51 protein-coding genes, 1 pseudogene and 1 riboswitch (1 of these 53 running past the window's edge) are annotated in these 57671 nt (G+C 74.1%); of the genes and pseudogenes, 21 read left to right on the top strand and 31 right to left on the bottom strand.

The genetic code is table 11. The features are described from left to right. Nucleotides 1–89 precede the first annotated feature (89 nt). Nucleotides 90–962, bottom strand: a pseudogene (locus ACY1JF_RS23225) (IS1380 family transposase); the annotation flags it as partial. A gap of 364 nt (nt 963–1326) precedes the next feature. Between ACY1JF_RS23225 and ACY1JF_RS23230 the strand changes: the two are divergent. Beyond that, nucleotides 1327–1890, top strand: a complete 564-nt coding sequence (locus ACY1JF_RS23230; protein ID WP_462707142.1) for a Uma2 family endonuclease — start codon at nt 1327–1329, stop codon at nt 1888–1890. 343 nt (nt 1891–2233) lie between these two features. Continuing rightward, nucleotides 2234–2701, top strand: coding sequence for a hypothetical protein (locus tag ACY1JF_RS23235; protein ID WP_462707143.1), 468 nt, complete (start codon nt 2234–2236; stop codon nt 2699–2701). Here the strand turns inward: ACY1JF_RS23235 and ACY1JF_RS23240 are convergent, their stop codons facing one another. Continuing rightward, nucleotides 2702–4159, bottom strand: a complete 1458-nt coding sequence (locus tag ACY1JF_RS23240) for a peptidoglycan D,D-transpeptidase FtsI family protein (protein ID WP_462707144.1) — start codon at nt 4157–4159, stop codon at nt 2702–2704. Nucleotides 4160–4308: 149 nt separating this feature from the next. After that, a complete protein-coding gene (locus ACY1JF_RS23245) occupies nt 4309–5082 on the bottom strand; it encodes an IclR family transcriptional regulator (protein WP_462707145.1) in 774 nt (257 codons plus the stop codon). Nucleotides 5083–5184: 102 nt separating this feature from the next. Between ACY1JF_RS23245 and ACY1JF_RS23250 the strand changes: the two genes are divergently transcribed. Next, nucleotides 5185–6714 carry an aldehyde dehydrogenase (NADP(+)) gene (locus ACY1JF_RS23250; protein ID WP_462707147.1) on the top strand — a complete coding sequence of 510 codons (1530 nt, stop codon included), beginning with the start codon at nt 5185–5187 and terminating at the stop codon, nt 6712–6714. Nucleotides 6715–6717: 3 nt separating this feature from the next. Here ACY1JF_RS23250 and ACY1JF_RS23255 read toward each other — a convergent pair whose 3' ends face one another. Next, entirely contained in the window at nt 6718–7380 is a 663-nt protein-coding gene (locus ACY1JF_RS23255) for a response regulator transcription factor (RefSeq protein ID WP_462707148.1), read from the bottom strand. A gap of 90 nt (nt 7381–7470) precedes the next feature. Continuing rightward, entirely contained in the window at nt 7471–9207 is a 1737-nt protein-coding gene (locus ACY1JF_RS23260) for a sensor histidine kinase (protein WP_462707149.1), read from the bottom strand. Between the two features lie 321 nt (nt 9208–9528). Between ACY1JF_RS23260 and ACY1JF_RS23265 the strand changes: the two genes are divergently transcribed. Further along, nucleotides 9529–10296, top strand: a complete 768-nt coding sequence (locus tag ACY1JF_RS23265; protein ID WP_462707151.1) for a DsbA family oxidoreductase — start codon at nt 9529–9531, stop codon at nt 10294–10296. A gap of 5 nt (nt 10297–10301) precedes the next feature. Continuing rightward, nucleotides 10302–11345: an aminotransferase class V-fold PLP-dependent enzyme gene (locus ACY1JF_RS23270; RefSeq protein WP_462707152.1), complete on the top strand. Its 1044-nt coding sequence runs from the start codon at nt 10302–10304 to the stop codon at nt 11343–11345. Nucleotides 11346–11559: 214 nt separating this feature from the next. Here ACY1JF_RS23270 and thpD read toward each other — a convergent pair whose 3' ends face one another. The 5 genes from thpD to ACY1JF_RS23295 all read right to left on the bottom strand — a co-directional run bounded on the left by thpD (nt 11560) and on the right by ACY1JF_RS23295 (nt 16204). Continuing rightward, complete coding sequence (gene thpD, locus ACY1JF_RS23275; protein ID WP_462707153.1) at nt 11560–12471, bottom strand: ectoine hydroxylase; 912 nt, start codon at nt 12469–12471, stop codon at nt 11560–11562. Between the two features lie 7 nt (nt 12472–12478). Next, nucleotides 12479–12877: an ectoine synthase gene (locus tag ACY1JF_RS23280; RefSeq protein ID WP_462707154.1), complete on the bottom strand. Its 399-nt coding sequence runs from the start codon at nt 12875–12877 to the stop codon at nt 12479–12481. A gap of 58 nt (nt 12878–12935) precedes the next feature. Then, nucleotides 12936–14207 (bottom strand): diaminobutyrate--2-oxoglutarate transaminase, encoded by a 1272-nt coding sequence (ectB, locus tag ACY1JF_RS23285; protein ID WP_462707155.1) that lies wholly within the window; start codon nt 14205–14207, stop codon nt 12936–12938. A 66-nt stretch (nt 14208–14273) separates the two neighbouring features. Beyond that, nucleotides 14274–14786 carry a diaminobutyrate acetyltransferase gene (ectA, locus tag ACY1JF_RS23290; RefSeq protein WP_462707156.1) on the bottom strand — a complete coding sequence of 171 codons (513 nt, stop codon included), beginning with the start codon at nt 14784–14786 and terminating at the stop codon, nt 14274–14276. 314 nt (nt 14787–15100) lie between these two features. Then, nucleotides 15101–16204, bottom strand: a complete 1104-nt coding sequence (locus tag ACY1JF_RS23295) for a pyridoxal-phosphate-dependent aminotransferase family protein (protein WP_462707157.1) — start codon at nt 16202–16204, stop codon at nt 15101–15103. Between the two features lie 248 nt (nt 16205–16452). Between ACY1JF_RS23295 and ACY1JF_RS23300 the strand changes: the two genes are divergently transcribed. Further along, a complete protein-coding gene (locus ACY1JF_RS23300; RefSeq protein ID WP_462707158.1) occupies nt 16453–17544 on the top strand; it encodes an amidohydrolase family protein in 1092 nt (363 codons plus the stop codon). A 380-nt stretch (nt 17545–17924) separates the two neighbouring features. Here ACY1JF_RS23300 and cobC read toward each other — a convergent pair whose 3' ends face one another. The 4 genes from cobC to cobM are packed head-to-tail and all read right to left on the bottom strand — an operon-like array spanning nt 17925 to nt 22494. After that, nucleotides 17925–18998: an Rv2231c family pyridoxal phosphate-dependent protein CobC gene (gene cobC / locus ACY1JF_RS23305; protein WP_462707159.1), complete on the bottom strand. Its 1074-nt coding sequence runs from the start codon at nt 18996–18998 to the stop codon at nt 17925–17927. Then, on the bottom strand, nt 18988–19908 hold the full coding sequence (locus ACY1JF_RS23310) for a sirohydrochlorin chelatase (protein ID WP_462707160.1): 921 nt from the start codon (nt 19906–19908) through the stop codon (nt 18988–18990). Before ACY1JF_RS23310 ends, cobC begins: the two co-directional genes overlap by 11 nt. 43 nt (nt 19909–19951) lie before the next feature. Continuing rightward, nucleotides 19952–21643, bottom strand: coding sequence for a precorrin-3B C(17)-methyltransferase (gene cobJ / locus ACY1JF_RS23315; protein WP_462707161.1), 1692 nt, complete (start codon nt 21641–21643; stop codon nt 19952–19954). Beyond that, nucleotides 21640–22494: a precorrin-4 C(11)-methyltransferase gene (gene cobM / locus ACY1JF_RS23320; protein ID WP_462707162.1), complete on the bottom strand. Its 855-nt coding sequence runs from the start codon at nt 22492–22494 to the stop codon at nt 21640–21642. The genes cobJ and cobM overlap by 4 nt, the downstream gene beginning before the upstream one ends. Nucleotides 22495–22580: 86 nt before the next feature. Between cobM and ACY1JF_RS23325 the strand changes: the two genes are divergently transcribed. Further along, on the top strand, nt 22581–23309 hold the full coding sequence (locus ACY1JF_RS23325) for a ZIP family metal transporter (RefSeq protein WP_462707163.1): 729 nt from the start codon (nt 22581–22583) through the stop codon (nt 23307–23309). 14 nt (nt 23310–23323) lie between these two features. On the opposite strand, the gene cobI is transcribed toward ACY1JF_RS23325, so the two are convergent. The 9 genes from cobI to ACY1JF_RS23370 form a co-directional block, all read right to left on the bottom strand. Next, nucleotides 23324–24055, bottom strand: a complete 732-nt coding sequence (gene cobI, locus ACY1JF_RS23330; protein WP_462707164.1) for a precorrin-2 C(20)-methyltransferase — start codon at nt 24053–24055, stop codon at nt 23324–23326. Further along, nucleotides 24052–25431 carry a cobyrinate a,c-diamide synthase gene (locus tag ACY1JF_RS23335; protein WP_462707165.1) on the bottom strand — a complete coding sequence of 460 codons (1380 nt, stop codon included), beginning with the start codon at nt 25429–25431 and terminating at the stop codon, nt 24052–24054. Before ACY1JF_RS23335 ends, cobI begins: the two co-directional genes overlap by 4 nt. Continuing rightward, nucleotides 25428–26036 carry a cob(I)yrinic acid a,c-diamide adenosyltransferase gene (cobO, locus tag ACY1JF_RS23340; RefSeq protein WP_462707166.1) on the bottom strand — a complete coding sequence of 203 codons (609 nt, stop codon included), beginning with the start codon at nt 26034–26036 and terminating at the stop codon, nt 25428–25430. Before cobO ends, ACY1JF_RS23335 begins: the two co-directional genes overlap by 4 nt. Next, nucleotides 26036–28051, bottom strand: coding sequence for a putative cobaltochelatase (locus ACY1JF_RS23345; RefSeq protein WP_462707167.1), 2016 nt, complete (start codon nt 28049–28051; stop codon nt 26036–26038). Before ACY1JF_RS23345 ends, cobO begins: the two co-directional genes overlap by 1 nt. Beyond that, nucleotides 28048–31704, bottom strand: a complete 3657-nt coding sequence (gene cobN / locus ACY1JF_RS23350) for a cobaltochelatase subunit CobN (RefSeq protein ID WP_462707169.1) — start codon at nt 31702–31704, stop codon at nt 28048–28050. Before cobN ends, ACY1JF_RS23345 begins: the two co-directional genes overlap by 4 nt. Further along, entirely contained in the window at nt 31701–33209 is a 1509-nt protein-coding gene (locus ACY1JF_RS23355) for a cobyric acid synthase (RefSeq protein ID WP_462707170.1), read from the bottom strand. Before ACY1JF_RS23355 ends, cobN begins: the two co-directional genes overlap by 4 nt. Further along, nucleotides 33206–34162 (bottom strand): cobalamin biosynthesis protein, encoded by a 957-nt coding sequence (locus tag ACY1JF_RS23360; RefSeq protein WP_462707171.1) that lies wholly within the window; start codon nt 34160–34162, stop codon nt 33206–33208. Before ACY1JF_RS23360 ends, ACY1JF_RS23355 begins: the two co-directional genes overlap by 4 nt. Nucleotides 34163–34265: 103 nt before the next feature. Continuing rightward, a riboswitch (cobalamin riboswitch) is annotated at nt 34266–34405 on the bottom strand. Between the two features lie 324 nt (nt 34406–34729). Next, on the bottom strand, nt 34730–34951 hold the full coding sequence (locus ACY1JF_RS23365; RefSeq protein WP_462707172.1) for a hypothetical protein: 222 nt from the start codon (nt 34949–34951) through the stop codon (nt 34730–34732). A 37-nt stretch (nt 34952–34988) separates the two neighbouring features. Next, nucleotides 34989–36281: an anion permease gene (locus tag ACY1JF_RS23370; protein ID WP_462707173.1), complete on the bottom strand. Its 1293-nt coding sequence runs from the start codon at nt 36279–36281 to the stop codon at nt 34989–34991. Between the two features lie 576 nt (nt 36282–36857). On the opposite strand from ACY1JF_RS23370, the gene ACY1JF_RS23375 reads away from it, so the two are divergent. From ACY1JF_RS23375 to ACY1JF_RS23400, 6 genes are all read left to right on the top strand, one after another. Further along, on the top strand, nt 36858–37529 hold the full coding sequence (locus tag ACY1JF_RS23375) for a class II aldolase/adducin family protein (RefSeq protein ID WP_462707174.1): 672 nt from the start codon (nt 36858–36860) through the stop codon (nt 37527–37529). 144 nt (nt 37530–37673) lie between these two features. Further along, the gene (locus tag ACY1JF_RS23380) at nt 37674–38789 is read left to right on the top strand and encodes an alpha/beta hydrolase (protein ID WP_462707175.1); all 1116 of its coding nucleotides are present in this window, start codon (nt 37674–37676) and stop codon (nt 38787–38789) included. Nucleotides 38790–38949: 160 nt separating this feature from the next. Beyond that, entirely contained in the window at nt 38950–40362 is a 1413-nt protein-coding gene (locus ACY1JF_RS23385; RefSeq protein WP_462707176.1) for a hypothetical protein, read from the top strand. 434 nt (nt 40363–40796) lie between these two features. After that, complete coding sequence (gene abc-f / locus ACY1JF_RS23390) at nt 40797–42395, top strand: ribosomal protection-like ABC-F family protein (protein ID WP_462707177.1); 1599 nt, start codon at nt 40797–40799, stop codon at nt 42393–42395. 352 nt (nt 42396–42747) lie between these two features. Continuing rightward, on the top strand, nt 42748–42969 hold the full coding sequence (locus ACY1JF_RS23395) for a helix-turn-helix domain-containing protein (RefSeq protein ID WP_189421730.1): 222 nt from the start codon (nt 42748–42750) through the stop codon (nt 42967–42969). Between the two features lie 145 nt (nt 42970–43114). After that, nucleotides 43115–43906, top strand: a complete 792-nt coding sequence (locus ACY1JF_RS23400) for an enoyl-CoA hydratase/isomerase family protein (RefSeq protein ID WP_462707178.1) — start codon at nt 43115–43117, stop codon at nt 43904–43906. A gap of 113 nt (nt 43907–44019) precedes the next feature. Here the strand turns inward: ACY1JF_RS23400 and ACY1JF_RS23405 are convergent, their stop codons facing one another. Further along, entirely contained in the window at nt 44020–44739 is a 720-nt protein-coding gene (locus tag ACY1JF_RS23405) for a nucleopolyhedrovirus P10 family protein (RefSeq protein WP_462707180.1), read from the bottom strand. A gap of 85 nt (nt 44740–44824) precedes the next feature. Here ACY1JF_RS23405 and ACY1JF_RS23410 point away from each other — a divergent pair, with 85 nt between their 5' ends. Genes ACY1JF_RS23410 through amaP form a run of 5 tightly spaced genes read left to right on the top strand, consistent with a single transcriptional unit; the run spans nt 44825 to nt 47135 of the window. Then, complete coding sequence (locus ACY1JF_RS23410) at nt 44825–45310, top strand: Asp23/Gls24 family envelope stress response protein (protein ID WP_462707181.1); 486 nt, start codon at nt 44825–44827, stop codon at nt 45308–45310. A 37-nt stretch (nt 45311–45347) separates the two neighbouring features. Continuing rightward, nucleotides 45348–45533 carry a hypothetical protein gene (locus ACY1JF_RS23415; protein WP_462707182.1) on the top strand — a complete coding sequence of 62 codons (186 nt, stop codon included), beginning with the start codon at nt 45348–45350 and terminating at the stop codon, nt 45531–45533. Beyond that, on the top strand, nt 45530–45913 hold the full coding sequence (locus ACY1JF_RS23420; RefSeq protein WP_462707183.1) for an Asp23/Gls24 family envelope stress response protein: 384 nt from the start codon (nt 45530–45532) through the stop codon (nt 45911–45913). Before ACY1JF_RS23415 ends, ACY1JF_RS23420 begins: the two co-directional genes overlap by 4 nt. Continuing rightward, the gene (locus tag ACY1JF_RS23425; RefSeq protein ID WP_462707184.1) at nt 45910–46551 is read left to right on the top strand and encodes a DUF6286 domain-containing protein; all 642 of its coding nucleotides are present in this window, start codon (nt 45910–45912) and stop codon (nt 46549–46551) included. The genes ACY1JF_RS23420 and ACY1JF_RS23425 overlap by 4 nt, the downstream gene beginning before the upstream one ends. After that, nucleotides 46548–47135, top strand: coding sequence for an alkaline shock response membrane anchor protein AmaP (gene amaP / locus ACY1JF_RS23430; RefSeq protein ID WP_462707185.1), 588 nt, complete (start codon nt 46548–46550; stop codon nt 47133–47135). The genes ACY1JF_RS23425 and amaP overlap by 4 nt, the downstream gene beginning before the upstream one ends. A gap of 105 nt (nt 47136–47240) precedes the next feature. Here the strand turns inward: amaP and ACY1JF_RS23435 are convergent, their stop codons facing one another. The 7 genes from ACY1JF_RS23435 to ACY1JF_RS23465 form a co-directional block, all read right to left on the bottom strand. Beyond that, nucleotides 47241–47996, bottom strand: coding sequence for an SDR family oxidoreductase (locus ACY1JF_RS23435; RefSeq protein ID WP_462707186.1), 756 nt, complete (start codon nt 47994–47996; stop codon nt 47241–47243). A gap of 5 nt (nt 47997–48001) precedes the next feature. Continuing rightward, complete coding sequence (locus tag ACY1JF_RS23440) at nt 48002–49786, bottom strand: glycoside hydrolase family 15 protein (RefSeq protein WP_462707187.1); 1785 nt, start codon at nt 49784–49786, stop codon at nt 48002–48004. A gap of 154 nt (nt 49787–49940) precedes the next feature. Beyond that, nucleotides 49941–50747 carry an SURF1 family cytochrome oxidase biogenesis protein gene (locus tag ACY1JF_RS23445; RefSeq protein ID WP_462707188.1) on the bottom strand — a complete coding sequence of 269 codons (807 nt, stop codon included), beginning with the start codon at nt 50745–50747 and terminating at the stop codon, nt 49941–49943. 60 nt (nt 50748–50807) lie between these two features. After that, nucleotides 50808–51041, bottom strand: coding sequence for a hypothetical protein (locus ACY1JF_RS23450; protein ID WP_462707189.1), 234 nt, complete (start codon nt 51039–51041; stop codon nt 50808–50810). 184 nt (nt 51042–51225) lie between these two features. Beyond that, nucleotides 51226–52218, bottom strand: a complete 993-nt coding sequence (locus ACY1JF_RS23455; protein ID WP_462707190.1) for a DEDDh family exonuclease — start codon at nt 52216–52218, stop codon at nt 51226–51228. A 105-nt stretch (nt 52219–52323) separates the two neighbouring features. After that, complete coding sequence (locus tag ACY1JF_RS23460) at nt 52324–53334, bottom strand: CopD family protein (protein WP_462707191.1); 1011 nt, start codon at nt 53332–53334, stop codon at nt 52324–52326. 84 nt (nt 53335–53418) lie between these two features. Beyond that, nucleotides 53419–54933, bottom strand: a complete 1515-nt coding sequence (locus ACY1JF_RS23465; RefSeq protein ID WP_462707192.1) for a S8 family peptidase — start codon at nt 54931–54933, stop codon at nt 53419–53421. 292 nt (nt 54934–55225) lie between these two features. Between ACY1JF_RS23465 and ACY1JF_RS23470 the strand changes: the two genes are divergently transcribed. From ACY1JF_RS23470 to moaA, 3 genes are all read left to right on the top strand, one after another. Continuing rightward, nucleotides 55226–55582: a DUF485 domain-containing protein gene (locus ACY1JF_RS23470; RefSeq protein WP_462707193.1), complete on the top strand. Its 357-nt coding sequence runs from the start codon at nt 55226–55228 to the stop codon at nt 55580–55582. Then, nucleotides 55579–57204: a solute symporter family protein gene (locus tag ACY1JF_RS23475; RefSeq protein WP_462707194.1), complete on the top strand. Its 1626-nt coding sequence runs from the start codon at nt 55579–55581 to the stop codon at nt 57202–57204. Before ACY1JF_RS23470 ends, ACY1JF_RS23475 begins: the two co-directional genes overlap by 4 nt. Nucleotides 57205–57359: 155 nt before the next feature. Beyond that, nucleotides 57360–57671, top strand: partial view of a GTP 3',8-cyclase MoaA gene (moaA, locus tag ACY1JF_RS23480; protein WP_462707195.1) — the beginning only. 678 nt of this gene lie beyond the right edge of the window; the window shows 312 of its 990 coding nt (coding positions 1–312); the start codon lies at nt 57360–57362; its stop codon lies off the right edge, out of view.

Consider the following 57671-nt stretch of genomic DNA (forward strand, 5'->3'; position numbering starts at 1 on the left):
TTGAGGGCTTATCCCCGTATACGGGGTCGTCGTACAGCGACCATGCCGGGGCGCAATCTGCCAAGAACTACCGCGAAAGCGAACCAAACGCTCACTAAGGCCCCGTCCCGGACCTCGCCGTCCGCCTCGACGGCCGGTGTCCAGGCCGAGGCCGGAACCTTCAGGACATGCTGGTGGACCTGCTCGGTGATCACCATGCCGACCGAGTAGGACAGCCACCGCCCCCGCCGGGCCAGCCAGGCCACGAAGTTGTGGGTGCCGCCCGCAGAATCCGTGCGGATCAGAGTCCGCCGGCCGCGCCGGAACCTGGCCGGCAGCTGGGCCAGGGCGAGTTGGGTGGTGGTGATGTGGTCGGCGGCGGTGTTCGAGCCCGCGTTGCCCGGCCTGAACAGGGCTGCGACCGGCTCCCCGGTGCCGCCCGGCCCGTGGTCGACGAACGCCATGAGCGGGTGATGGCCGTAGCTCCGCTTCCAGGTCGGTGCCGCGTCCTCCTTGTCGGAGTGCGCGATGACCAGTACCCCGTCGAGGTCGACGGTCACCGTCCCGTCCGCGTTGGGCGCCGCCCGGCCGGCCAGCCGCCAGACCCGCTGACGGGCTTCGGACCGCGCGGAACGGATCGCCTGCAGGGCCTTCTCCCCGGAAGTGGCAAGGGTGTCGATCAGACGGGAGCCCGTCGGGTCGGAGGCCACCGGCCCGAACACGGCCGGCTCCGCCCGCAGCATGCCGACATCGGCGAGACAGTCCCCGCCCGACGCGACCGCCAGCGCGACGTCCAGCAGAACCTTCCCGGGATCGTGAACGGCCCGCGGCTTCCGCCACGGCGACAGCACCCCGGATATCGCCTGGTCAAGGCCGCTCTTGCGGACCGTCTCCACCAGCAGCACGCTCCCGGCCTGCGAAACCACCGCCCGGCCGCCGCCCTCGGTGCGGACACGCGGGAAGGACCCGTTGCGCTTCTTCACCCGGAGAGTGCTTCTTTCCTTGCGGCGACATGGACCCTAGACAAGTCCCATCGTTGTAGGTCAGGAGCACTCTCCGCTTATTTGATCAAGCCTCGGACAGTCCACCTCGTGAAAGCGCGAGGCTAAGAAGAGTGGAGCAGTGGACCGTTGTGGTCGTAGCCGGGAGTTCATGGCCGGAAGGGCCTTCGAGGGCGGCACCGGGGATGTCGATGGCGTCTCGTCGGAGGCGACGCCCGCACTGCCCGGCGGATTCCCGGCACGGGTGTCCGAGGTCTCCCCAGGGTGACGAACCTGATGTCAGCAGGCGGGAGCGCTCGTATGCTGGCCGTGTACCGCCTGCCGGGCGGAGGAGGTGATCAGGCATATGAGCATTGCCGTCGACCACACAGGGCCATGGACCGTCGCCGATGTCCTGGCCCTGCCCGAGGACCGCACCATGCGCTACGAACTCCTGGGGGAATCCCTCATCATGTCCCCCGCCCCTGGCATCCGTCACCAGCGAGCCTCGCTCCGGCTCGCAATGATGCTCCACGCAGCGGCCCAGGCGGACAAGGCACCGGTCGAGGTGCTGGAAGCCATCAACGTCATCCTTCCCTCCGGACTCGTGGTTCCCGACCTCGTGGTGACCGATGCGGGCGCGACCGCGGAGGACGCCGTCAGCGTCGACGCCGACGGCGTGCGACTCGTGGTCGAGCTTGTGTCTCCCGGCAACCGCACCGTGGACCGCAAGTTCAAGCCGATGCTCTACGCCGAGGCGGCCATTCCGCACTTCTGGCGGCTCGAATTCGATCCGGCTCCCATGCTCGTCGTCCACGAGCTGGAAGGCGGCCGGTACGCGGAGCGGATGACCGCGCTCGCGGGGGTGACCACTCACCTGGACGTTCCGTTCCCGATCACCATCGATCCTGCCGGGCTCTCCCGGCAGTAGACGCCGTTCGACGGCGACGGGCGTGGGCGGACGGGTGCAACCCGGCCTGGGCCGGCTGTCGGCACCGCAGGTGAGGCCGTCCGGCAGCACCGGTGATCCAGCACGGTAGGTTGCGGGAACGCGGGCGGCGGTACGGGGCCCTGCCCGCGCTGTGTGCGGTCTGGTCGAGCGGAGTGCGACGGTGGATGTGCGGCGGGTGGGGCGCGGTGGGGTGCTGGCCGTTCTGTGCGGGGCGCTGGCCGCATGTGACGTGGTCGCCGGTGGGGGTGACTCCGCGGAGGGGTTGCTGAAGCCGAGCGTTCAGGCGAGCGTTTCCGCGAGGGCGGGTGGGCCGGGTGGTGCCGTGCTCGGTGGGCAGGACGTGAAGGGGTTCAGCGTGGAGGAAGGGGAGCGGGCCGAGGTCACCGTCGGCGTGGACGCCTGTGCTCCCCTCGGCTCCGCGCTGGCCGGCGCGGCCGTCGGTGAGCCCTCGTCCGCCGTCGTGCGGGACGTGGCGGGGGAGGGGGCCGAGGTGCGGGTCGTGGTCGCCGAGTACCCGGCCGGTCAGGCCGCCGGCGCGCTGGACGCGATCGGTGCCGCGTTCGACTCCTGTGCGGAGGGGGTCCAGAGCACTGTCGATGGTGAGCGGCGGGAGTTCGGGAAGGTCGCTGCCGCGACCGCGCCCGAGGGGGCCGATCAGGCGGTCGGGCTGAGCGCCGCCGGGACGCGGGCCTTCGTGCTGCGCGCCGGGGACACCGTCGCCTACCTCAGCGGTACGCCCGATGTCCCCGGTGCCCTGCTCGACGCGCAGCTCCTCAAGCTGCTGGGCTAGTCAGTCGTCCAGCGCCGCCTCCATCATCGCCTTCGCCACCGGCGCGGCCAGCCCGTTGCCGCTGACCTCGGAGCGGGCCGCGTCCGACTGTTCCACCATCACCGCTACGGCGACCTGCTCGCCCGTCGAGTCGTCGGTGGCGTAGGACGTGAACCAGGCGTACGGCGTCTTGCTGTTGTTCTCGCCGTGCTGCGCCGTGCCCGTCTTGCCGCCCACCGTCGCGCCGTCGATCTGCGCGTTGGATCCGGTGCCGTCCTCGACCACCGTCCGCATCGCCGACTGGAGCTGCTCGGCGGTGGAGGAGCTGACGATGCGCTTGGAGGAAGCGTCCTCGTCGTAGTCCTCCAGCACGTCGCCGTCGCTGTCGGTGGTCTGCGCCACCATGTGCGGGGTGACCAGCTCGCCGCCGTTGGCGAGGGCGGCGGAGACCATCGCCATCTGGAGCGGGGTCGCGGTCACGTCGAACTGGCCGATGCCCGACAGGCCGGTCTGCGCCTCGTCCATGTCGGACGGGTAGACGCTGGTGTACGCCCGCACCGGCACGTCCTGCTCGTCGTCGTTGAAGCCGAACTTCTCCGCCATCGCCCGCACCTTGTCCTGGCCCAGGTCGACGGCCATCTTGCCGAAGACGTTGTTGCAGGAGTACTGGAGCGCGACGCGGATGGTGGCGTTCTCGCAGGGGGCGTTCGGGTTCTCGTTGGTCAGCGGGGTGACCGTGCCCGGCAGGGTGTACGGGTCGGGGCTCGCGGTCTTCTCGTCCACCGACGAGTACAGGCCGTCCTCCAGCGCCGCCGACGCCACCACCAGCTTGAACGTCGAACCCGGCGGCAGCGGCTGGCGCAGGGCGCGGTTGGTCAGCGGCTTGTCGTCGTCCGCGTTCAGCTTCTTCCACGCGGTCCCGGCCGTGTTGGCGTCGGTGAGTGAGGTCGGGTCGTACGACGGAGTGGAGACGACTCCGAGGATCTCGCCGGTCTTCGGGTCCATCGCCACCGCGGCGCCCTTGGTGTCGCCCAGCGCCTCGTACCCGGCCTTCTGCACGTCCGGGTCGATCGTCGTGATCACATTGCCCGGGTCGGCCCGCTGGTCGGTGACGGTGTCCATCACCGTCCTCAGCCGCGGGTCGGTGCCGTTGAGCAGGTCCTCGTAGATGCCCTCCAGCTGGGTGGGGGCGTAGGCCTGCGAGGCGTAGCCGGTCACCGCCGCGTACAGCTCGCCGTCCGTGTACGTGCGCTTGTACGCGAGGTCGCTGCCCTCCGTCCGCGCCGATCCGGTGACCGCCTCGCCGGCCACGATGATGTTCCCGAGCGGTCCCGCGTACGTCTGGATCGCGTTGCGTCGGTTGTCCGTGTCGTCCGCCAGCGCCTGGCCCTCGTAGAACTGCACCCAGGTGGCCCGCACCAGCAGTGCGAACACCAGGAGCAGCGTGAAGACCGACGCGCGCCTGATCGTCTTGTTCATCCCGCTCAGGACGACGACCGACGGGAGGGAATCGTTCCCTCTCGTCCCGTTTTCTCATCCGGCTCTCATGCGGGGCCGTCCGGCCTCAGGACGATCTCTTCGGTCTCCTCTATCTCCTGGCCCCGCGCTGTCCGCGCCGTCCGCGCCGCTCAGAGCCTGCGGGTGGCCAGCAGCAGCCGGTCGCGGGCGTCGAACAGGGCGTCCTTGACCAGCTGCTCGTGGGCCGGGGTCAGCCGCGCCACCGGCACCGAGCAGCTGATCGCGTCCCGCGCGGGGGTGCGGTAGGGGATCGCGACGCCGAAGCAGCGCAGCCCCAGCGTGTTCTCCTCGCGGTCCACGGCGAAGCCCTGCTCGCGGATCTGGCGCAGCTCCTCGATCAGCCGCTCCCGGTCGGTGAGGGTGTGCTCGGTCAGCGCCGGCAGCGTCTCGGGGAGCAGCTTGCGCACCTGCTCGTCGGTGTACGTGCTCAGCAGCGCCTTGCCCAGGGAGGTGGAGTGGGCGGGCAGGCGGCGGCCGACGCGGGTGAAGGGGCGCAGGTAGTGCTGGGACTGGCGGGTGGCCAGGTAGACCACGTTGGTGCCGTCCAGGCGGGCGAGGTGGATGGTCTCGGTGGTGTCGTCGCTCAGCCGGTCCAGGGTCGGGCGGGCCGCCGCGACCACCTCGTCGCCGTCGATGTAGGAGGTGCCCACCAGCAGCGCCCGTACGCCGATGCCGTACCGCGTGCCGGTGGCGTCCGTCTCCACCCAGCCGAGGTCGACCAGGGTGCGCAGCAGCATGTAGAGGCTCGACTTGGGGTACCCGACGGCTTCCTGGACCGACGCGAGGGAGTGCATGCCGGGGCGTCCGGCGAAGTACTCCAGCAGTTCGACGGTCCGCACCGCGGACTTGACCTGCGCTCCGCCGCCTGTCTCGCCTGTCGGCATCGGCCTTGACCCCTTCGTCGGACGGGAAATAGTCTCCGAACGTATTCATCCATAGAGACAGCGTTCAGTATATCGAACGTCCCTAGATCTGGAGGGCCCTCGGTGGCAGCAACACCAGTCTGGAGTGTCGACCCCCGTACCGGGAAGCAGCGCGAACAGGTCGCGGTGGAGGCGACGGCCCAGGACGTGGACGCCGCCGTCCGCGCCGCGCACGCCGCGCGCGAGGCGCTCGCCGACCGCGCCGTCCGCGCCGCCTTCCTGCGGACGGCCGCCGACGAGCTGGAGGCGGCCAAGGACGCGCTCGTCGAGGTCGCGGACGCCGAGACGGCGCTCGGCCCGGCCCGGCTGAACGGCGAACTCGCCCGCACCTGCTACCAGTTGCGGGCCTTCGCGAAGATCGTCGACGAGGGCGAGTTCCTGGGTGTCGTCATCGACCACCCGGACGACACCGCGACGCCGCCCGTCCCCGACCTGCGCCGCTACAAGGTGCCGCTCGGCGTGGTCGCCGTCTACTCGGCCTCCAACTTCCCCTTCGCCTTCTCCGTCCCCGGCGGCGACACCGCGAGCGCGCTCGCGGCCGGCTGCCCGGTCGTGGTCAAGGCCCACCCCGACCACCCCGCCCTGTCCGAGCGGGTCGCCGCCGTGCTGCGCCGCGCCGCCGCCCGGCACGACATACCCGAGGGCGTCGTCGGTCTGGTGCACGGCTTCGAGGCCGGCGTCGAGCTGGTCAAGCACCCGCTGGTCGCGGCGGCCGGCTTCACCGGCTCGGTGCGCGGCGGACGCGCCCTGTTCGACGCGGCGGCGGCCCGCCCCGTGCCGATCCCCTTCCACGGCGAGCTGGGCTCCCTCAACCCGGTCGTGGTCACCGAGGCCGCGGCGGCCGAGCGCCCCGAGGCGATCGGCACCGGGCTGGCCGGGTCGATGACGATGGGCGTCGGGCAGTTCTGCGTCAAGCCCGGCCTGGTACTGGCCCCCGCCGGCGCGGCCGGCGACCAGCTGGTCAAGTCCCTGACCGAGGCCGTCGGCGAGACCGGCGCCGGGGTCCTGCTCGACCACCGCATGCGGGACAACTTCATCACCGGCGTCGCCGAGCGGGCCGAACTGCCCGGCGTCGACGCCCCGGTGACCCCGGGCCCCGGCGACGAGCACACCGTCAGCCCCGGCTTCCTCACGGTGCCGGCGAGCAGGCTGACGGAGGAGGGCGAGTACGACCTCCTCCTGGAGGAGTGCTTCGGGCCGGTCACGGTCGTGGCGCGCTACGAGGACCAGGGCGAGGTCGAGGCCGTGCTGTCGCGGCTGCCGGGCAACCTGACGGCGACGGTGCACCTGTCCTCGGGCGAGGCGGCCGGCGAGGGACGGGGCGCGGAGATCCTGGCGGAGCTGACGCCGCTGGCCGGACGCGTGCTGGTGAACGCCTGGCCGACGGGGGTCGCGGTGGCCCCGGCGCAGCACCACGGGGGCCCGTACCCGGCGACCACGTCGACGTCCACGTCGGTGGGCGGGACGGCGATCGAGCGGTGGCTGCGGCCCGTCGTGTACCAGAACACGCCGGAGGCGCTGCTGCCGGTGGAGCTGCGGGACGCCAACGAACTGGGCCTGCCGCGGCGGTTCAACGGGGTGCTGGAGCGCTGAGGCTCACCCCGCGCTCGGCTCCAGGCCCGCGTCCCGGGCCAGGAGCGCCGCCTGCACCCTGTTGTCGCAGTCGAGCTTGGTCAGGATGCGGCTGACGTAGGTCTTCACCGTGGCCTCGCTCATGTGCAGCCGGGCGCCGGCGTCCGCGTTGGACAGGCCCTCGCCGAGCAGGGCCAGCACCTCGCGTTCACGCGCCGTCAGCCCGGCCAGGCGGCGGCGCGCCTCCTCGCCGCGCGTGGTGGCGGAGGGGGAGGCGAGGGTGTCCACCACGTGCCGGGTGGCGGCCGGGGACAGATAGGCGTCGCCGGCCGCCGCCGCGCGGACCGCGTGGATCAGCTCCTGCGGCGCGGAGTCCTTCAGCAGGAAGCCCGCGCTGCCGTGGCCGAGCGCCCGCAGGACGTTGTCCCGTTCCCCGAAGGTGGTCAGGATCAGCACGCGCACCCCCGGCGCGGCGCGGCCCAGCTCGGCCAGCGCGGTCAGCCCGTCCATCACGGGCATCTGGATGTCCAGCAGGGCCACGTCGACCGCGGTGCTCCGGGCGGTCTCCACCGCCTCCCTGCCGTCCCGCGCCTCGGCGACGACGTCGATGTCGTCGGCCGAGGTGAGGATCATCCTGATGCCCGCCCGGATGAGCGGTTCGTCGTCGGCGACGAGGACCCGGATCACGCGGCCTCCTGCGCGGTGTCGGTAGGGCGAGCGGGTGGTGGGGCCCGCTCATCATGCCCGATCCCGGCGCGGGCGCGGCCACGGGCCGCGTCACACCTCGTGCTTGTAGGACTCCTTCGAGGACAGCTTCCCGTCCCGGAAGCAGAACCGGTAGACGATGTCCTCCGTGTCGTCCACGAAGTGCTCGCAGACGGCGCCCTCGGGCAGCGGCGGGCCGTCCTTCTCCACGCCGTCGGTGAGCAGCGAGTCGCCCTTCGGGAACTTCTTCCGGAGCTCCGCCTCGGCGTCGCCGACCTGGGCCGACTCGTACACGCTCGCCGGGATGACGCCGTTCCGTACCTCGCCCACCAGCTTCGACACCCCCCACACCAGGAGGGCGCCGACGCCCACGACGAGGACCACGGCGGTGAGGGCGCATCCCAGGGCGACGTTCTTCTTGCTGCTCATGATGGTCGCGAACTCCTTGTGCGGATCGGTGCGTTCGATGACGCCACCACCGTCGCCCGCGGGGTCCCCGCCGGTCTGCCCCCGGAAGTCGTCGTCCGCGGCGACGAACGTCGCGCCGTCCGGACGGGCCGGCCGCTCGCCGCCGGTGTCACCGTCGCCGTCGCCGTCGCCGTACGGCAGTACACCCGCGAGCCGGAAACCACCGTCGGGGGTGGGGCCGGTGTGCACCATGCCGCCGACCAGCCGGGCCCGCTCCCGCAGCCCCGTCAGTCCCTGGCCGCCGCTGATCGCGGGGGGCCCGGCCTGCGCCCCGGCCGGCACCGGCCCGTTGGCCACCTCGACCACCAGGCTGTCCGGTTCGTAGCGCAGCGCCACGGTGATCGGGGCGCCCGGCGCGTGCTTGTGGGCGTTGGTCAGCCCCTCCTGAGCGATGCGGTACACGGCGCGGTCGACGGCGGGCGTGAGGGCCCGTCCGGTGCCGGACCGGCGCAGCTCCACCGGCGTGCCCGCGGCCCGCGAGGAGGCGACCAGTGTGTCGACGGAGGCCGCCGTGCGGTCCGCCGAGGGGTCCTCGGCCCCGGGCGGGGACCCCTCCGCGTCGTCCCGCAGGATGCCCACGGCCTCCCGCAGCTCCCGCATCGCCGACCTGGCGGCCTCCCGGAGGACGCCCACCCCTTCCCGCTGGCGGTCGTCGAGCTTCGGGTCCACCTCCAGCGCCCCGCAGTGCACGGCGATCAGGGCGAGCTGGTGGCCGAGGCTGTCGTGCATGTCCTGGGCGATGCGCTGCCGCTCCAGCAGCCGGGCCTGCCGCGCCACCATCGCCTGCTCGCGCACCAGTTGGGCGTTGTGCCGGCGCAGGGCGTCGAGCAGGGCGTGGCGCTGGGCGCGGTAGCGGGAGGCGAGCCCCGGTACGACCGCCATCACCAGGAACGGGCCGCCGCCCAGCGCGAGCATGACCAGCGGCGACGTCCAGAGCCGGTCGTCGGCCGAGACGGTGAGGGCGGGAACGGCGTAGAGCGCGAGCCCGGCCGCGTACGCGGCGAGCGCGCGCGCCGGACGTTTGATGCGGCTGCCTGCCGACCAGCCGGCGCAGATCAGCAGCGCGAACGTACCGAGGACCGATCCGGCCAGGGCCGACGAGACCATCAGCACGGTCGCCGGCAGGGCGCGGCGGGCCAGCGACAGTACGGCGACGGCCAGGGCCAGGGCGCCGCCCCGCGCCACGGACCCGGACTCCGTCGAGTAGAGCAGGCCGGCGATCCCGGAGAGCGCCACGGCGAGTACGGCCTCCCCGACGATCCGCTTGCGGGGCCAGGGGGAGGCGGCGGCGAGCCGGTGACGGAGCGGCAGGCCGGTGCGGGGTGTTTCGGCTACGTCCACGCGCAGACGATAGAGGGCCGCCCCCGGACGCCCGCGTCCCCCCTTCGGCGCGGCCCCGGACGACGAAAGTGGACTCCCGGCCGGCCAAGGGGCCCGTCCTCCTCGGCCGTCGCGGAGGACGGGCCACAAAGACCGCTCCCGGGCGGGGCGCACGGTGACGGCGGCGCTGCCGGACGCACACGGGCGACGGCGCGGGCACCGGCCCCGCCGGCCGCGTGGCCCGCGGGACGGCGGCTCGAGGGAATGGAAGCGGCTCGTCGAGGGTTCACGCGTTCGCCGGAGGGAGCCTCCGTACCCGTACGACCTGGAGTGCCGATCACGATGCGCGTCGAAATCTGGTCCGACATCGCCTGTCCCTGGTGTTATGTCGGAAAGGCCCGTTTCGAGAAGGCGCTGGCCGCCTTCCCGCACCGGGAGCGGGTCGAGGTCGTGCACCGCTCCTTCGAGCTGGACCCGGGCCGCGCCAAGGACGACGTCCAGCCGGTGATCGCGATGCTCACCAGGAAGTACGGCATGAGCGAGGCGCAGGCCGAGGCCGGTGAGGACAACCTGGGCAGCCAGGCCGCCGCCGAGGGCCTGCCCTACCGCACCCGGGGCCGTGACCACGGCAGCACCTTCGACATGCACCGCCTGCTGCACTTCGCCCGCGGGCGGGGCCGCCAGACGGAGCTGCTCGACCTGCTGTACCGGGCGAACTTCGCCGAGGAGCGGTCCGTCTTCGGCGACGACGAACGGCTCGTCGAGCTGGCCGGCGCCGCCGGTCTGGACGCGGACGCGGCGCGCGAGGTCCTCGCCGACCCGGCGGCGTACGCCGACGAGGTGCGCGCCGACGAGCGGGAGGCCGGGCGGCTCGGCGCCGACGGTGTGCCATTCTTCGTGCTCGACCGGACGTACGGCGTCTCCGGCGCCCAGCCCGCCGAGGTCTTCGCCCAGGCGCTCACCCGGGCGTGGCAGGCGCGGGCGCCGCTCGCCATGGTCCAGGGCACGCGGGCGGCCGTGGGCGGCGGCGACGCCTGCGGCCCCGACGGCTGCGCGGTGCCGCGAGCCGGTGAAAGCGATGGACGGGGCGCGGCCGGGGCCGCACAGTAAGGGACATGCAGACCTTCGATCGTCTCGTCCGCACCGAGTTCCAGCCGGAGAGCGTCTACCTGAACACCGCCGCGCTCGGCCTGCTGCCCGCCCGGTCCGTCGCCGCGATACGGGACGCGGTGGCGTCCGTGGCGGCCGGGCGGCCGTCGGACATGTTCGCCGACGTCGAGGCGTCCCGGGCCGCCTTCGCGCGGATCGTCGGGGTGCCCGCCTCCCGGGTGGCCGCCGGCGCGTCGGTCGCCGTCTACAGCGGTGTGATCGCGGCCTCGCTGCCGCCGGGCGCCGAAGTCCTCACCGCCGAGGACGACTTCAGCTCCCTGGTCAACCCCTTCCACGTGCGCGGCGATCTGAAGGTGCGGGCGGTGCCGCTGGAGCGGATCGCCGAGTCGGTCACCGCGGACACCGCCTTCGTCGCCGTCAGCGCCGTCCAGTCCGCCGACGGGCGGCTCGTCGACCTGCCCGCGCTGCGCGCCGCCGCCCGGGAGCACGGCGCGCGGATCCTCCTGGACGCCTCCCAGTCGGCGGGCTGGCTGCCGCTGGCCGCCGCCGACGTCGACTACGTCGCGGTCGTCGCCTACAAGTGGGTGCTCTGCCCGCGCGGGGTCGCCTTCCTCGTCGTCCCCGAGGACCTGGGCGGGCTGCCCCCGCTGTTCGCCGGCTGGGCCGCGGGCGAGCACCCCTGGCGGAGCACCTACGGCCCGGTCCAGGAACTGGCCCGCTCCGCCCGCCGGTTCGACGAGAGCCCCGCCCTGCTGTCCTACGCCGGCGCCCGGCACTCCCTGGCGCTGATCGAGGAGCTGGGGGTGGACGCCGTGCACGCCCACGACCTCGCGCTCGCCGACCGGTTCCGGGCCGGGCTGGCCGCGCTCGGGCACGAGCCGGTGCAGGCGCCGGGCTCGGCGATCGTCTCGGTGCCCGGGCTCGGCCACCGGCAGGGCGAGCTGGACCGGGCCGGCATCCAGGTCTCCGACCGGGCGGGGAACCTGCGCGCCGCGTTCCACCTGTACAACACGGACGCGGACGTCGACCGGCTGCTGAACGCCCTGTAGACGCGCCGCCGGGCGGGTGTCTTCCGTGCCGCCCGTGCCGCGCGTGCCGGTCGGCTGGTGAGCGTCGTGCGGATGTGCCGCCGGGCGGGTGTCTTCCGTGCCGCCCGTAGCGCGCGTGCCGGTCGGCTGGCGAGCGTCGTATAGACGTGCCGCCGGGCCGGTGCCTCCCGTCCCGCACGGACGAGGCACCGGCCCGGGGGCGTGCGTCACACGGTCACCTCACCGGCGTGAAGTCCCGCGCGCCGATGAACTCGGGCCGCCGTACCGGCGCCGCGAACGGCTCCACCGCCGCGTTCTCCACGCTGTTGAACACGATGAAGACGTTGGAGCGGGGGAACGGGGTGATGTTGTCGCCCGAGCCGTGCATGCAGTTGCAGTCGAACCAGGTCGCCGAGCCGGCCTTGCCGGTGAACAGCTTGATGCCGTACTCCGAGGCCATCTCGGTCAGCGCCTCGTCGGAGGGCGTGCCCGCGTCCTGCATCTGCAGCGACTTCTTGTAGTTGTCCTTCGGCGTCTCACCCGCGCACCCGAGGAACGTCTTGTGCGACCCCGGCATGATCATGAGTCCGCCGTTGGTGTCGTAGTTCTCGGTCAGCGCGATGGAGACCGACACCGTGCGCATCCGCGGCAGACCGTCCTCGGCGTGCCACGTCTCGAAGTCCGAGTGCCAGTAGAAGCCGCTGGCGCCGAAGCCCGGCTTGACGTTGATCCGCGACTGGTGGACGTAGACGTCCGAGCCGAGGATCTGCCGGGCGCGGCCCACCACCCGCTCGTCGCGCACGAGCCGCGCGAAGACCTCGGAGATCTTGTGCACCTCGAAGACGGACCGGATCTCCTGGGACCGCGGCTCGACGATCGAGCGTTCGTCGGCCCGGATCTCCGGGCTGGCCACGAGGCGGTCCAGCTCGTCGCGGTAGACGGCGACCTCGTCCTCGGTGATGAGCCGGTCGATGGCGATGAAGCCGTCGCGCTCGAAGGATTGCAGGTCACCCGGCTCGAACGGCCCGGGCGCCTCGGGTGCTCCCCAGACGACCGGGTCCTGCCGGGGAGTGGCCACCTCGGTGGTGCCCCGGGTCGGGTAGAGGTCGGTGACGGTGGTCGCGGCGGTCCCGGTGGTCGCGGTCACGGTTTCCTCACGCCTCCTCGGTGAGCAACGGGTAGACGCCGTTCTCGTCGTGGTCCTCCCGTCCGGTCACGGGCGGGTTGAAGACACAGATGCAGTGGAAGTCCTCCTTGACCTTGAGCGTGTGCCGCTCGTGGCCGTCGAGGAGGTACATGGTGCCGGGCGTGATGTGGTAGGTCTTCCCGGTCTCGCGGTCGGTCAGCTCGGCGTCGCCCTTGGTGCAGACGACGGCCTCGATGTGGTTCGCGTACCACATCTCGGTCTCCGTGCCCGCGTACAGGATCGTCTCGTGCACGGAGAAGCCGACCTTCTCCTTGGCGAGGACGATCCGCTTGCTCTCCCAGGTGCCGGACGCGGACTTGACGTGCCGGTCGGTGCCTTCGATCTCCTTGAACGAACGGACGATCACGGTGTGGCGATGCCTCCTAGGTGGGGGTCAGGCGGTCAGGGGCCGGCCGGCCAGTTGATCAGGCGGTCTCGCGGACGGCCCGGGCGAGGATCTTCATGCCCTCGTCCAGTTCGTCGGGGGTGAGGGTGAGCGCGGGGAGCAGCTTGACGACCTCGCTCTCCGGGCCGGACGTCTCGATCAGCAGCCCGTGCTCGAAGGCGCGCTTGGCGACGCGGCCGGCGCGGTCCTTGTCGTGGAACTCCAGGCCCCAGACCAGGCCGCGGCCCCGGTACTCCTTGACGTCGGCGAGGTTCTCCTCGGTGATGGAGATCAGGTGCTGCTCGACCCGCTCGCCGCGGGCCCGGGTCTGCTTCTCCATCGCGGAGCCGTCGGCCCAGTAGGTCTCCAGGGCGGCGGTCGCGGTGACGAAGGCGGGGTTGTTGCCGCGGAAGGTGCCGTTGTGCTCGCCCGGCTCCCAGATGTCCAGTTCGGGCTTGAACAGGCACAGTGACATCGGCAGGCCGTAGCCGCTGATGGACTTGGAGACGGTGACGATGTCCGGGGTGATGCCCGCCTCCTCGAAGGAGAAGAAGGCGCCGGTACGGCCGCAGCCCATCTGGATGTCGTCGACGATCAGCAGCATGTCCTGCCGTTCGCACAGCTCGGCGAGGGCGCGCAGCCACTCCAGGCGGGCGACGTTGATGCCGCCCTCGCCCTGTACGGTCTCCACGATCACGGCGGCGGGCTTGTTCAGGCCCGAGCCCTGGTCCTCCAGAAGCCGCTCGAACCACAGGAAGTCCTCGACCGTGCCGTCGAAGTAGTTGTCGAACGGCATCGGGGTGCCGTGCACCAGCGGGATGCCGGCGCCGGCCCGCTTGAAGGCGTTGCCGGTCACGGCGAGCGAGCCCAGCGACATGCCGTGGAAGGCGTTGGTGAAGGACACGATCGCCTCGCGGCCCTTGACCTTGCGGGCCAGCTTCAGCGCGGCCTCCACCGCGTTGGTGCCGGTCGGGCCGGGGAACATGACCTTGTACGGCAGGTCGCGGGGGCGCAGCACCAGGTTCTGGAAGGTCTCCAGGAAGCGGCGCTTGGCGGTGGTCGACATGTCGAGACCGTGCGTGACACCGTCCCGCTCCAGGTAGTCGATCAGCGCCCGTTTCAGCACGGGGTTGTTGTGTCCGTAGTTGAGCGACCCGGCTCCGGCGAAGAAGTCGAGGTACTCGTGGCCGTCCTCGTCGTACATGCGGCTGCCGTGCGCGCGGTCGAAGACGGTGGGCCAGCCGCGGCAGTAGCTGCGTACCTCGGACTCCAGGGTCTCGAAGACACTCAGGTCGGGCTGGGTGATGGTCACGGCGAATCGCTCCTCGGTGCGGTGAAGGGTGAGGTGAGGGAAGTCGAAGTCGGTGGGGGTCCGGTGTCAGCGGGCCGCTGACAGGGGGCCGATGCGGTACAGGACCTCGGGCTCGTGCGGTCCGTCGGGGAACAGACCGGCGTCGAACAGCGTCTCCCGCTCCAGCGCGGCGCCGTGGCGCTCGGCGAACGAGGTGAACAGCCGTCGGGAGGGGAGGTTGTCCGGGCTGATGGTCGTCTCCAGCGTGGTCAGCGCCTGCTCCGCCACAACGCGCGCGACCAGACCGTCGAGCAGCTGCGCGGCCAGTCCGCGGCCGCGGTACGCCTCGTCCACCGCCACCTGCCAGATCAGCAGGGTGTCGGGACGGTCCGGCCGCACATAGCCGGTGACGAACCCGACCGCCTCGCCGCTCGCCGCGCGGGCGACGGCCGAGGTCGCGGCGAAGTCCCGGCACCACAACAGATAGGCGTAGGAGGAGTTCAGGTCCAGGACCTTCGAATCCCTCGCTATACGCCACAGCGCGGCCCCGTCCGCCACTTTCGGACGATCGATGTGCAGGTCTGCTTGTGCGGCAGTCATACAAATTGAACTTACCCAGGGGAATGCAAAAATGCATCGCCAGGCGGGGTTACGGATGGCGAGGGGGTGTGTTATCGCGCGAGCGCGGATGATCACGCGAGGTGCCTGGGTTTTGAGGCGGTTTGCCCGGTGCATAACGGGCGAATCGTACCGCTTGTGCAACGGGTCACATTCAAGTGACCCGCCGGAAACATGCGCGAAATCTTTGCGTTTAGTCCCCGCGGAAGCGGGAAGAAGACTATGGGAAGTATCCTTGGGAAGAATTCCGAACGGTTTTGATTATCTCCCCGAGTGAATCCCGAATTCAGGTCCCGTTACGCCTGCCAGGCTCCTTCGGCGGCCCGGTGGGCGCCTTCCGGATCGGTCGGCAGGCCCTTCTCGGCGAGCGCGGCACCGAGTGCGTCCAGGCAGCCGCGCACGGCTCCGCGGGTCGCGCGCGGCCCGTAGTGGTTGACGCGGATCATCTCCTCGGCCAGCGCGCCCCCGCCCGCGGCCAGCGGCAGCGTCGGGTCGGCCTCCAGCGCCCGCGCCACCAGCTCCGAGGCGTCCAGGCCGGCCGGGGCCCGCAGCGTGGTGGCGACCGGTGCCGCGTCGCGTGCCGCGCGCACGTACGGCGTGAGCCCCCCGCCCAGCGCCAGGGCGCCCGCGCGGGTGGCCGCCGCGGCCGAGGCGTGCCGCGCCATCACCGACTCCGGGCCGGCCGCCTCGATCCGCGCCACGCACGCCTCCAGGGCGAGCATCTCCAACTGCGCCGGAGCGTGCGGCAGCGCCGTGCGCCCGCCGTCGATCCAGCGCTCCTTCCAGTCCAGGAGGGAGAGGTACGAGCGGCGCGGCGCCCCGGGGTTCGCGGCCATCCGCGCCCAGGCCCGCTCGCTCACCGACACCGCCGACACCCCGGCCGGACCGCCCATCGCCTTCTGCGCCCCGATCACGCACAGGTCCACGCCCCAGGCGTCCGGCAGCACCGGCTCGGCACCCACGGAGGCCACGGCGTCCAGGTAGAACAGCGCGCCGTGCTCCTTCACCACCTCGCCGATCTCCGCGACCGGGTTGGTGTTCCCGGTCGCCGCCTCGGCGTGCACCAGCGACACGAAGTCGATCTCCGGGTGCTCGGCGAACGCCTCCCGCACCCGCTCCGCCGTCACCGCCTCGTGGAAGGGCACCGCCAGGTCGTGCACCGTCGCGCCGCAGTCCCGCAGCCAGTCGCCGAAGGTCTGCCCGTACGGCCCCGTGATCACGTTCAGCGCCACGGTGTCCGGCCCGGCCGTCCCGCGGATCGCGCCCTCCAGCGGCAGCAGCGCCTCGCCCTGCATGATCACCACGTCCTGCGCGGTGCCGAGCAGCCGCGCCACCCGGTCCTCGATCGCGGCGAAACGGTCGGCGCTCAGCGGGGGGAGGTCCAGGAAGGGGTCGGTCACGGTGGCGCTCTCTTCACTACACGGTACGGGGTCACTGCTCACGGGTGGGTGTACGCGAGCGTACGGGTCGAGGGTAACCGCGGCACGCCTCCCGAATCGCGCCGGAGCCCGTCCGTCGCGGCACGGTCACGCCCGGAGCCCGTCCGTCGCGGCACGGTCACGCCCGGCATCCCGGCTTCCGCTGCGGCGGCGGCCGGTTCCCCGGCCGCACGGCGGGCCCGTGGCAGGGGCTGATTAGGCTGCGGGACATGAGCGATGGCGCGATGCTGCACGTGAAGGGCCGGGTGCTCGTCGGACCCGACGAGGTCCGCGACGAGCTGTGGGTGATCGACGGCCGGATCTCCTACGACCGTCCGGCCGGCACCCGGGACGTCCGGACCGTCGAGGGCTGGGCGCTGCCCGGTCTGGTCGACGCCCACTGCCACGTCGGCCTCGACCGGCACGGTGCGGTCCCCGCCGACGTCGCCGAGCGGCAGGCACTGGCCGACCGGGACGCGGGGGCGCTGCTGCTGCGGGACGCGGGGTCGCCCTCCGACACCCGCTGGGTGGACGACCGCGAGGACCTGCCGAAGATCATCCGGGCCGGGCGGCACATCGCCCGCACCCGCCGCTACATCCGTAACTACGCCTGGGAGGTGGAGCCCGAGGACCTGCCCGCCTACGTCGCCCGGGAGGCCCGGCGCGGCGACGGCTGGGTCAAGCTGGTCGGCGACTGGATCGACCGCGACCTCGGGGACCTGTTGGCGTGCTGGCCGCGCGGCGCGGTCGAGGCGGCCATCGCCGAGGCCCACCGCCTGGGCGCCCGCGTCACCGCGCACTGCTTCGCCGAGGACTCCCTGCGGGACCTGGTGGAGGCGGGCATCGACTGCGTCGAACACGCCACCGGCCTCACCGGCGACCTGATCCCGCTGTTCGCCTCCCGGGGCGTCGCGATCGTCCCCACCCTGGTCAACATCGCGACCTTCCCGGACCTGGCCGCCGGCGGCGAGGCCAAGTTCCCCCGCTGGTCCGCCCACCTCCGCCGGCTGCACGCCCGCCGCTACGACACCGTCCGCGACGCCCACGACGCCGGCGTCCCGGTCTACGTCGGCACGGACGCGGGCGGCACGCTGCCGCACGGGCTGGTGGCGGCGGAGGTCGCCGAACTGGTCACGGCCGGCATCCCCCCGCTCACCGCCCTGTCGGCGGCCACCTGGTCGGCCCGCGCCTGGCTCGGCCGCCCCGCCCTGACCGAGGGCGCCCCGGCCGACCTGGTGGTGTACGAACGGGACCCCCGGGCGGACGTCCGCGTGCTGGGGGTCCCGTCGCGGGTGGTGGTGAACGGGCGGGTGGTCGGTTAGGCCCCGTGCCTCACTCGGCGCGGACCTCGCGGGCTCCGTCCACGGCCCGGTTCCCGCTGGAGGCCACGTGTGCGTCCGCCCGGCGGCCGGCCCCCTGGGCCCACTCCCCTGTGGGGGACCGGAAGGGGGAACCACGGTTGCGCGCCGGCGGCGGGGGAGGGGCACCGACCAGCACCGGGCGGGTGCGCGTGCCGGGCGGGCGTCACCTGCGTCCTCATTGGCCGGCGGCTGCCGCCCGCTGACCGTCCGTCGCGGCGTCCTCGGCGAAGCCGCGGCCGGCAGTGCTCTGTCGGCCCGTTCCCGCTCAGCTCCGTCCGACCGTCCGTCGCGGCGTCCTCGGCGAAGCTGCGGCCGGCAGTGCTCTGTCGGCCCGTTCCCGCTCAGCTCCGCCCCACCGCCCGCCCCAGCGCCCGCCCCAGCGCCCGCAGGAAGCCGTCCGTCGTCGTCCGGTCCCGTACCGCCAGCCGCAGCCACTCCTCGTCCAGTCCCGGGAAGGTGTCCCCGCGCCGGACCGCGTACCCCAGCTCCCGCAGCCGCCGGCGCACGTCGGCGGCCTCCGGCAGCCGTACCAGGACGAAGGGGCCCTCGGCCGGTTCCACCACCCGCAGCCCCCGCCCGGCGAACTCCCTCAGCCCGGCGACCAGACGGTCCCGGTCGGCGGCGACGCGGTGGGCGGCGTGCGCGGCCTCCGCCAGCGCCCGCGGCCCCACGCACGCCTCGGCCGCCGCCAGCGCCGGCGTGGACACCGGCCACAACGGCTGCGCCCGCTCCAGCGCGCCGACGACGTCCGGCGCCGCCAGCACGTACCCGATCCGCAGTCCGGCCAGCCCCCAGGTCTTGGTGAGGCTGCGCAGCACCACCAGGCCGGGCACGTCCGTGCGCCCGGCCAGCGCCTCCCGCTCGCCCGGCACCGCGTCCATGAACGCCTCGTCGACCACCAGCGTCCGCCCGGGCCGGGCCAGCCCGGCCAGCACACCGGCCGGGTGCAGCACCGACGTCGGGTTGGTCGGGTTGCCGACGACCACCAGGTCGGCTTCCTCGGGCACCGCCGCCGGGTCGAGCCGGAAGCCGTCCCCGGCGCGCAGCAGCACCCGGTCCACCGTGTGCCCCGCGTCCCGCAGCGCCGCCTCCGGCTCCGTGAACTGCGGGTGCACCACCACCGGCCGGCGCACCTTCAGCGCCCGCGCCAGCAGTACGAACGCCTCCGCCGCGCCCGCCGTCAGCAGCACCCGCTCCGCCGGCAGCCCGTGCCGCGCCGCCACCGCCGCCCGCGCCGCCCGGCCGTCCGGGTAGGCCGCGAGCGAGCCGAGCGAGGCCGCGAGGCGCTCGCGCAGCCAGGGCGGCGGGGTGCCCGCGCGGACGTTGACCGCGAGGTCCACCAGCGCGGCCCCGTCGCCCCGGACCTCGGCGTCGCCGTGGTGGCGCAGGTCGTGGCCGTCGCCCTCAGCGCGCATGGGAGTGCGAGTGCGCGTGCCCGTGCCCGTGCCCGTGCGCGTGGTGGTGGCCGTCGTCGTCGGGGTGGAAGTGCGGCTGCTGCGGCGCCCCCACCTTGTCCTCGAAGCCCGGCAGCGCGATGCGGTACACGCACGAGTCGCAGTTCATCCGCAGATCACCGCCCACCGCCTCCTCGTACCGCTCCCACACCAGGTCGAGCAGTTCCGGCTCCGGACCGATGACGTCCGCCGAACGCACCTGGACCTCCGGGTGCGCGCCCGCCCACTCCTCGGTCTGGAACCTGACCCGGTCCGGGAGGACGCCGGTGAACAGGAAGTACGGCAGCACCACGATCCGCCGCGCGCCCAGCCGCGCGCACCGCTCCAGGCCGCCCGGCACGTCCGGCCGCGCCAGCGACACGAACGCCGTCTCCACGCCCGCGTACCCCCGGCCCTCCCACAGCAGCCGCGCCGCCTTGAACACCTCGGCGTTGGCGTCCGGGTCGGTCGAGCCGCGCCCCACCAGCAGCACGGTCACCTCGGCCGGGTCCCAGCCGGGGTCCATCGCCTCGGCCAGCCGCCGCTCAAGGACCCGCAGCAGCGCCGGGTGCGGACCCAGCGGGCGGCCGTAGGTGTACGAAATCCCGGTGTGCCGTTCCTTCTCGCGGGCCAGCGCCGCCGGGATGTCGCCCTTGGCGTGCCCGGCGGACACCAGCATCAGCGGCACGGCGGCGAACCGGCGCACCCCCCGCTCCACCAGCTCGGCGACCGCGTCGCCCAGCGGCGGCGGGGACAGCTCGATGAATCCGCCGGCGACGGGCAGTTCCGGGTGGCGGCGGCCCAGCTCGCGCACGAAGTCCCGGAACGCCTCGGCCCCGGCGTCGTCCCGGGTGCCGTGTCCGGCGATGAGCAGGGCGGGCGGGGTGGTCACAGCGTCTCCTCGGGGAATCGGGAAAAGTGCGGCGGTTCGGGGGTCATCGGGTGCTCTCCTGCCAGCGGTAGCCGCGCGGCGTCACCATGCGCCCGGCGATCTCGCGGGTGGCGGTGTTGCCGACCGTCACGACCGTCATCATGTCGACGGCTCCCGGGTCCAGCGCGGCCAGCGTGGTCAGCCGGGCCGACTCGTCGGCGCGGGAGGCGTTGCGCACCACCCCGACCGGTGTCGCCGGCTCCCGGTGCTCCGCCAGGATCGCCAGCGACTTGGGCAGCTGCCAGTGGCGGCCCCGGCTGCGCGGGTTGTAGAACGTCACCACCAGGTCGGCCTCGGCCGCCGCCCGCACCCGGCGCTCGATGACCTCCCAGGGGGTGTGCAGGTCGGACAGGCTGATGGAGACGTGGTCGTGGCCGAGCGGCGCGCCCAGCACCGCCCCGGCCGCCAAAGCCGCCGTCACCCCGGGCACCCCGACCACGTCGATGTCGTCGGACGCCTCGGCCAGCGCCGGCGAGGCCATGGCGTACACGCCCGCGTCGCCGCTGCCGATCAGCGCGACGGCGTGGCCGCGCCGGGCCTCCTCGACGGCGGTGCGGGCCCGCTCCTCCTCGGCGCCCAGCCCCGACTCCAGCACCCGGGTGCCGGGCCGCAGCAGGTCGCGGATCTGGTCGACGTACTGGTCCAGGCCGACCAGCACCGACGCCCGCCGCAGCTCGGCCGCCGCGCGCGGGGTGAGCAGGTCGCGGGCGCCCGGACCGAGCCCGACCACCGCGAGCCGCCCGCGCCCCGGGAGCCGTACGACGGCACAGGTCGCCATCGCCGGCCGGCCGTCCGCGCGCTCGGACTTCCGCTTGGGGACGAGGAGTTCACCGCCGTGCCGCAGGGCGGCGGCCTCCGCGACGGACGGGGTGCCGACGGCGGCGAGCGGCGCGTCGGAGGGGTGCGGCACCTCGACACCGGCCAGCTCCCCGGCCGGGTACGTCACGAGCGGCACCCCGAGCCGCCGCGCCGCGGCCACGACGCCGGGCTCGTCGGCCTTGGCGTCCACGGTGGCGATCCGGGCCACGGAGGCGGGGGAGAGCCCGGCCTCGCGCAGGGCGCCCTCGACGACACCGAGCACCTCCTCGGCGGGCGCCCCCCGGGAGGCCCCGACCCCGACGACGAGCGACGGCGGACGCAGGACCACCTCCCCGGCCCTCTCCTCGGCCAGCCGGTCCGTCACCCGGACCGTGTACGCCCCCTCGGCGGCCAGCGGCAGCGGCGGCAGCGGCCAGGGCACCTCGGCCCGCAGCGCCACCGGCTCCCCGTCCAGCAGCGCCCGGGTCACCCCGGCGACGTCGCCCTCGACGGGCAGCCCGAGGGTGTCCAGGCCCGGTACGCCCACCGCGTCCGTCGCCGTCGTCACCACCGGCTCGGCGCCCAGCACCCCGGCCACCTCGGCGGCGAGGCCGTTGGCGCCGCCGCCGTGCCCGCCCAGCAGCGACACCGCGAACCGTCCCGCCTCGTCGACGCAGACCACGCCCGGATCGGTCCGCTTGTCCGCCAGCAGCGGCGCGACGAGCCGCACCACGGCCCCCGTCGCCAGGAAGCACACGAGCTGCTCGCACTGGGTGAACGCGGCCCGTACGGCGTCCGCGACCGGACCCTCGTAGACACGGGTGCGCCCGGGCCACGCGGCGGCCAGCCGGTCGCGGGCCGCCGCGCCCGCCGCCGTGGCGGAGACAAGGCCGATCACTGGGGGACTCCTTCGGTACGGGTGGGGGCGTCGTCGCTCTTCCGGCCGCGCAGCGCCCTGCGCGCCTCGGGGTCGGCCTTGCGGAAGCCGTGGAAGTGCCCCGGGTGGTAGAGGTGCGAGCGGGTACCGCGCGCGTCGAGGGCCGGACCGACCAGGAACAGCGTGTGCTTCCACAGCTTGTGCTCCTTGACCGTCTCCTCCAGCGTGCCGATCGTGCACCGCACGACCAGCTCCTCCGGCCAGGTCGCCTGGTGGGCGACGACCACCGGCGTGCCCGTCGGGTAGCCGCCCTCCAGCAGCTCCCGCACCAGCTGTCCGCTGCGGGCGGCCGACAGGAACACCGCCATGGTCGTCCCGTGCCGGGCGAACTCCCGGACCTCCTCGCCGGGCGGCATCGGCGTCTTGCCGCCGCCCAGCCGGGTGAGGATGACGGACTGCGCCACCTCCGGGACGGTCAGCTCCCGCCCCGCGAGCGCGGCGACGGCGGAGAACGACGACACGCCGGGCACGATCTCGGTCGCGATGCCGATCGCCGCGCACCGGTCGAGCTGCTCCTGCGTGCCGCCCCACAGCGCCGGGTCGCCGGAGTGCACGCGGGCCACGGCCAGACCGTCCCGGTGGGCCCGCTCGTAGACGGCGACGACGTCCTCCAGCGACATCGTGGCGGAGTCGAGCACCTCGGCGCCCTCCCGGGCGTGCTCCAGCACCTCGGCCTGCACCAGGCTGGCCGCCCAGATCACGACGTCGGCCTCGGCGATGGCGCGCGCGGCACGGAACGTCAGCAGATCGGCGGCACCGGGGCCGGCGCCGACGAAGGTCACCTTGCCCGCGGGGGCATCGGCATCGGCCATGGAATCGGGTCCTCTCCTACTCATGCTTACTGCGGTTGCCGCTGTCGGACGCGCGGGGACGCGGGCCGATCGGATAGCAAGGGCACATGGCGGTCCTCGTCGCGCTCGGCGCGTTCCTGATGACGCTGGCCGGCGGCTGGACGGCACAGCGCGTGACCGACCGCCGCCACCTGGTGCTGGGCCTGGCCGGCGGCCTGATGCTCGGCGTGGTCGGCCTGGACCTGCTGCCGGAGGCGCTGGAGGCGGCCGGCCGCGAGGTGTTCGGCGTGCCGGAGGCCCTGCTGCTGTTCGTCGCCGGGTTCCTCCTCGCCCACCTGGTGGAACGCCTGCTGGCCGCCCGCCGCGCCGCGCACGGCGCCGGGGAGCACGGCCACCGCGCGCCCGAGGTGGGGCTGACGGCCGCCGCGGCGATGGTCGGGCACAGCGCGATGGACGGCGTGGCGATCGGCGCGGCCTTCCAGGTCGGCGGCGGCATGGGAGCGGCGGTCGCCCTGGCGGTGATCGCCCACGACTTCGCGGACGGCTTCAACACCTACACACTCGCCGACCTGTACGGCAACGCCCGCCGCCGCGCCGTCGCCATGCTGGTCGCCGACGCCTGCGCACCCGTACTGGGCGCGGCCTCGACCCTCGTCCTCAGCATCCCGGAACAGTTCCTCGGCGCCTATCTCGGCCTCTTCGGCGGCGTCCTGCTCTACCTCGCCGCCGCCGAGATCCTCCCCGAGGCCCACCACGAGCACCCCGCCCGCTCGACCCTGCTGTGCACGGTCGCCGGGGCAGGGTTCATCTGGCTGGTGGTCGGCATCGCCGAGTAGCGCGGGGCTGCCGGTCACAGCTTCCCGCCCCGGCCGCCGTCCCGCCGCGCGGGCGCGATCAGCGTCGACAGGTACGGCAGGGGAGCGCCGTCGAGATCGGCGGCCGGCCGGATCGCCTCCTCCTCGAGGCCCAGCGCCGACCCCCACACGGCGTCCGCCAGCCGCCCGGTCTCCCGCAGCGCCCCGGCCACCTCGGCCGCCTGCCGCCCGAACTTGTACGCCACGACCGTCCCCGGCCCGTTCAGCGCGTCCTTCAGCACGGAAGTCCCCGCGGTGACCGGCACCAGCGTCAACGGCTCGGTCCCCTCGGTCAGCACGGCCCCGGAGCGCGCCGCGAGGTCCTGCATGGCGGTGATCCCGGGCACCGTCTCCACGACCGTCCCCGGCACGGCCGCGGCGACGGTCTGGGCGAGGTAGGTGAACGTCGAGTACACGTTGGGGTCGCCGATGGTGGCGAAGGCGACCGAGCCGTGGGAGCGCAGCAGCCCGGCCACCGTCTCCCCGGCCGCGTCCCAGGCGGCCTCGCGCCGCGCCCGGTCGCTGCGCTCGTTGAGCGCGAACACCACGCGGCGGATCTTCTCCTGACCCACGTAGTGCAGGACGGTCGCCTCGGCCCGGCCGCGCTCCAGCGTGTCCATCACCGGTACGACGACGACATCGGCGGCCCGCAGCGCGTTGACCCCCTTGACGGTCACCAGCTCCGGATCACCGGGACCGACCCCGACTCCGACCAGATGGCTGCTCATGACGTCCGGCACCTCTCCACGAACCGACGGGCGACACCGGGCTCGGACGCCCAGTGCGTGTGCAGATAGCTCGCGTGCACACCCCGCTGTACAAAACCCTCCAGGCGCCGCGCCGGCGCCCGCGTCCCCCACGCCGGGGCCGCACCGGCCCCCGGCTCGACCACCGTCCGGTGGAACTCGTGCCCCCGCATCCGCGTCCCGGCGGCGGCCAGCGCGCTGTCGGAGACGGCCACGGCGTCCCGGTAGCCCAGCGTCAGCCGCTCGCCCATCCGCGCGGTGGCGTCCAGCACCCCGCACATCGGCATCCCGTCCAGCTCCCGGCACAGGTACAGCAGCCCGGCACACTCGGCGGCGACCGGGGCGCCGCGCTCGGCGAGGTCGCGGACGCTCTCGCGCAGCGGCTCGTTGGCGGACAGCTCGGCGGCGTACACCTCCGGGAAGCCGCCGCCGATCACCAGTCCGTCCGTCCCCTCGGGCAACTCCTCGTCCCGCAGCGGGTCGAAGGGCACGACCTCCGCTCCGGCGGCTTCGAGCAGCTCGGTGTGCTCGGCGTAGGAGAAGGTGAACGCGGCCCCTGCGGCGACGGCGACGCGGGGCGTCGGCTTTTCAGTGGGCAGCGCCGGGCGGTGGGTGGGGGAAGGCCCGGGGGTCCAGGGGGCGGAGCCCCCCGGCAGCGGCCCGGCGGACCGGGCGAGCGATTCAAGGGCGTCCAGATCACACCCTTGGGCAACCAACGCGGCCATGGCACCGACCGCATCCACCGCGTCCCCCCGCCGCTCGGCGACCGGCACCAGCCCGAGATGCCGAGAAGGCACATCGACCGGCACCGCCCGCCGCAAGGCACCGAGCACCGGCACCCCGGCCGACTCCAGCGCCTCCCGCAGCACCGCCTCGTGCCGGTCCGACCCGACCTTGTTCAGGATCACGCCCCCGACCCGCACCTGGGGGTCCCAGGAGACGAACCCGTGCACCAGCGCCGCCACCGACCGCGCCTGCGCCGACGCGTCGACGACCAGCACGACCGGCGCCCGCAGCAGCTTGGCCACGTGCGCGGTGGACGCCAGCTCCCCTTCCCCCGACGCCCCGTCGTACAGCCCCATCACGCCCTCGACGACCGCGAGGTCGCACCCGGCGGCCCCGTGCAGGAACAGCGGGGCGATCAGCTCCGCCCCGCACAGGTAGGCGTCGAGGTTGCGTCCCGCGCGCCCGGTGGCGAGCGCGTGGTACCCGGGGTCGATGTAGTCCGGCCCGACCTTGTGCGGGGACACGGCGAGCCCCCGCGCGGCGAACGCGGCCATCAGCCCGGTGGCGACGGTGGTCTTGCCGCTCCCCGACGAGGGCGCGGCGACGACCAGCCGGGGAACGCGGGAGGTCACCACTCGATGCCCCTCTGCCCCTTCTGCCCGGCGTCCATCGGATGCTTGACCTTGGACATGTCGGTGACCAGGTCCGCGAACTGCACGAGCTTCTCCGGCGCGTTCCGCCCGGTGATCACGACGTGCTGGGTACCGGGCCGGTCCCGCAGCACCTGCACCACCTCGTCGGTGTCCACCCACCCCCAGTGCATCGGGTAGGCGAACTCGTCCAGCACGTACAGCCTGTACGTCTCGGCGGTCAGGTCCCGCTTGACCTGCTCCCAGCCCTCCCGGGCCTTCTCCTCGTTCGTCGAGTTGTCCCCCTGGATGTCACGCTGGACCCAGGACCAGCCCTCGCCCATCTTGTGCCAGTCGACGGAGCCGCCCTCGCCGCTGGCGCCCAGCACCCGCAGCGCGTTCTCCTCGCCGACCTTCCACTTCGCCGACTTGACGAACTGGAACACCCCGATCGGCCACCCCTGGTTCCAGGCCCGCAGCGCCAGCCCGAAGGCGGCGGTCGACTTCCCCTTGCCGATCCCGGTGTGCACGACGACCAGCGGCCGGTTGCGCCGCTGACGGGTCGTCAGACCGTCGTCCGGAATCACACTCGGCTGTCCCTGCGGCATCAGGCCGCCCTCCTGTTTCCCTGTACGTCCTTGACCAGCCCGGCGATCGAGTCCGCCCGCAGCTCGTCCAGCGTCACGGCGGTACCGCCCAGTTCGCCCGCGAGCCGCCCGGCCAGCCCCAGCCGCACCGGCCCCGCCTCGCAGTCCACGACCACGGAGGCGACCGAGTCGGCCGCGAACAGCCGCGCCGCCCGCCCGGCCAGCGCCACCGGCTCGGGGCCGCCGGTGGCCCGTCCGTCCGTCACCACCACGAGCAGCGCCCGCCGCGCCGGGTCCCGCAGCCGCTCCACGCGCAGCACCTCGTGGGCGCGCAGCAGCCCGGCCGCGAGCGGCGTGCGCCCGCCCGTGGGCAGCGACTCCAGGCGGGCCGCCGCCGCGTCCACCGACGAGGTCGGCGGCAGCGCGACCTCGGCCGCCGCCCCCCGGAAGGTCACCAGCCCCACCTTGTCCCGCCGCTGGTAGGCGTCGAGCAGCAGCGACAGCACGGCCCCCTTCACGGCGCTCATCCGCTGCCGCGCGGCCATCGACCCGGAGGCGTCCACCACGAACAGCACGAGGTTGCCCTCGCGGCCCTCCCGCGTCGCCTGCCGCAGGTCGTCCCGCCGGATCACCAGCCCCGGCCCCGACCGGCCGCGCGCCCGCTGGTGCGGCGCCGCGGCCTGCACGGTCGCCGCCAGGTGCAGCTTGGTCAGCGCGCCCCGGGGCCGCCGGGCGCCGGTGGTCCGCCCGTGCTCGGTCCGCGCGCGCGAACGCCGCCCGGCGGCACCCTCGCCAAGCCCCGGCACGCTCAGCACCTTGGTACGGAACGGCTCCGCGGCCCGCGCGGGCCGCTGCTCACCGGCTCCGCCACCGGACGGCTGCGGCTCGCCGCCCTCCTGGGCCTCGGGCCGCGCGGCGGTGTCACCGCCCCGCGGACCGTCGTCCTCGGGAGCCGGCTGCCCACCGCCCCCGCCCGGACCACCGGGCCCGTCGGGACCGTCGTCCCCGTCGCCCTGGTCCTGGTCCCCGGACTCCTGCAACGTCTCGTCGAGCTTGTCCTCGTCCAGCCCCGGCGCGTCGAACGGATTGCGCCGCCGCCGGTGCGGCAGGGCCAGCAGCGCGGCCTGCCGCACGTCCTGGGCCAGCACCTCGGTCCGCCCGGCCCACGCGGCCAGCGCGGTCGCCGTGCGCGCCATCACGATGTCGGCCCGCATCCCGTCCACCTCGAACGCCGCACAGGTCGCCGCGATCTGCCGCAGCGCCCCGTCCCCGAGCCGCACCGACGGCAGCAGTTCCCGCGCCGCCGCGATCCGCGCCCGTACGGCGGCCTCCTCGTCGGCCCAGCGGGCCGCGAAACCGTCGGGGTCGTCGTCGTAGGCGAGCCGCCGCCGGACGACCTCCACCCGCTGGTCGGGCTCGCGCGAGGCGGCCACCTCGACGGTCAGCCCGAACCGGTCCAGGAGCTGCGGGCGCAGCTCGCCCTCCTCCGGGTTCATGGTCCCGACCAGCAGGAACCGCGCGGCATGCCGCACCGACACACCCTCGCGCTCGACGTAGGAGGCGCCCATCGCCGCCGCGTCCAGCAGCAGGTCGACCAGGTGGTCGTGGAGCAGGTTGACCTCGTCGACGTACAGGATCCCGCGGTGCGCGTCGGCCAGCAGCCCCGGCTCGAACGCCTTCACGCCCTCCGAGAGCGCCCGCTCGATGTCCAGCGCGCCGACCAGCCGGTCCTCGGAGGCCCCGACCGGCAGCTCCACCATCCGCGCCGGCCGCGACTCGGACGCCCCCGGCTGGTGCGGCCCGTCCGGGCAGGCCGGGTCGGGGGAGTGGGGGTCACAGGAGAAACGGCATCCGGAGACGACGTCCACCTGCGGCATCAGAGCCGACAGCGCCCGCACCGCCGTCGACTTGGCGGTGCCCTTCTCGCCGCGCACCAGCACCCCGCCGACCGCCGGGGACACGGCGTTCAGCAGCAGCGCGAGGCGCAGGTCGTCCTGGCCGACGACGGCCGTGAACGGGAACGGGGTCGTGGTCACTGGTCGTCACCCTCCAAGTCGCCCTCGAGCTCCAGATACGTGGCACGCAGCCGCTCCAGCGTCTGAGCGTCCGGCTCCGCCCACAGTCCCCGGTCGGCCGCCTCCAGCAGCCGCTCCGTGATGCCGCGCAGCGCCCAGGGGTTGGACTTCTTCATGAAGTCCCGGTTCTCCGGGTCGAAGACGTACTCGGCGCTGAGCTTCTCGTACATCCAGTCGTCGACGACCCCGGCGGTGGCGTCGTACCCGAACAGGTAGTCCACGGTGGCCGCCATCTCGAAGGCGCCCTTGTAGCCGTGCCGGCGCATCGCCGCCATCCAGCGCGGGTTGACCACGCGGGCGCGGAAGACGCGGTGCGTCTCCTCGCCCAGCGTCCTGGTCTTCACCTGGTCCGGCGTGGCGGAGTCACCGACGTACGCCTCCGGTGAGGCCCCCGTCAGGTGCCGCACCATCGCGACCATGCCGCCGTGGTACTGGAAGTAGTCGTCGGCGTCGACGAGGTCGTGCTCGCGGGTGTCGACGTTCTTCGCCGCCACCGCGATCCGCCGGAACGCCGTCTCCATGTCCCCCCGGGCCGCCCGCCCGTCCAGCCCGCGCCCGTAGGCGTAGCCGCCCCACACCGCGTACACCTCGGCGAGGTCCGCGTCGGAGCGCCAGTTGCGGGCGTCGATCAGCGGCAGCAGACCGGCGCCGTACGCGCCCGGCTTGGAGCCGAAGATCCGGGCCGTCGCGCGCCGCCGGTCGCCGTGCCCGGCCGCGTCCTCCTCCACGTGCGCCCGTACGTAGTTGGCGTCGGCGGGCTCGTCCAGCTCCGCCACCGCCCGTACCGCGTCGTCGATCAGCCCCACCACGTGCGGGAACGCGTCCCGGAAGAAGCCCGAGATGCGGACCGTGACGTCGATGCGCGGCCGGCCCAGCTCGCTCACCGGCACCACCTCGAAGCCGGTCACCCGCCTCGAGGCGTCGTCCCAGACCGGGCGGCAGCCCAGCAGCGCCAGGATCTCCGCGATGTCGTCGCCCTGGGTGCGCATCGCGGACGTGCCCCACACGGTCAGGCCGACCGACTTCGGGTACGCGCCCGTGTCCGTGAGGTACCGCTGGACCAGGGAGTCCGCCAGCGACTGCCCCACCTCCCAGCTCAGCCGGGACGGGATCGCCTTGGGGTCGACGGAGTAGAAGTTCCGGCCGGTCGGCAGGACGTTGACCAGCCCGCGGGTCGGCGAGCCGGACGGCCCCGCCGGCACGTAACCGCCCTCCAGCGCCCGCAGGATGTGCCCGATCTCGTCGGTCGTGCGGGCCAGCCGCGGCACGACCTCGACGCAGGCGAACTCCAGCACGGCGACCGCCTCGGGCAGTGCGGTGCCCAGCACCTCCCGCACCAGGCCCGGCACCGCCGCCGTGTCCCAGTCCCGCGCCTCCATACCCTGCGCGAACCGCCGGCAGAGCTGCTCCAGCAGGTCGATCGCGTCGGCGCCGGTCCTGGCCGGGCCGTCCACCAGTGCGGTCAGTTCCGCCGGCACCTTCACCGGGGCGCCCGGCTCGGCCAGCAGCTCCTTCTCCACCAGCCCGAAGTGCGCGGCCAGCGCCGCCCGCAGACCGGGCAGGGCGTTGGCCCGGCCGCCCCACACCTGCGAGGCGCGCAGCACCGCCAGGACGAGGTTGACGCGGGGCTCGCCGACCGGACCGCCGCCCAGGACGTGCAGGCCGTCGCGGATCTGCACGTCCTTGATCTCGCACAGATAGCCGTCGATGTGCATGACGAACTCGTCGAACGCGTCGTCGTCCGGCTGGTCGTCCACGTGCAGGTCGTGGTGGAGCTCGGCCGCCTTGACCAGGGTCCAGATCTGCGCCCGCACGGCCGGTGCCTTCGCCGGGTCCAGGTCGGAGACGAGCGCGTACTCGTCGAGGAGCTGTTCCAGCTTGGCCAGGTCGCCGTAGGTGTCGGCGCGGGCCATCGGCGGCACCAGGTGGTCGACGACGGTGGCGTGGCCGCGCCGCTTGGCCTGGGTGCCCTCGCCGGGGTCGTTGACGATGAACGGGTAGATCAGGGGCAGGTCGCCCAGGACCGCGTCGGGCGCGCACCCGGCGCTCAGCCCGAGCCCCTTGCCCGGCAGCCACTCCATCGTGCCGTGCTTGCCCATGTGCACGATCGCGTCGGCGCCGAAGCTGTGGTCCAGCCAGCGGTAGGCGGCCAGGTAGTGGTGGGACGGCGGCATGTCGGGGTCGTGGTAGATCGCGATCGGGTTCTCCCCGAAGCCGCGCGGCGGCTGGATCATGACCACGACGTTCCCGAACCGGAGGGACGCCAGCACGATGTCGTCGCCGTCCACGTACAGCGAGCCCGGCGGCTCGCCCCACGCCTCCAGCATCGCCTCCCTCAGCGACGGGTCGAGCGTCTCGAACCACGCCCGGTAGTCCGCCAGCGGCACCCGCGCGGGCGCCGCCGCCAGCTGGTCCTCGGTCAGCCACTCCACGTCATGACCGCCGGCCTCGATCAGCCGGTGGATCAGCTCGTCGCCGCCGGAGGGGTACCCGTCGACCGCGTACCCCGCCTGCCGCAGCGCGTCCAGCACCCGCACCGCCGACGCCGGCGTGTCCAGCCCCACCGCGTTGCCGACCCGCGAGTGCTTGGTCGGGTACGCCGTGAAGACCAGCGCCAGCTTCTTCTGGGCGTTCGCCTTGTGCCTGAGGGCCGCGTGCCGCACGGCGATCCCGGCGACCCGCGCGGCCCGCTCGGGGTCGGCGATGTAGACGGGGACCTCGTCCGGTCCCTGCTCCTTGAAGGAGAACGGCACGGTCACCAGGCGCCCGTCGAACTCCGGGATGGCGACCTGCATCGCCGCGTCCATGGGGGACAGGGCGGCGTCGGACGCCTCCCAGGCCGCCTTAGACGAGGTGAGGCAGAGCCCCTGCAGCACCGGCACGTCCAGGTCGGCGAGCGCGCCGACGTCCCAGGCCTCCTCGTCACCGCCGGCCGACGCCTGCGAGGCGTGCGTGCCGCCGGCCGCGAGGACGGTGGCGACCAGGGCGTCGGCCCGGCCGAGGATCTCGTACAGCCCGGCGTCGGCGCCGCGCAGCGAACCGCAGTACACGGGGAGCGCGTTGGCGCCCTTCGCCTCGATCGCGTCGCACAGGGTGTCCACGAAGGCGGTGTTGCCGCTCAGCTCGTGGGCCCGGTAGAAGAGCACGCCGACGGTCGGGCGGCCCTCGGCGTACGGGCGGTCGCCGTGGACTCCGTACTCCGGCATCTTCCGCGGCTCGTCGAAGCCCTCGCCGGTCAGCAGCACGGTGTCGGAGAGGAACCGGGCGAGCTGGGTGAGGTTGTCCGGCCCGCCCTCGACCAGGTAGCGCAGTGCCTCCGCCACCACGCCGGCCGGCACCGACGACTCGGCCATCAGCTCCGCGTCCGGCACGGACTCCCCGCCCAGCAGCACGGTCGGCAGCCCGGACGCCTTCAGCGCGGCCAGCCCGTCCTCCCAGGCCCGCTTCCCGCCGAGCAGCCGTACGACGACCAGGTCCGCGCCGTCGACCAGCGCGGGCAGCTCCTCGTGGACGTCGACGCGGGTGGGGTTGCCGATCCGGTACGAGGCACCGGAGGCGGCGCGGGCCGCCAGCAGATCCGTGTCGGCGGTCGACAACAACAAGACAGTGCTCATACGGGCGCTCCCGGTGGGATGAAGGGCAGTCCTTGGGGCGCGCCGGACTCGATGAGCCGCCACAGCGCGTCCGTGTCCGCGTGCTGTTCGATCAGGTCGCCGAGCCGGTCGAGCTGCTCCTCGCGCAGCGCGGCGAACGAGGTGTCGGGGGCCGGTACGAAGCGGCGGCCCGCGGCGGCGGCCACCTCGCGCAGGAACGCCCGCCGGAACCCGTCCGACTCCAGCGAGCCGTGCCAGTGCGTGCCCCAGGTCTGGCCGACCCGGCACCCGTCGAGGAACGGTTCGCCGCCCTCCACGGAGGCGACCCCGTGATGGATCTCGTACCCCTCGACCCGCTCGCCGAGGGCCTCGCCCACCGGCCGGGTGAGCGTCTTCCCGCGGGCGAACCGCACCCGCACGGGCAGCAGGCCGAGCCCGTCGACGTGCCCGGCGCGCGACTCGACGTCGTCCTCGATGTGCTCGCCGAGGAGCTGGAAACCGCCGCACACGCCGAGCACCGGCCGGCCCTCGGCGGCCCGGCGCGCGATCGCGTCCGCCAGCCCCCGCTCCCGCAGCCACTGAAGCGCCCGCACCGTCCCCCGCGTCCCCGGCACCACGACCAGGTCCGCGTCGGCCAGCTCCTCGGGCCGGTCCACGAACCGCACCACGACACCCGGCTCGGCGGCCAGCGCGTCGACGTCCGTGAAGTTGGACATGAGGGGGACCGCGCAGACGGCGACCCGCAGCACGTCCTCGCCGACGGGGGCGGTGACCCGGGACTCCCGGACGGCGCCGCGCAGCGACACCGCCATCCCGTCCTCCTCGTCGATGCCGAGCCCGGGCCGGTACGGCAGCACGCCGTACGCGGGCCGCCCGGTGAGCCCGCGCAGCATCTCCAGGCCCGGCTCCAGCAGCGAGACGTCGCCCCGGAACTTGTTCACCAGGAACCCGGCGACCAGCGCCTGGTCCTCGGGCGCCAGCAGCGCCACCGTGCCGAAGAACGAGGCGAAGACCCCGCCGCGGTCGATGTCGCCGACGACGAGGACGGGCAGCCCGGCACCCCGGGCGATCCCCATGTTCACGATGTCGGTCCGGCGCAGGTTGATCTCGGCCGGGCTGCCCGCCCCCTCACAGATCACCGCGTCATACGTGCCCCGCAGCTCGGCCAGGCACTCCAGCACGGTGCCGAGCAGCCGCCGCTGCCGCCCGCCGTGGTAGCCGCGGGCGCTCATCTCGCCGACCGGCCTGCCCAGCAGCACGACCTGGCTGCTCTGCTCGCCGCCCGGCTTCAGCAGCACGGGGTTCATCAGCGCGGTCGGCTCCACGCGGCACGCCTGCGCCTGCATGGCCTGCGCCCGCCCGATCTCGGCGCCCTCCCGCGTCACGAACGAGTTGAGGGACATGTTCTGCGCCTTGAACGGCGCCACCTTCACGCCCTGGCGCACCAGCCACCGGCAGATCCCGGCGGTCACGACGCTCTTCCCGGCGTCGGAGGTGGTGCCGGCGACGAGCAGCCCGCCGTTCACGCCGTACGTCCTTTCCCCAGTCGCGCTCCCACGATCCGTGCGCCCGCGCACACGCCCAGCGCGAGCCAGCTCACGCGCCGGGACAGCCGTACCGCCCGGCCGATGTCACCGACCCGCACGGCGCGTCCGGCGGCCCCGTTGAGGACGGGCCGGTGCTCCACCCGGCCGCCGTAGGACAGCGTCCCGCCCAGCCGCACCCCGAGGGCGCCCGCGAAGGACGCCTCGACCGGCCCGGCGTTGGGGCTCGGGTGCCGGCCGGCGTCGGCCCGCCAGGCCCGTACGGCGCCCCGCGGATCGCCCCCGGCCGCCGCGGCCAGTACGGCGGTCAGCCGGGCGCCCGGCCAGCCGGCGACGTCGTCGAGCCGGGCCGAGGCCCAGCCGTAGCGCCGGTAGCGGGGCGACCTGTGCCCGACCATGGCGTCGAGGGTGTTGACGGCACGGAAGCCGAGCAGCCCGGGGACCCCGGCCACCGCGCCCCACACCAGGGCGCCCACCACCGCGTCGGAGGTGTTCTCGGCGACGGACTCCACCACCGCCCGGGCGATCCCGTCCGCGTCCAGGGCGTGCGGGTCCCGCCCGCACAGGTGCGGCAGCCGGGCCCGGGCCCCCGCCACGTCCCCGGCCTCCAGCGCCCGCCCGATCGCGGACGCCTCCCGGGCCAGCGAGGTCCCGCCGACCACGGTCCAGGTGGCGACCCCGGTCAGCGCGACGGAGGCGGCGGGGCAGGGGCGTACGGCACGGGCGGCCACGGCACCGAGGGCGACGGCGCCGCCGGCGCACACGGCGGTGTGCAGCGCGCCTTGGCCCCGGTGGTCACGCCACAGCAGTTGTTCCACGGCGCCGGCGGCACGGCCGAACACGGCGACCGGATGCCCGCGGCGGGGGTCGCCGAGGAGCAGGTCACCGAGGAGGCCGGCGGCGGCGCCGTACGCGAAGACGCGTCCGGCACGCACGGGGGCTCAGCCGGTCACACGGGGGAAGGGGGAAGCGGGCATGCGGTCCGGACGGCAGCCGAGCATCGCGTTATGTCCTCACTCAGGGTGTCCACGCCCTGGTTCGACGAGACCGGCGGTGAGAGTTCCTGACTCCCGGGGAGTGCCCCCCGGTCACAGTGGCGGGACCGCGCCGGATTCGCACCGGGCTTCCTCTCCTGCCGCCGTACATGGCTCCGGCAGTCCACCACGGGCCGAGAACGCCCGTCAACTTGCCGTTGACCTGCGCGGGGGGAGTGTGCTGAGGCCCACACGGCGGAGGGGGCCGCCGCCGCGCCGCGTGATCCGCGGGGGCGGCTTGCCGGGAAACCGCCCGCCCGGGCGGCATCCACCGTTCCGGACCGGGGCGTCCCGATCCGCCCGTCCGTCATGCCCTTCCGCCGGAGGCGGCCCGGACGCGGACCGGCGCCGCCCCGCCGGAAGCACCCGGAGGGCGCCCGGCGGGGCGGCGGCGAGGGAACGGGACGAGGGAAGGGACGAGGTGGGGGGAGGGACGGGGTGAGGGAGGGGCGAGGCGGGGGCGGGGCGTCACGCCACGATCAGGTAGATCCCGTACGCCACCGCCGCCGCGCACGCCGCGAAGCACACGTACGCGCCGGTGACCGCGAGGCCCGCGGAGCCGCCCCGCTCGGCGGCCCGCTCCTGGCGGGACAGGCCGGCGATGCCGAGGGTGAACAGGGTCACCAGGGCGACGGTGGCCACGAGGCCGACCCCGAAGACGGAGCCGAGGGCTGCCCAGTCGATCTTCATCGTGCTTCTCTTCTCCTGATGTCCGGACGGGACCGGCTCAGACGGGGGTGGCGGCCGAACGGGCGGCCGGGGCGTCGGGGGCCTCGGACGACTGGGCCGGGACGGCCGGGAGTCCGCCGGTCACCGGGAGTCCGTCGGTCGCCGGGAGCCCGTCGGCCGGGGCGCCCGCCGGGGGCGGCGCCACGGCGGCCACCGCCGCGGTCACCACGCCGGCCGGCTCCGCGACGTCGTCCCCGCCGGTGACGTTGGTGTGGTCGACGACCTCGCGCCGGGAGATCCGCCAGATCGCGAAGCTGGCCGCGACCAGCAGCACCGCGACGAGCGCCGTGCCCCAGTCGCCGAGTCCGCAGACCCACTCGGCGAGCGCGGCGACCAGGGCCGCGGCCGGCAGCGTCAGCCCCCAGGCGACGAACATCCGCGTCGCCGTCGACCACCGCACCACACCGCCCTTGCGGCCGAGGCCGGCGCCCATCACCGAACCGGAGACGGAGTGCGTGGTGGAGAGCGAGAAGCCCAGGTGGGAGGAGGCCAGGATGACCGTCGCCGCGCTGGTCTGGGCGGCGAAGCCCTGCTGCGGCTGGAGGTCGGTCAGGCCCTTGCCCATGGTGCGGATGATCCGCCAGCCGCCGAGGTAGGTGCCGAGCGCGATGGCCAGGCCCGCGGCGAGGATGACCCACAGGGGCGGGTCGGAGTCGGGGGTGAGGGCGCCGCCCGCCACCAGGGCGAGGGTGATGATGCCCATCGTCTTCTGCGCGTCGTTGGTGCCGTGCGCCAGCGAGACCAGCCCGGCCGAGGCGATCTGGCCGACGCGGTACCCCTTGTCGGCGGCCCTGCCGTCGGCCCTGCGGCCCAGCCGGTACATCAGCCGGGTGGCGACCAGCGCCGCGACGCCCGCCACCACGGGGGCGGCGACCGCCGGGAGCAGCACCTTGGTGACGAGGACGTCGCCGTGGACCGCGCCGACGCCCGCCGAGGCGATCGCAGCGCCGATCAGGCCGCCCATCAGGGCGTGCGAGGAACTGGACGGCAGCCCGACCAGCCAGGTCAGCAGGTTCCAGAGGATCGCGCCGACCAGGGCGGCGAAGATGACCTCGGGACGGATGCCGGTCTCGTCGACGAGACCCTTGGAGATCGTGTTGGCGACCTCCACGGAGAGGAAGGCGCCCACCAGATTCAGTACGGCGGACATGGCCACCGCGATCTTGGGCTTGAGCGCACCGGTCGAAATGGTCGTCGCCATCGCGTTCGCGGTGTCGTGGAAACCGTTCGTGAAATCAAACGCGAGTGCGGTCACCACCACAATCGCGAGGATCAGCGAGAAGCTTTCCATTTACCCAGGCAATCGTTCGAGGTCATTGGCTGGTCGAACGTAGGTAACCAGGGTGAACGGAAGATGAACTGAGAGGGGCTTGGTGGTGTCTGGAATCGGAGTCGTCGCCCTCTGTCCGCGCTCTGCCCGCCTCGGCCCCCCTCGACGGACGTTCTCAGCCGGCCGAGGGACCCGCCGGACACGTCCGGCCGTCCGGCGGCGGACCGGCGGTGCCGTACCGCGTACTGCCTGCCGCGTACTGCCGGAACGCGTACGACGACCGGCCGGCCGGGGTTCGCCCGCGCTCGGCGCGTCGTGGCGGGCGGCCCGCGGGGGTGGCCGCGACGGAGGCGCGGCCGTTCCCGCCGCGCGCCTTCCGCCAGCGCGCGGTGGCGCGGATCACCGGACGGCGGCCGGCCCGGCCGCCGAGGGCGCGGCGAGGGCGTGAGAAGGGCGCGGCGAGGGCGGTCCACCGCGGTCCACCGCGATGTGCGCCCTCCCGGGGGCCCGGTCTCCCGGCCCGCCTGGCAGGATCGCCGCAGCGCCGGCGGGCGGCGCAGCCACTGGGGCGCGGGGCGCCCGGGAGGAGGCGGGATCGTGCGGGATCCGCGGGGGAGGCGTGCGCGCCCGCAGGAGGCGCGCGCCTGGGAGGAACTGGTGGCCGCGGCCCGGCGCACGGTCGCCGACGGGCTGGTGGTCGGCACCTCCGGCAACGTCTCGGTCCGGGTCGGCGACACCGTCCTGGTCACGCCCTCGGGGGTGCCCTACGACCGGCTCACGCCGGACGACGTCACCGGCGTGGACCCGGACGGGCGACAGGTGCTCGGCACGCTCGTCCCGACCAGCGAACTGCCCATGCACCTCGCGGTCTACCGGCACACCGGGGCCCGCGCGGTCGTCCACACCCACGCCCTGCACGCGACGGCCGTCTCCACCCTCGTGCCGGAGCTGCCGCTGGTGCACTACATGGCCGCGGCCCTCGGCGGACCCGTCCGGGTCGCCCCGTACGCGCCGTACGGCACCGACGAACTGGCCGAGAACATGCTCCGCGCCCTCGACGGCCGGGCCGGCTGCCTCCTCCAGAACCACGGGACGATCACCCACGGCTCCTGTCTCGACCAGGCCTACGACCGCACCGCCCAGCTCGAATGGATGTGCCGCCTGTGGCTGACCGCCTCCGCCGTCCCCGGCCTGACCCCGTCCCTGCTGACGCGGGAGCAGGTCACGGAGGTGGCGGAGCGGCTGCGCGGCTACGGGCAGCGGGGCTGAGGCGAGCCCGGACGGGCGGGACGGGGTGACGGGCGGGCCGTCCGCCCGTCACCCCTGGCCGCCCGTCGCCCCGTCCCGCCCTTCCGTCACCCCGGGCCGCCCTTCCGGTGGCTTAGGGCGGAGCACGCCGGGAAACTGGGAACCGTGCGCACCGTCACCGCAACGACCGCCGCCGTCACCGCGGCCCTGGCAGCCGGCGCGGCGAGCGTCGCCGCCGGCCGCCTCGCCAGCGACGCCGCCCTCAAGGCGGCGCCCGGCCCCCTGCCCACCGAGCCCCGGCTCACGGTGCACGGCACCGCCGCCGGGCAGATCACCCTCACCCGGCACCTCGCCGCGCTGCGCCCCGGCCGGTACGGCCTTGCGGGCGACGGCTCGCACGCCGTCGTGGGCCCCGTCCTGTCCGGCTCCCCGCACCCGGCCGACACCGTCGTACGCCGCCTCGAAGGCGTCACCCACGGCACCCTGGGCCCCGGCGACAAGGTCTGGCTCACCGTGAACCTCCACGTCGGCGACCCGGGCACCGCCCTGGGCCTGGACCACACCGACGTCGAGGTCCCCGGCGACCTCGGCGCGCTGCCCGCCTGGTTCCTGCCGGGCGCCCGCGGCACCTGGATCATCGCGGTGCACGGCCTGGGCACCACCCGGGAGCACAGCCTGAACCTCATGGGCCTGCTGAACCGCCTCGAATTCCCCCTCCTGGCCCTCGCCTACCGGGGCGACACCGGAGCGCCCCGGCCACTGGGCGGCCTGCGCCACTTCGGCGAGACCGAGTGGCACGACCTGGACGCCGCCGTCCGGTACGCCGTCGCCCACGGTGCCCGCAAGGTCGTCCTGCTCGGCTGGTCCACCGGCGCCACCATGGCCCTGCGCACCGCCGCCCGCTCCGCGCACCGCGACCGGATCTCCGGGCTGGTCCTCGACTCCCCGGTCCTCGACTGGCAGACGACCGTGCGCGCCCTCGCCGCGGCCGGCCGCACCCCCGGCGCGCTGCTGCCGCTGGCGATCCGCGCCGCCCAGGGCCGCACCGGACTCGCCTCCGCGCGGGCGGCCGGCCACGACCCGCTGGACGTCCCGGTCCTCGTCTTCCACGGCCCGGCCGACCACGTCGCCCCCTGGCAGCTCTCCCGCCGGTTCGCCGACGCCCACCCGCGGCTGGTCACCCTCCACACCGTCCAGCACGCCCCGCACGGCGCGATGTGGAACGCCGCCCCGGACCGGTACGAGGAGGTCCTGCGCCGCTTCCTGACCCCGCTGATGTAGCCCGCGCGCGGCCCCGCCCGTCCGCCCCGGGGCCCCGCGCCCGCCCGGCACCGCGGAACGGGAACGGAAAGGGGCGGAACGGGCGGGGTGCCGGACTTGTCCGTGACCCGTCGAGCCATTCCGTTTGGGTTTTCGGACCGTCAACCGGAAGACTGCCCCCGTGACGTCCCGTATCCCGCGCGACTCCAGGCTTCGACTCGTCCGCCCGCGACCCCTGGCCGCCGCCCCCAGAGCGATGAACCAGCGGCCACCGCGCCGCACCGCGCCGCGCCCCCCGGAGGGCACCCCCGCACGGTCGGAGCTGGCCCGCATGGCCCGCTCCGTCCTGGCCGACGCGGTCCGCGTCGCCCGCTGGGCCGACACCGCCCTCGGCCCCGGCCGTGCGAACGGGACCACCGACGGCAAGGCCACCCTCTCCGCCGCCTCCGCCGAACGGGCCGGGCGCGAACTCGGCCTGACCGCCGCTCAGGTCCGGGCCGACTGGGACATCGCCCGGCTCGCCGGACTGGTCGAGGTGCACGGCGACAGCGCCCGCCCCGGCTGGCGGCTGCGCGCCTGGGACCGGGACGACAGCGCCGTGCTGCGCGGCTGGGTCGCCCTCTTCGACGCCTGGTCGCTCGCCCACCCCGAGCCCGCCGGCCAGGAGCCCGCCGCCGTCGCCGAGGTCGTCTCGGCCATGCCCCAGGTGCTCTCCTTCCTCCAGCTGTCCGCCGGACCGGTACCCGTCGCCCAGCTCCTCGACCTCCTCCAGCAGCGCGTCACCGAACTGCGCACCGAACGCTGCGAGGTCCCCTACGACGGCCTCCGGCCGGAACCGCCCGAACAGCCGGGACGGCCGGAGGGCGGCGACACCCCGCTCCCCCCGCTCCTGGACTGGGCCCTCGGCGCCCTCGCCTCCGTCGGCGCCCTCACCTACGGCGACGGACAGGCGACCCTCACCCCGCTCGGCAACTGGGCGGTCTGGGTCAAGCTGGAGCAGATCTGCGTCGCCGCGCAGAGTCCCGCCGGCAACATCGAGCAGGCGGCCGAGGACATGCTCCGCGGCTGTGCCCAGCTCCGCCCCAACGCGGCCCGCGCCGAGTACCGCGCCTGGCTCGCCGCCCGCCCGGTCGGCAGCGCCGTCACCGAACTGCTCAAGGCCGCCCGCGGCGAGGACGCCCTGCTGCGCGGCCTGGCCTTCGAGGCGCTGCGCGTGGTCGGAGCCCCCGCCGAGCCCGACGTACGGGCCGTGGCCGACGAGCCGACCCTGCGGCCGTACGCCCTGCTGTGGCTGGCCGAGCACGAGGGCGTCGACCCGGAGGACGCCCACGAGGTGCTCACCCGCCAGGAGGCCACCTGGCTGTGGGTCGACACCGCCGCCGCCGTCGCCGACCACGGCGAGGCCCCGATGCTCGTGCGCCACCTGGAGTCCGCGATCCAGCCCACCGTCCCGATGCTGCTGGACGAGGTACGGGCCGTCGGGCACCCCCGGACCGTGCAGGTCCTGGTGGCGCTGGCCGCCGCGCACCCCGACCCGGCGCTGGCCAAGGCCGTGCGCCGGGCCGCCTTCCAGGTGCACACCGGGGGCAGCTGAACGGCGCGCGCCCGCGCCCCGGACCCGTATCGCGGGCGCGTGCGCGCCGAGGCCCGGACGCCGCCCCCGCCCTCCCGGGCCGTGTGGCCCCGCGAGCCGCGGCCCTGGTCCGCCGGGGGCACCGGTACCCGCGCGCCGCACTCCACCGCGCACCGGCGACGCCCGGCGACGTCGGCGACGACCACGTACACCCCGCCGGGCCCCGGGCTTCCGAGCCCCCGGGCCCCCGGCCATCCGGACTCCCGGCCCCCCGGCCACCCGGCGAGCCCGTCGCGAAGTCCTGCTCGAAGTCGCGCTCCGGCCACCGACGACGCAGGGAAAAGTGGTTGCACGGCACCGTTAGAATGGCCCCATGGCCATTCTCCTCGCGCATTAGACGGCGGGCACGTCCTCAGCCGCCCCCTCCCGCCACCCAACCGCCCTGGAGTCTGTCCGTGATCTCCGCCTCCGGTATCGAGCTGCGCGCCGGTGCCCGTGTCCTCATCGAGAGTGCCACCTTCCGCGTCGCCAAGGGCGACCGCATCGGCCTGGTCGGCCGCAACGGCGCCGGCAAGACCACCCTCACCAAGTGCCTGGCCGGCGAGGGCATCCCCGCCGCCGGCACCATCACCCGCTCCGGCGAGGTCGGCTACCTCCCGCAGGACCCCCGCACCGGCGACCTCGACGTGCTCGCCCGCGACCGCATCCTCTCCGCCCGCGGCCTGGACGTCCTGATCCGCAAGATGCGGGAGAACGAACAGCGCATCGCGAACGGCCAGGGCGCCACCCGCGAGAAGGCCCTGCGCCAGTACGAGCGCCAGGAGACGGAGTTCCTCACCAAGGGCGGGTACGCCGCCGAGGCCGAGGCCGCCACCATCGCCGCCGCGCTCAACCTGCCCGACCGGGTGCTCGGCCAGCCCCTGCACACCCTCTCCGGCGGCCAGCGCCGCCGTATCGAGCTGGCCCGCATCCTCTTCTCGGACGCGGACACGCTCCTGCTGGACGAGCCGACCAACCACCTCGACGCCGACTCGATCGCCTGGCTGCGCGACTACCTGAAGACCTACCGCGGCGGCTTCATCGTGATCTCCCACGACGTCGACCTGGTGGAGACGGTCGTGAACAAGGTGTTCTACCTGGACGCCAACCGTTCGCAGATCGACGTCTACAACATGGGCTGGAAGCTCTACCAGCAGCAGCGCGAGGCCGACGAGAAGCGCCGCAAGCGCGAGCGCGCCAACGCCGAGAAGAAGGCCGCGGCCCTGCACTCCCAGGCCGACAAGATGCGCGCCAAGGCCACCAAGACGGTCGCCGCGCAGAACATGGCCCGCCGCGCGGACAAGCTGCTCAGCGGCCTGGAGGCGGTGAGGCAGTCCGACAAGGTCGCCAAGCTGCGCTTCCCCGAGCCCGCGCCCTGCGGCAAGACCCCGCTGACCGCCGAGGGCCTGTCGAAGTCGTACGGCTCCCTGGAGATCTTCACCGACGTCGACCTGGCCATCGACAAGGGCTCCCGGGTCGTCATCCTCGGCCTCAACGGCGCCGGCAAGACCACCCTGCTGCGGCTGCTGGGCGGGGTCGAGAAGCCCGACACCGGCAAGGTGATCGAGGGCCACGGCCTCAAGCTCGGCTACTACGCGCAGGAACACGAGACCCTCGACCCCGAGCGCACGGTCCTGGAGAACATGCGCTCCGCCGCGCCCGACATGGACCTGGTCGAGGTCCGCAAGGTGCTCGGCTCGTTCCTGTTCTCCGGTGACGACGTCGACAAGCCGGCCGGGGTCCTCTCCGGCGGCGAGAAGACCCGGCTGGCCCTGGCCACCCTGGTGGTCTCCTCGGCCAACGTGCTGCTGCTCGACGAGCCCACCAACAACCTCGACCCGGCCAGCCGCGAGGAGATCCTCGGCGCGCTGCGCACCTACAAGGGCGCCGTCGTCCTCGTCACCCACGACGAGGGCGCCGTCGAGGCGCTCCAGCCGGAGCGGATCATCCTGCTGCCGGACGGTGTCGAGGACCTCTGGGGCGCCGACTACGCGGACCTCGTCGCGCTCGCCTGAGCGTCGTCCCCGCTTGATCGAATGGATGATCCACGGCGTATGGATCATTCGGCCGATCCGTGATCCACCATCTGTGTGAGATCTCCTCGTACTGAGGTGTGTCATACATCGATTTCGCGGCCGAGTCACCCGTCCCCGGGGACTCGGCCGTTTCACCTTTCTGACCAGCGGCTTCGCCGAGGAACCCGTTCGGGTGCACGGACGCGATCTCCTGGAATTTGCAATTCCGCTTGTGGGGACGCGCTCCTGTCGTCACAACCTTGTCTCACCGACCTTGCCGAATGGGTGGCCATCGGGGCCCGGAGGGGTGATCATGAGGAGACCAGAGCGCACTTCCCATGAGGAGGCACGGGTGGCCGAGACTCTGAAGAAGGGCAGCCGGGTGACCGGCGCCGCGCGCGACAAGCTCGCGGCAGACCTGAAGAAGAAGTACGACGCCGGTGCGAGCATCCGGGCGTTGGCCGAGGAGACCGGCCGCTCGTATGGCTTTGTGCACCGCATGCTCAGTGAGTCGGGCGTCACGCTGCGAGGGCGTGGCGGGGCGACCCGGGGAAAGAAGGCCACGCCGGCCTGATCCCCCCGGGTGGCCCCTCGGCTCCTCGATGGTGGCCACCCGGCCGGAGGCATGACCGACCGGGTGGTTACTGTGCAGTCACTTAAGTGCGCCGTACGGGTGTCCGTACGGCACACGGGCCGACCGCACCCATCGGAGGCGCCTCATGGCTGCACAGGACCCCGTACTCGACCAGGACGGCGTACGGCTCACCGTCGACGACGCGATCGCCACGGTGACGCTGACCAACCCGGCCAAGCGCAACGCGCAGAGTCCCGCTCTGTGGCGGGCGCTCACCGAGGCCGGGCGGCGACTGCCGGGCTCCGTGCGGGTCGTCGTCCTGCGGGCCGAGGGCAAGTCGTTCTCGGCGGGACTGGACCGGCAGGCGTTCACGCCCGAGGGCTTCGACGGCGAACCGTCGTTCCTGGACCTCGCGCGCGGCGGCGACGCCGAACTGGACACCACGATCGCCGAGTACCAGGGGGCGTTCACCTGGTGGCGGCGCAGCGACATCCTGTCCGTCGCCGCCGTGCAGGGACACGCCATCGGGGCCGGTTTCCAGCTCGCCCTCGCCTGTGACCTGCGGGTGGTCGCCGACGACGTGCAGTTCGCCATGCGCGAGACCTCCCTCGGTCTCGTCCCCGACCTGACGGGCACCCATCCCCTCGTCGGCCTGGTCGGATACGCGCGCGCCCTGGAGATCTGCGTGACCGGGCGGTCCGTCCTGGCCGAGGAGGCCGTGCGCGACGGGCTGGCCAACCTCGCCGTGCCCGCGGACCAGCTGGCGGAGGCCGTGGACGACCTGGTGGCGGCCGTCCTGGCCGCGCCGCGCGACGCGGTGATCGAGACCAAGGCACTGCTCCAGGGCGCCCTGTCCCGGGACCTGGAGGCCCAGCGCACGGCGGAACGCGCGGCCCAGGCCCGCCGCCTGCGCGACCTGGCCGGCCTCGGCGAGTGACGGGTCCCTGAGGGGGCGCGTGCGCTGGACCCGCCTCCAGGGGCGCGGGGGACCGCGCGCCCGGCCATGACGTGCCCGCGCCCGCCGGCCGGCCCCCGCCGCCCGGACCCTCGTCAGTCGACCGCGGTCACCAGCACCGCCACGGACGGCCGGTCGGCCAACGCGTCCGCCACCGCGGCGCGGACGCGCCGGGCCACCTCCACCGTGCGGTGCTCCGCGCCCACCGCGCACTCCACCCGGACGTGCCGCCGGGGCAGCGCCACGCCCTGCTCCGGCGCGCAGAAGTGCACGGGACGGCCGAGCACGCCGGTCAGCCGGGCCACGCCCGTCACCGCCAGCGCGGCCCGGCCCGCCCGGCCTTCGTCGCCCTCCTGCCCGGCCTCCGCCTCCGGCCGCCGTTCCCGGGGACCCGACGGCCGCGCCGGTTCCGGGTCCGCGTCCAGCAGCGCGGCCACCCGCAGATCCACCTCGTCCACCGTCAGGCCGATCCGCAGCGACGCCGCCCGGGCCAGGGCGGCGCGGACCCGGCCGGCCGTCACCGGCAGGGGCTCGGCCGCGGTCGCCGCCAGGTCGGCCGTCATCCGCAGCGGCCCCGGCGGCAGCGCGCTCGGCGGCGGCGGTACGGCGGGCCCGGCAGCCGCGCCGGGGTCGGCGAGCGTGAGGCGCAGCCGGTCCAGGCGTACGCCCGGCAGACCGGCCACCGCGGTCAGCAGCACCTCGCGCGCCGCCTGTTCGGCGATCCAGGCCCCGTCCGCCGCGGTGCCCAAGGGCAGGAACCCGCCCAGCCCCACCCGCTCCCGGACTGTCCGTGCCCACCGGTCGGCCGTCGTCATTCGTCCAGCCTGCCGCATCCCCTGCGCGCGAGCGCGCATCCACGCTTAGCGTGGGTCACAGGACGACCGGAAGGGACGTACGGCGATGAGTGAGACCACGGAACGCGACCGGCCCGGACAGGACATCGGGGCCGAGGGCCTGGGCAAGGGACAGCCGGTCAGACGCGGCGGCGGGGACCCCGGCGGCCGGGGCCGGACCACCATCGCCGACGGTGTGGTGGAGAAGATCACCGGTATGGCGGCCCGCGACGTGGCGGGCGTGCACGCCATGGGCGGCGGCATGTCGCGCACCTTCGGCGCCGTACGGGACCGAGTGCCCGGCGGGTCCAAGTCGGGTGTGACGCGCGGCGTGAAGGCCGAGGTCGGCGAGAAGCAGACCGCGCTCGACCTGGAGATCGTCGTCGAGTACGGCGTGTCGATCGCCGACGTCGCCCGCGACGTGCGGGAGAACGTCATCGCGGCGGTGGAGCGGATGACCGGGCTGGAGGTCGTCGAGGTCAACATCGCGGTGAGCGACGTCAAACTGCCGGACGAAGAGGACGAGGAGCAGCCGGAGCCGCGGATCCGGTGACGCGGACCGCACTGTCCCGGACCGAGGGGAGCGCACCATGAACATGGCCGTGGTCGGCATGATCGCCGGCATGGCGCTGGGTTTCGCCGGGTACTTCGGGGGGTTCGGTGCCTTCCTGCTGGTGGCGGCCCTGGGCGCCGTCGGCTTCGTCGTCGGCCGGTTCGCGCAGGGCGATCTGGAACCGGGTGACCTCTTCCGCGGCCGCGACGACCGCCGGCGGTGACCGCGGTGAGCAGCGCCGCCGCTGAGCCGCGCGCGGCTCTGGGCCCCGTCCCGCCCGGTGAGCGCGGCGCCACGCGGATCGCCGACCGGGTGGTCGCCAAGGTGGCCGCCCAGGCGGCGCGCGAGGCGGCGGGCGAGCTGCCGCCGGACGCCGCGCGCCCGCACGCGAGCGTCGTGGTGCGCCACGGCGCCGCCCGGGTCCGCGTCCACCTCGAACTCGACTACCCCTGTGACGTCGGGGCCCGCTGCGGCCGGGTACGGCGCCGGGTCACCGAGCGGGTGAGCACGCTGACGGGCATGAGGGTGCCGGAGGTCACCGTGCGGGTGGAACGGCTGCACCCGGCGGCGGGGTACGGCGCGGACGAGGGGAGGACGCGATGAGCGGACCCGCCGGCCCCCGGGGCGGCACCGTCCGGCCGCCGCGCCCGGAGAAGGAGCCCGTCCCGCGGTCGCAACCGCCGCCGGGCGGGGCCGGCCGGGCCCGCCGGTTCTGGTCGGCACGGCGCCCGCCCGCCGGCCTCGTCGCCCTGCTGCTCCTGGGCCTCACGGGGCTCTTCCTGTACGACGTCGTCGCCGTGCGCGCCGGCCGGCCCGGCATGGGCTGGCGCCGCGAACTGGCCCGGCAGCTCGCGCGGCGGCCCCTGGACGACACCTGGGTCCTGGCCGGCGCGGCGACCGCCGCCGCCCTCGGCCTCTGGCTGCTCCTGCTGGCCCTCACCCCCGGTCTGAGGACCGTCCTGCCGATGCGCCGCACGCATCCCGACGTCCGCGCCGGACTGCACCGGGACGCCGCCGCGACGGTGCTGCGCGACCGGGCCGTGGAGGTCGCCGGGGTGCAGTCGGCGAAGGTCCGCGTCCGCCGGTCGAGGGCCAGGGTGCGCGCGGTGTCGCACTTCCGCGAACTGGACGACGTACGCGCCGATCTGGACACCGTGCTCGGCGACACGGTGCGGGGGCTGGGCCTGGCCCGGCCGCCCCGCCTGTCGGTGAGGGTGCGGCGGCCCGGACGGAAGGGGTGACCACCGTGCTCAGGACCGTGAACCGGGTACTGCTCGCACTCGCCGGCCTCGTCCTGCTGGCCCTCGGCGGCTCGGTGCTCGCCGTCGGGCTCGGGGCGCCGGCGCCCTCCTGGTGGCTCCACCGGAGGCGCCACGACGTGCTGCTCGCTGACGCCGAGCGGACCAGGTGGCGGGAGGCCGGCTGGTGGTGGCCGGCGGTCATCGGCGCGCTCGCGGTCCTGCTGCTGCTCGCCCTGTGGTGGCTGGTCGCGGTGGTGCGCCGGCGCCGGCTCGCCGAGGTCCTCGTCGACACCGGCGACGGCGAGGGCGCCGTGCTGCGCGGCCGGGCCCTGGAGGACGCGTTCACCGCGGAGGCCGGCCGGCTGGACGGCGTCGACCGGGTCGGCGTACGGCTCACCGGGCGCCGCCGCGCACCCCGCGCCCGGGTGCGGCTGCGCCTGGAACCGCGCGCCGACCCCGGCACCGTCCTGGACGGCCTCACCACCGGGGCGCTCGCCCGGGCCCGCGCCTCGGCCGGCCTCGACGCGCTGCCGGCGGAGGTCCGCCTCAAGGGCGTCGGCCACCGGGCGGAACGGGTCGACTGAGACGGGCCGCCGGAGACGCCCCGGCCGAGACGGGCCACCGGAGACGCTCCGGCCGAGATGCCCCGGTCGGTTCAGCCGGTCCGGACCGGCCGGCGGGACGGCGGCTCAGAAGCCGTGCCGTACCCCGCCGTCCACCGGCAGCATGACGCCCGTGACGTACGACGCGGCCGGCGACAGCAGGAACGCCGCCGCGCGGCCGAACTCCTCGGGCGTGCCGTACCGGCGCAGCGGGATGCGGGACTCGGCCGCCGTGCGGGTCGCCACCGGGTCGGCGGAGAAGCCGTCCAGTTCGCGCACCCGGTCGGTGTCGATGCGGCCCGGCAGCACGCCCACCACGCGGATGCCGTGCGGGCCCAGCTCGTCGGCGAGGGACTTGGCGAAACCGGCGAGCCCCGGCCGCAGCCCGTTGGAGACGGTCAGGCCAGGGATCGGCTCGTGCACCGAGCCGGACAGCACGAAGCCGATGACACCGCCCTCGGCCAGCTCGGACGCCGCCGTGCGGGCCAGGCGCACCGCGCCGAGGAAGACCGACTCGAACGCCGCCCGCCACTGCTCGTCGGTGATGTCGGCGGTGAACCCGGCGGGCGGCCCGCCCACACTGATCAGCACGCCGTCGAACCGTCCGAAACGCTCCCGGGCGGTGGCGACCAGCCGTCCGGCGGCCTCCGGGTCGGCGTTGTCGGCGGCCACCCCGGCCGCGCCGGGACCGAGGGCCGCCACCGCGTCGGCGACGCCCTTCTCGTCCCGGCCGCTGACGACCACCTTCGCCCCGTCGGCGACCAGGGCGCGCGCCGTGGCGTTGCCCAGGCCCCGGGTGGCTCCGGTGACGACGTACACCCGGTCCTTCAGTCCAAGATCCATGCCGTCTATCCTGCCTTGTCCGCACCGTCCAGGGCGAGGGCGGTGTACACCAGGCCGATGTGGCTGAACGCCTGCGGGAAGTTGCCGAGCTGCCGGCCGGCCACCGGGTCGTACTCCTCCGCCAGCAGGCCCACGTCGTTGGCGAGCCCCGCCAGCCGCTCGAACAGCTCCCGGGCCTCCTTGGTCCGGCCCGCCATGAGCAGGGCGTCCGCCAGCCAGAAGGAGCACACCAGGAAGGTCCCCTCGTCACCCGGCAGCCCGTCCACCGTGCTGCCCGAGGTGCTGTACCGCTGTACCAGGCCGTCGCGGGTCAGCTCCCGGGAGACGGCGTCGATGGTGCCGGTCACCCGGGGGTCGTCCGGCGGCAGGAAGCCGACGCGGGGGATGAACAGCAGCGCGGCGTCCAGCTCGCGGGAGCCGTAGTACTGGGTGAAGGTGTTGCGGTCGGGGTCGTAGCCCTTCTCGCAGACCTCGCGGTGGATCTCGTCGCGCAGCGCCCGCCAGCCCGCCAGGTCGCCGCCCAGCCCGGGCTCCTCCTCCAGGGTGCGCACCGCGCGGTCCACCGCGACCCACGTCATCACCTTGGAGTGCACGAACTGACGGCGCCCGCCGCGCACCTCCCACAGCCCCTCGTCCGGCTGGCGCCACGCGGTGCGCAGGAACTCCAGCAGGGCCCGCTGCAGCTCCCACACCTGCGGCACGGACGGCAGCCCCGCCGTCCGGGCCAGCGCCAGGGTGTCCATGACCTCGCCGTACACGTCCAGCTGGAGCTGGTTGACCGCGTCGTTGCCGATCCGCACCGGCCGCGATCCCTCGAAGCCGGACAGCCACGGCAGCTCCGCCTCGGGCAGCCGGCGCTCACCGGCCAGGCCGTACATGATCTGCAGGTCCGCCGGGGAGCCGGCCACCGCGCGCAGCAGCCAGTCGTGCCACGCCTCCGCCTCGTCCGTGTAACCGGCGGCCAGCAGGGCGCCCAGGGTGAGGGTGGAGTCGCGCAGCCAGCAGTGCCGGTAGTCCCAGTTGCGCACGCCGCCCAGCTCCTCCGGCAGCGAGGTGGTGGCCGCGGCCACGATGCCGCCGGTGGGCTTGTACGTCAGCGCCTTGAGGGTGATCAGCGAGCGGACGACGGCGTCCCGGTACGGGCCCTGGTAACGGCAGCGCGAGACCCAGGACCGCCAGTCCGCGACGCTGTGCTCCAGGGCCTCGAACGGGTCGACCAGCGGGGGCCGGGGCTCGTGCGAGGGGTGCCAGGTGAGGACGAAAGCGACCTTCTCGCCGGCCGCGACGGTGAACTCGGAGTGCGTTCCGTAGTCCTCGCCCCAGGTGTGCACCTCGGGCTCGCTGCGCAGCCACGCCGAGTCCGGGCCGGCGACCGCCACCCGGTGCCCGTCGGCGCGGCGCACCCACGGGACGACGGAGCCGTAGTCGAAGCGCAGCCGCAGCGCGCTGTGCACGGTCACCTCACCGCTGAGCCCCTCGACGATGCGGACGAGGTCGGGGGCGCGGTCGCGCTGCGGCATCAGGTCGGTCACCCGGACCGTGCCGTCCGCGGTCTCCCACTCGGTGTCCAGGACCAGGGTGTCGCGGCGGTAGGCACGCCGGGTGCAGCGCCCGGCGCCCTTCGGGGCGATGCGCCAGTGCCCGTTGTCCTCATCACCGAGCAGCCGGGCGAAGCAGGCGGCGGAGTCGAAGCGGGGCAGGCACAGCCAGTCCACGGAGCCGTCCGTGGAGACCAGCGCCGCGGTCTGCTCGTCGCCGATGATCGCGTAGTCCTCGATACGGGAGTGCACGCGGTTCCGTCTTCCCAGCAGGGCGGACGGCAATCAGGACGCGAGCGGGGCGGACGGCGATCGGAGAGCACGGCGATCAGGGCGGACGGCGGCCGGTGTGCGAGCGGGGCGGACGGGGACCAGGGCGCCGTCCCGCCGAGGCGTCCCCCGCGGGCTACACCGCCGCCGGTTCCGCCTCCGAGGCGTCCTCGGTACCCCCGCCGTCCTCGGTGCCCGTCGCCCGGTCGCGGGCCTCGCGGCGGACCAGGAACCACCAGCCGACCGGGACGGCCGCGGAGAACAGCCACCACTGGATGGCGTACGCGAAGTTCAGCGCGGCGTCCTCGTCACCGGGCTCACCGATCAGCTCCGGGGTGCCGCCCCGCGGCTCCGGCGAGGTCAGGACGACGTAGCCGCCGAGGACCCGGGCGCCGAGGCGCTCGGCCTGCTGCTCGCTGTCGATGAGCATGACCTGCCGGTCCGGCAGCCCCTCCAGGTCCTTGATGCCGCTGGCCTCGGTCGTCTCGTCCGGCATCATCCGGCCGGTGACGGTGACCTCGCCGGAGGGCGGCGCGGGGACCTTCGGGAACTCGGTCTGGCTGGGGCCGTCCGCGGGGATCCAGCCCCGGTTGACCAGCAGCACCTTGCCGTCGTCCAGGACGAACGGGGTGAGCACGTGGTAGCCGACCTCGTCGTCGGCGTTGGTGCGGCGGCGGACGACCACCTCGTCGTCGGTGTCGAAGCGGCCGGTGGCGGTCACCGAGCGGTACCGCTCGTCCGTGGTGATCCTCTTGCCGGGGGAGGTCAGCCGCTCCACCGGTACCGGGTCGGCGTCGAGCGCCTCGGCGACCAGGTCGTTGCGGGCGGTGCGCTCCTCGTAGCGGTGCATCTGCCAGAAGCCCAGCTCGATCATCGTGGGGACGAGGAGCAGGGCGACCAGTGTGAGGATCACCCACTGCCGGGACAACAGGAAGCGGTACACCCCACGACCGTACAACTCGGCCGTGGGGCGTCGGCGGGCGGGTGCGGGCTGCGGGGCCCGTCACACCTTGTCGATGACCCCCGTCCTCCCCTCCGAACGGGCGCAGTGCGCGCCGCAGAACCAGTGGCCGTCGACCTCCACGCCCTGCCCGATGATCTGCACCCGGCAGTGTTCGCAGATGGGGGCCATGCGGTGGATCGCGCAGGCGAAGCAGTCGAAGACGTGCACCGCTCCCTGTGCGTGGACCTCGAAGCTCATGCCGTAGTTGTTGCCGCAGACTTCACATGTCGCCATGGGCCACAGGGTGAGCCGTCGCCGTGGCACGGGCGAGCGGACACCGGGCGAGTCGCCCGGCTTTCACCCGTCCCGTCCGGCTTTCACCCGACCGGTGTCACACAGTCGTACGATCCAGCCGTCAGCCGTCAGCCGTCAGCCGTCAGCCGTCAGCCGTCAGCCGTCAGCCGTCAGCCGTCAGCCGTCAGCCGTCGGCCGGCTCGACGTCCCGCAGCAGTTGCCCGAACGCCGCCTCGTCCACCACCGGCGTCCCGAACTGCCGGGCCTTGACCACCTTGGACGTGCCCGAGTCGGGGTCGTTGGTGACCAGCAGGCTGGTCAGCCGGGACAGGCTGGTCGCCACGTGCAGACCGGCCTCGGTCGCCCGGTCCTCCAGCAGCTCCCGCTCGACGGACGTGTCACCCGAGAAGGCGACCCGCATGCCCTGCTTGAGCGGTTTGCCGTCCTCGTACCGCCCTGGGTTGGGGTAGGGGCACGCGGGCCTCCTGCGGGCGGGGCGCCAACCGGCCGGCCGGTAGCCGCCGGAGCCCGCGCCCGCCTGGGCGCCGGTCCGGGGCGCCGGGCGGTCCGCCCACTCGGTCAGCGGCCGGCACTCCTGGAGCGGCAGCCTGATCCGGCCGGCCGCCGCGGCGCGCAGGCTCGGCCGGAACGCCTCCGCCAGCACCCGCGCGTCGTCCAGCGCGTGGTGCGCCCGCTGCTGCACCACGCCGAAGTGCGCGGCGAGCGACTCCAGCTTGTGGTTGGGCAGCGGCAGCGCCAGCTCCTTGGAGAGCGCGATGGTGCACAGCCGCTGGCGCACCGGCGCCTCGCGCTCCGCGCGCGCGTACTCACGGGCGATCATCTGCCAGTCGAAGACCGCGTTGTGCGCGACCAGCACCCGGCCGTCCAGCCGGGCCGCGAACTCCTCGGCGACGTCCCGGAAGAGCGGCGCCCCTTCGAGCACCTCGCTGGTCAGGCCGTGTATCCACACCGGTCCCGGATCCCGCTCCGGATTGACCAGCGTGTACCAGTGGTCCTCGACCTCGCCGCGCGCGTCGAGCCGGTAGACGGCCGCCGAGACGATGCGGTCGTCGCGGGCCAGGCCGGTGGTCTCCACGTCGACGACCGCGTATCCCCGCGGATACGCGTCCGGCCACGCCGTGGGGGAGGACACCGCCGTCGTCTGGTCTTCGAGCATGGTCCCAGAGGATACGGGCCACGACTGACAGTGCCCTCCCGCAGGGGTCGCGTCACCCCTCGGGATGACCGGGCGCTCACCGGGCCCGCGTGTCCGCCGGGCCCGTCACCAGCGGATCGGCACCGGGACCGCCGTGAGCAGTCCGGAGACCGCGACCACCACGCCCAGGACGGCGACCTCCGCGCGCGCGGGGGAGCAGGCCGCCAGCGGGTCCGCCGCGCGGCCCAGCCGGATCCGCGCCCGCAGGGCCAGCGCGGCGACGGCCGCCACCAGGAGCGCCTTGGCGACCAGCACCCGCCCGTAGGCCGTGTCCGTCAGCTGGTCCAGGATCGTGCCCGCCGGCATCCGGCGCAGCGAACTGCACACCCCCGTCGCCGTGATGACCGCCAGCAGAACCGCCGCCACGCGCGCGTACAGCCCCAGCAGCGCCGGTCCCGCCTCGGCGCCCCGCCACCGGCCGAGCACCCGCAGTACGTGCAGCAGACCGCCCGCCCACAGGGAGGCGCACGTGAGGTGGAGCAGGGTCAGACCGGAACCCAGCAGCGGACCCGGCTCGGTCGGCGGATGCGCGCGCAGGGCCTCCGCCGCCACCACCGCGGCCAGCGGCCACACCTGGGTGCGCGGCCGGTCCGAGGCGGCGCACAGGCCCGCCACGAGGAACGCGTTGACCTCCAGCAGCGCGAGCTTGCCGTCGCGCGAGGAGTAGAGCCCGCCCACGTCGATCCCGGCCAGGCCGTTTGGCACCAGGTTGCCGGTGGCCACCACCGAGGCGAGCCCCAGCGCGGCCACGAAGCCGGCCGCGGCCGCGGGCACCGACCAGCTGCGGGGCACGGGCGGGGGAGCGCCGGGCAGGGAGCGGGCCAGCCGGCCGGCGAACAGTTCGCCCACCGGGACGGCGAGCGCCGCGAACAGCACCGCGCGCAGCAGGGCGATGCCGCCGGTGCCGGGCGCCTCGGCCTCCCCGGTGCCGCGCAGCGCCGGGGAGGGACCCAGCAGGGGTATGAGCGCGGCCAGCGCCACGAGGACGAGCACCACCACGGCCCGGCCGGTGCCGGGGCCCGGGCGCGTACGCTCCCGGGCCCCGGCAGGCGAGGACGTGGGTCGTATCAAGGTCACCTCAGGATCTTCACCAGTCATCCCACGACCGGGCAAGTCCAGCGGGCGACCGGGGTACGCCCCGAAGCCCCGGCGGCCCGGCGGTTACCTGGTCACCGCGTCCAGCGCGTCCGCCGTGCCCCAGCCGTAGAAGCCGTTGCGGTTCTTCGGGCCCTCGCACACCGCGTCCACCTTGCCGTCGCCGTCGATGTCGTACGGCTCGGTGCAGGGCGTCGCGTCGGCCTCCGCGTACAGCAGCGCCTTCACCTGGGCGGGCGTGGCCCGCGGGTGCGTCGACTTGATGAGCGCGGCGACGCCCGCGACGTGCGGCGACGCCATCGACGTACCGGCCATGTAGCCCCACTTGCCGCCGGGCAGCGTGCCCAGGATCAGACCGCTGGTGGCGGGCGCCTCCGGCGTCTGGTACGCCGTCGAGTCACCGCCGGGCGCAGCGATGTCGATGACGCCCAGGCCGTAGTTGGAGAAGGACGACTTGATGCCCTTGGCGCCGGTCGCGGCGGTGGTGACGACGCCGGGCAGCTGGGTCGGGATGTCGTAGCACTCGGACGGGTCGATCACCCGCTCGGAGGGCGTGGTGTCGTTGGGGGAGGAGGGGTCGGTGATCTCGTCGGCGGCGAGGTCGTACTCCTCGTTGCCGGCCGCGGCGACGTTGACCGCGCCCTTCTTCTCCGCGTACGACGAGGCCCGCTTGACGGCCTCGACCAGCGCCTTCTGGTCGGGGTCGTCCTTGCAGTTGAAGTACCACGGGTCGGTGTAGTAGCTGTTGTTGGTCACGTCGACGCCGTGCTCGGCCGCCCACATGAACCCGCAGACCACGGCCTCGGTGTAGAAGAAGCCGGCGGTCGTGGAGACCTTGATGCCGGAGACCTTCACGCCGGGCGCGACGCCCGTCATGCCGACGCCGTTCTTCGCGGCGGCGATCTCACCGGCGACGTGCGTGCCGTGCGCGGACTCCTCCGCCGAGGGCCGCCAGGCGCCGTCGGTGGTGTCCGGCTTGCCCGACACGCAGTTGACGGAGGCGGCGCGGTCGAAGTTCGGGGCGATGTCCGGGTGGGTGTCGTCCACACCGGTGTCGATGACGGCGACGGTCACCTCGCTGCTGCCCAGCGACTTCTGGTGCGCCTTGTCGGCCTTGATGGCGGGCAGGTCCCACTGGAGGGGCTCCAGCGGGTCCTGGCCCTCGGCGGCCTCGGCCGCGGCGGCCTCGGTGGCGCTGAGCACCTTCGGCGTCCCCATGTCGGTCGTGGCGGCCGAGGGCAGCGGCGCGGTGCGGGTGGCGCCGGCCGACTGCACGCCGCGCGCCGCGCGGACGCTCTCGGCGAAGTCCGGGTTCGACGAGTGGACGACGATGACGCCTATCCGGTCGTACGACGTCACGATGGTGCCGCCGGCCTCGGATATCGCGCGCTTGACGGCGGCCGAGGGAGCCTTGCCCGCCTGGACGTTGACGACGTAGCTGAGCGAGGCGGCGTCGGCGGAGGCCGACGGGGACTCGGCGGCGGTGGCCTGGACGTCGGGCAGGAACGCGAGTGCCGTCGCCACGGCCAGTCCGGCCGGGATCGCCAGCGCGCGGCGGTGACGCGAGTGGGACGCGGTCATGTACGGAACTCTCCAGTCTCTTCCGTGGTGTGGACGGTGCACGTGGTGCGGGTGCCCTGAAGAAAGCCGTCCCGGCCGAGGTCGCCCGGGCAGGTACATGTCGGGTGGTGCAGAGCGAAGTTATCCCCCCGAGCCGCTGGCCAGCAATGACCGGCCGGGGGTGACTTCGGAAAGTGGCCCGGGCGGTGAACCGCGCCCAGGGCGGCGCCGTGTCGTTGGGCAGGGAGCACGAGCACGACCGGCCCCCGCACCGATAGGTACAGCAGTCATGTCCGTCCTACGAGGAGACTCCGTGGCCACCGAAGCACCGCCCCCCTCGCACGAGCACCACCGACTCCCTTCCACCGAGGAGTTCGCCGAGGTGCAGCAGAGCGCTGAGTTCGGTGAACTGCGCCGCTCCTTCCGCTCCTTCGCCTTCCCGCTGACGATCGCCTTCGTCGCCTGGTACCTGCTCTACGTGCTGCTCTCCAACTACGCGGGCGGCTTCATGGGCACCGAGCTGTTCGGCAACATCAACGTCGCGTTCGTCTTCGGCATCGCCCAGTTCCTCACCACGTTCCTCATCGCCTGGTGGTACGCGCGGCACGCCGCCGCGAAGCTCGACCCCAAGGCCGAGGCCATCAAGTCCCGGATGGAGGGCGGCGCATGAGCACCACTGGGCAGTTCTTCCTGGCAGCCAACGAGGCCAGCGAGCACCGGCCGCTGATCATCACGCTCTTCGCGGTCTTCGTGGTCGCGACGCTCGTCATCACCGTCTGGGCCGGGCGGCAGACCAAGGACGCCGCCGACTTCTACGCGGGCGGCCGTCAGTTCAGCGCCTTCCAGAACGGCCTCGCGGTCTCCGGCGACTACATGTCCGCCGCGTCCTTCCTCGGCATCGCCGGCGCCATCGCCATCTTCGGCTACGACGGCTTCCTGTACTCCATCGGCTTCCTGGTCGCCTGGCTGGTGGCCCTGCTGCTGGTCGCCGAGCCGCTGCGCAACTCCGGGCGCTACACCATGGGCGACGTCCTCGCCTACCGCATGCGCCAGCGCCCCGTGCGCACCGCCGCCGGCACCTCCACGATCGTCGTGTCGATCTTCTACCTGCTGGCCCAGATGGCGGGCGCCGGCGTCCTGGTCTCCCTGCTGCTCGGCATCACCTCCGACGCCGGCAAGGTCCTCATCGTCGCCCTGGTCGGCGTCCTGATGATCGTCTACGTCACCATCGGCGGCATGAAGGGCACCACCTGGGTGCAGATGGTCAAGGCCGTGCTGCTGATCGGCGGCACCGTCCTGATCACCTTCCTGGTGCTGCTGAAGTTCGACTTCAACATCTCCGACCTGCTCGGCAAGGCCGCCGAGAACAGCGGCAAGGGCGCCGCCTTCCTGGAGCCGGGCCTCCAGTACGGCGCGACCGGCACCACCAAGCTGGACTTCATCTCCCTGGGCATCGCCCTGGTGCTGGGCACCGCGGGACTGCCGCACATCCTGATCCGCTTCTACACGGTGCCCAACGCCAAGGCCGCGCGCAAGTCGGTGAACTGGGCGATCGGCATCATCGGCGCGTTCTACCTGATGACCATCGCGCTCGGCTTCGGCGCGGCGGCGCTGATCTCCCAGAAGGAGATCACCGACTCCAACCCGTCCGGCAACACGGCGGCCCCGCTGCTCGCCCTGCACGTCGGCGGCACCGACTCGGCCTGGGGCGCGATCCTGCTCGCCACCATCTCGGCGGTGGCGTTCGCGACCATCCTCGCGGTGGTCGCCGGCCTCACCCTCGCCTCGTCCTCGTCCTTCGCGCACGACATCTACGCCAACGTCATCCGCCGGGGCCGGGCCACCGAGAAGGAGGAGATGCGGGCGGCCCGCTGGGCGACCGTCTTCATCGGCATCGTCTCCATCGCGCTGGGCGCCCTCGCCCGCGACCTGAACGTGGCCGGCCTGGTCGCCCTGGCCTTCGCGGTCGCCGCCAGCGCCAACCTGCCGACCATCCTCTACAGCCTCTTCTGGAAGCGGTTCACCACCCAGGGCGCGCTGTGGTCGATCTACGGCGGTCTGGTCGTCGCCGTCGGCCTGGTGCTGTTCTCGCCGGTCGTCTCGGGCGACGCGACCTCGATGTTCCCGGACGTCGACTTCGCCTGGTTCCCGCTGAAGAACCCGGGCATCATCTCCATCCCGTTCGGCTTCCTGATGGGTTTCCTCGGCACCGTCCTGTCCAAGGAGGAGCCGGACACCGGCAAGTACGCGGAGCTGGAGGTCCGGTCCCTGACCGGCACCGGCGCCCACTGACGACCCCCTGCGCGCGGGCCCCGTCGCCGCCTCCCGCGACGGGGCCCGCGCGCCTCGCGGCTTCCGGTCGCTGTCGTTGTCACCGGGGTCACGTAGGCTCGCAGTGCCGGGGTACGGGAGTGTCCCGCCGATCCGCGTCGAGGGAGGGGCCTTACGTGCTCGTCGACACCTACGGCCGAGTGGCCACCGACCTGAGGGTCTCGCTGACCGACCGCTGCAACCTGCGGTGCACGTACTGCATGCCCGAGGAGGGCCTGCAGTGGCTGGCCAAGCCCGACCTGCTCACGGACGACGAGATCGTCCGCCTGGTCGGCATCGCGGTCACCTCCCTGGGTGTCACGGAGGTCCGCTTCACCGGCGGCGAGCCCCTGCTCCGCCCCGGCCTGGTCGGCATCGTGGAGCGCGTCGCCGCCCTCGACCCGCGCCCCCAGACGTCCCTGACCACCAACGGCATCGGCCTCAGGCGC

This window comes from Streptomyces sp. SYSU D01066-1 (assembly GCF_054956795.1).

What these genes read in the sequence shown, in the direction of transcription:
- ACY1JF_RS23450 (WP_462707189.1), bottom strand. Translation starts at nt 51,041, where the DNA reads ATGGCGACATGTGAAGTCTGCGGCAACAACTACGGCATGAGCTTCGAG.
- ACY1JF_RS23240 (WP_462707144.1), bottom strand. Translation starts at nt 4,159, where the DNA reads ATGAACAAGACGATCAGGCGCGCGTCGGTCTTCACGCTGCTCCTGGTG.
- ACY1JF_RS23245 (WP_462707145.1), bottom strand. Translation starts at nt 5,082, where the DNA reads ATGCCGACAGGCGAGACAGGCGGCGGAGCGCAGGTCAAGTCCGCGGTG.
- ACY1JF_RS23455 (WP_462707190.1), bottom strand. Translation starts at nt 52,218, where the DNA reads ATGCTCGAAGACCAGACGACGGCGGTGTCCTCCCCCACGGCGTGGCCG.
- ACY1JF_RS23465 (WP_462707192.1), bottom strand. Translation starts at nt 54,933, where the DNA reads ATGACCGCGTCCCACTCGCGTCACCGCCGCGCGCTGGCGATCCCGGCC.
- ACY1JF_RS23300 (WP_462707158.1), top strand. Translation starts at nt 16,453, where the DNA reads ATGAGCGATGGCGCGATGCTGCACGTGAAGGGCCGGGTGCTCGTCGGA.
- cobO (WP_462707166.1), bottom strand. Translation starts at nt 26,036, where the DNA reads ATGCCGCAGGGACAGCCGAGTGTGATTCCGGACGACGGTCTGACGACC.
- ACY1JF_RS23425 (WP_462707184.1), top strand. Translation starts at nt 45,910, where the DNA reads ATGAGCGGACCCGCCGGCCCCCGGGGCGGCACCGTCCGGCCGCCGCGC.
- ACY1JF_RS23370 (WP_462707173.1), bottom strand. Translation starts at nt 36,281, where the DNA reads ATGGAAAGCTTCTCGCTGATCCTCGCGATTGTGGTGGTGACCGCACTC.
- ACY1JF_RS23475 (WP_462707194.1), top strand. Translation starts at nt 55,579, where the DNA reads ATGAGCACCACTGGGCAGTTCTTCCTGGCAGCCAACGAGGCCAGCGAG.
- ectA (WP_462707156.1), bottom strand. Translation starts at nt 14,786, where the DNA reads ATGACTGCCGCACAAGCAGACCTGCACATCGATCGTCCGAAAGTGGCG.
- ACY1JF_RS23265 (WP_462707151.1), top strand. Translation starts at nt 9,529, where the DNA reads ATGCGCGTCGAAATCTGGTCCGACATCGCCTGTCCCTGGTGTTATGTC.
- cobM (WP_462707162.1), bottom strand. Translation starts at nt 22,494, where the DNA reads ATGGCCGATGCCGATGCCCCCGCGGGCAAGGTGACCTTCGTCGGCGCC.
- ACY1JF_RS23400 (WP_462707178.1), top strand. Translation starts at nt 43,115, where the DNA reads ATGGCTGCACAGGACCCCGTACTCGACCAGGACGGCGTACGGCTCACC.
- ACY1JF_RS23230 (WP_462707142.1), top strand. Translation starts at nt 1,327, where the DNA reads ATGAGCATTGCCGTCGACCACACAGGGCCATGGACCGTCGCCGATGTC.
- ACY1JF_RS23435 (WP_462707186.1), bottom strand. Translation starts at nt 47,996, where the DNA reads ATGGATCTTGGACTGAAGGACCGGGTGTACGTCGTCACCGGAGCCACC.
- ACY1JF_RS23410 (WP_462707181.1), top strand. Translation starts at nt 44,825, where the DNA reads ATGAGTGAGACCACGGAACGCGACCGGCCCGGACAGGACATCGGGGCC.
- ACY1JF_RS23405 (WP_462707180.1), bottom strand. Translation starts at nt 44,739, where the DNA reads ATGACGACGGCCGACCGGTGGGCACGGACAGTCCGGGAGCGGGTGGGG.
- ACY1JF_RS23325 (WP_462707163.1), top strand. Translation starts at nt 22,581, where the DNA reads ATGGCGGTCCTCGTCGCGCTCGGCGCGTTCCTGATGACGCTGGCCGGC.
- cobI (WP_462707164.1), bottom strand. Translation starts at nt 24,055, where the DNA reads ATGAGCAGCCATCTGGTCGGAGTCGGGGTCGGTCCCGGTGATCCGGAG.
- cobN (WP_462707169.1), bottom strand. Translation starts at nt 31,704, where the DNA reads ATGAGCACTGTCTTGTTGTTGTCGACCGCCGACACGGATCTGCTGGCG.
- ACY1JF_RS23270 (WP_462707152.1), top strand. Translation starts at nt 10,302, where the DNA reads ATGCAGACCTTCGATCGTCTCGTCCGCACCGAGTTCCAGCCGGAGAGC.
- ACY1JF_RS23415 (WP_462707182.1), top strand. Translation starts at nt 45,348, where the DNA reads ATGAACATGGCCGTGGTCGGCATGATCGCCGGCATGGCGCTGGGTTTC.
- ACY1JF_RS23365 (WP_462707172.1), bottom strand. Translation starts at nt 34,951, where the DNA reads ATGAAGATCGACTGGGCAGCCCTCGGCTCCGTCTTCGGGGTCGGCCTC.
- cobC (WP_462707159.1), bottom strand. Translation starts at nt 18,998, where the DNA reads ATGCGCGCTGAGGGCGACGGCCACGACCTGCGCCACCACGGCGACGCC.